Source organism: Dysgonomonas sp. GY617 (assembly GCF_015233815.1).
GTDB lineage: Bacteria > Bacteroidota > Bacteroidia > Bacteroidales > Dysgonomonadaceae > Dysgonomonas_A.
In genome coordinates this window covers 1-56,262 of record NZ_JADCLR010000027.1, presented here as the reverse complement: position 1 = coordinate 56,262, position 56,262 = coordinate 1, and the positions used below count along the sequence as shown (strand labels likewise).

The following is a 56,262-nucleotide window of genomic DNA, read 5'->3' as shown; positions in this document are numbered from 1 at the left end:
ACTACTCTTGTACATGCTTCGGCTTTTGAAGCTAAACTTAGTGTTGTTAACGAACATAAAAAAATAAATACTTTTTTCATAATTTTTTATTTTAATGTAAATTAAAATCCTTTTATTGCTTTAATAGGGTTTACCAAATTGATTATTTTGGCTTATCTATTTATAATATATTCTACAAATTTGTATTCCAAAAGTAGGTAAATTGTGAGTAAAAAGAAGAAGAAAATCAATTAGAAAGTCGTTAGAATTCAAAGGGGAGTTTCTAATATTTTTCTAATAATACTCGGATGGCTATGTTTGACTGATTTTCATACATTTATCTAAGAAGATATTAGATATCCTTTCTCAGTTGATATTTTTACATTCTAGTATTATCTTCTCTTTTTTAGATATAAAAAAATTATATGAGAGACTATGGAATGTGTTCTTCTTTTTATTTAAATATTTATAGTTTGTAGCAGATAAATTTGGAATAATGAATACGCAGCTAAAGAGAATTTATTGAGGAGGTAAATTATAATATGATATTTTTGTTATTTTGTTTGTTGATGAGGTGTGCAGAATATTGCATATCTGTATAAATACTTTTGTATGCATTTTATTTAATAAGGTTTATTCGTTTTCGAGGAGATGAAGATAGAAATAAGCTTTTTAGATTAGAGAATAGCTTGTTGTAGAGAAAGAACAAGAAACATACTTATAGAAGTGGTATATACTACTAATATTATTGCTGCTAATTTGTTAAATGTAAATAATTTGCTATATAAGTATCTTTTTTCTATAAATATTATTACTCACTATTTTATAATGTAGTCAGAATTATTCAGTGAAATAGTAAAAGGACTAAAATAAGTTTTGATCCTTACTTTAGTCCTTTGTTTTTTTAGCTGATTAATATTCTCTATTATAAGTGGAGCTGGAGGGACTCGAACCCTCGTCCAAACAAGGAATTAATTTGCTTTCTACATGCTTATCTTTGCTTAGATTGTCGGGAGTGAGCAAGACCAAAGCCACCAACTCAAACCTTATCTTCTTAATTTCAAACAAGAGCCGAAGATTCCCTTGTCCTATCCCCGATTTACCTACACCACCGTATCGAAATGCTTCGGAGCAACAGCTTCCGGGTGATGTCTTGTCTCAACACATGTGCCGAGATTAAGCTATATCTACTATACTTCGATTAAGCAGCAAGAGCGTAATTATTTTCGCCAGTTAAAATTTTGACGTCTGAGATTATAGTGCTAGCCGACTACGCACTGCATGCTTACAAACCACTTCATCTCGCTGTCAAAACCGGTCAGCCCCAAAATGAATAAGTGTTTATTCTGTGATTTTTATGTCTTTTTTTACTTTATAAATAGCGTATGAATGATAAATATTAAATAAAAAAATGATCTTACAAGAAATCTTCTACAAAGATAGTGATTTTTGTACAGAATACATTCATCTATCTTTTAAATGAGTCTCATTTATTCAAATAATTATTCTATAGAGGTACTCGCTATTTATGAATCTATTCTTAAAATTGTAATAGGTCGTATTTGAAAAGTCAATCTTATTTCAATTTATATAATTTAGTAAGTGTTTTATTATTAATTAAATATTTACTCTGGTCTCTTGTGCTTTTGAGTGTAAATATTAGCAAAAGCTGTTGTTAGCATAACTGTTCTAATTATAAATAGATATTACTTAATAGTATCAGTCATTATATAGTATCGATGGTAATTGTAGATAATGGGAAATTGTCTATGTAGGATTAATGTTTTATATTTGTGTCAAAAATTGTAACCTATTTTCAATGATGGCAGAAAACAATGATTTAGCATTTGATTTTGAGTTTCTTGATAAACTCATTGTTGGTATTGGGGAAGTGTCTCAAATTACAAATATTCCTACTCGACAAATACGGTATTGGGAAGATAAGGGTATCATAAAGAGTCTGACCGAAGAAGAAGGTAAAAACCGAAGATATAATTATGAAAATATCAAACGAATGCTTCTGATTAAAGAACTTTTAGATGAAGGATATACCTTAGATGCTGCTGCAAATAAGATACGAATAAGAATGTCCATGATTGAGGAAACACTCCAAAAATTGAAGGGAAAGAATGATTCGGAATGATTTACCATTAACCTGTTTTAAAGTATAATCACTATAGGTTTATTTGTAAAAGTAAGCCTTTTAGAGTTTTAGTCTCCACTGGTCTTTAATAGTAAATTATTATGGAGGGCCTCTATCCATAAAGCTCTTGGTTCTAAAAATAGCATATACGAGTAGTGCTCAATAGAAAATATATTATAAAGGTGCCTAGATTTTTCTTATGAAACTTAGAATCTTGTTTTCTGTACTGTTTTTCTTTTTGAGTTTAACGATTGGTTTTGCTCAGGGAAATGATACACCTACGAAACAAATAAATCATAATGTTCATTCTTGGATAGGGCTTCTTACTACGCATCGTCTATCGGATAATTGGGGCGTGACTGCCGATTTTATAGTTCGTAGAGATGATTTTCTAAAAGAACCAGGTTTTTATTTTGCCCGTTTAGGAGGTGGCTATTGGTTTAACGAGAATGTTTCTATTTCTGGTGCTTATGGAAATCTGTGGCTATATAGACCTCAGTTGAGAGATAAAAATTTTACACTTGAATATAGATTTGATCAACAATTGGTAGTCAACTCTACTTTGTGGAAGTTTAATGTTAGCCAGCGTTTTAGAGCTGAGTCAAGATGGCGCGAAATTGTAGATGGAGATCAGACTGCGGGCAGAACATTTTCGGAACGTATAAGATATCTCTATACTTTTCGTTTACCTATATCGAGGGATTTGTCTGTACCCCAATTGATGTTTAGTAACGAGATACTACTTCAATTTGGTAAGCAGATCGTAAATAATCCCTTAGATCAGATTCGTTTATTTCTAGGCATTCGCCATTCCTTAGGGAAAGGTATTGCATATGATTTGGGTTACTTTCCTATTTTTCAACAAACGGCTGCCGGAAATGTATATAATCTTAATCATACAGTTCGCCTTTTGTTTTACTTATCTAGTCGAAAATCGAAAACAAATAATCATGTTGTAGAAATGGATGAGCTGGAATAACTAAATTTCTGCTATAAGTTTTACACCTATGTAAATGAGAGCTGGCTATACGTGCACCCTCATTCATTATAAAGCCCAATAAATCATAAAAAAGTAGCTTATCCGTTATTATTTACAGAAAGTATTTATCTTAGCTGTTATTAAGTAAAGAATATTATAGGCATACTCTATATGCTAGAGTTGTAATAAGCTATAAAGAGTATACTTGCTAAAATGTTAAATGAGTCTTAGTATTTGTTTTTAATTCACACTATAACAGAAAATATGTCTTTAATAGAAACGCATTACAAAAATATATTTCAGCTGCTGGAATACGAAGATTACCCTAATCTTCTAAAAAAACTGATTGACTTAACATTGGATACCGAAGAATTGTCTTTTTACAAAAAGACTGTATTTCTACTCGATTGGTTAGAGCATAATCAAACTAATATTGCTGAAATAAGAGAACGCTTTAAAGTCTTACTCGATGATCTTTTTTCGTTTCTGCAAAAGAAAGGGAGTAAGCAAGGAGAGAAGTTGCTTGTTGTTCAAAATCTGATAAAAGCTTATACTCAATCCCATTTTGCTTTAGGACCTATTAGTCTTGATATATCGGAAGGCGAAATTATAGGACTAGTAGGAGAGAATGGAAATGGAAAGACAACGCTACTTCGTTCTTTGTGTGGAGAGTTGGCTCCTACAAATGGAAAGATCAGTTACCTGTTTGATTATAGAGATGAATATGACTTGCGGTCTCAACTCATTTATATACCACAGCGAACCAAAGATTGGCACGGATCTCTATTATCTAATTTACAATTTACGGCAGCCTCGTATGGCATTCTAGGGGAAGTAAATGAACATTTAGTTCAATTAGTTATAGCTAGGATGGGGTTAAGAGGTTATCGTCATTTGAACTGGAAGAGTTTATCTTCGGGTTATAAAATGAGATTCGAATTGGCCCGTATGCTACTTCGCAAGCCGAAGTTATTATTGATAGATGAGCCTCTTGCTAATCTTGATATTTTAGCACAACAAGTAGTGTTGGATGATTTTAGGGATATTGCGAAATCTCCGTTTCGTCCTTTGGGAATAGTCTTAAGTTCTCAGCAATTATATGAAGTAGAGAAAACTTCTGATTGGGTTATCTTTCTTAAAAAAGGACAACCTCAGAATGCAGATATAAAAGAAGGTGCAGCCGAATTTAAAGAGGTTGCTAAATTTATAGTGGAATTTGAAAGTGACTGGCAGCAAGAAGAGTTGAGAAAGGTATTTGCTACTCTTGAATTGGAGACGTTGCAAATTAAAGGGGGTACTTATATTGCAGTCTTTCCCGAAAGTATTTCGCAAGAACGTTTTCTACAAATAGTTGTAGATAATCGTATTCCGTTGAACTATTTCAGGAATATATCTAATTCAACTCGTCGCTTTTTTCTTTCTTAAATAATTTAGAAGCGTCGCTTTTTTATCCATGTTATTTATTTAAATACTTCGACAATGTTAAAGAAAATTCAACAATATTTACTATTAAACCATCCTCTTCTTTGGAATATAAAGATTGTGCCCGCTTTGTTGGGAGCTTTCATAATTAATATTTTCTTTTTTATTGGAGGATACATATTAACTAAGGTAGATTTCTCATATACTTATAGTAATCCTTTTTCAGGTGCAGCGCTAGCATATATGGGAGCTATACTTACATCTATACTGTTATTTATTATCTGGCTTGTGTTCTATTCGAAGAATAATGCTTTTAAATCCTTCTATCCGAGAAGTAGCGGAGGCTTGTATCTCGAATGGGTACTTACTTTTGTTATCATTCTGGGGTTTGTGTCTTTCCCTTTTTCATATCACCAAGGATCAATCTCTAAGGTTAAGTCATATGCCAGTAAATCTGAAATGATTAAAGCTATAGAAACCCTTAATTTGATAAAAATATTGATTCCGACTGATAAAACGAGTTATTATCAGGAATATCCAACCGATTTGCCGTCAAATTCACCGAAGTATGAGTCTAATATGGGTACTAAATATTCAGACTCTATTGAAATGATGACTTATGAAGATCGTATTGAATACTTCGAATCACAAAATATATCTTATGAAGATTATCCGAATTTTGCTCAATTATCTTTATTGAATTATTATACTCTTGACCAATTTTATTTTTCCAGTAAATGTGATTTTACTGTTCGAAATAGCGACACAGTCAAAAAATGGCTTATCGAACAAAACAAAGAGGAGATAAGTAAATTGATGGATGCTTTTATTGCTTTGCAGAATAAGCACAATTTATCAATGAATTTTACAAAAGACGAGTGGATGGAGTTGGTTTATAATCCAGCTAAATATCCTGTCGGCGATTTTAATTTGATAACCCCTTATAATTATAAAGAGGAGGAAGCAAAGTATGAATATAGTTATTATTATGGCTCGAATGAGAAAAGCTCTACCGGATATTATGTGTCTTATAGTGAACTGGAAGGTGCTTATAACAAGATAATGGATGCTTATGTTGATAAAGATGAAGCAATGGCATTATGTATGGTTGCTATTTGTATGGCTTTATCTATTTCTCTGTTTGTCTTCTCCTTCAGAGCAAGTAGTGGCAAGGCGTGGCTTATAGCTGCGATATCTATGGGTTTGATTTTGTTTGTCAATGGGATATTATCTCTGGCTGTTTCATCACCTATGGATTCTGGTGTAGTAGGACCTCTGTTTTATATTTTTGTGATGCTGGTAATTTTCTCAGTTGAAATAGTTTCGGTCATAAGAAAAAATGTAGGTAGAAAAGCGAAAGGAAAATCGGATATATTTATAAATCACCTTATTTGGTTTATACCTGCCGTGCCTGCACTCATTTTCATGGCTATCTATATATTCGGTCACGATCAGTACTCATATACAAGTGTGGCCTATAAAAATAAAGGTCTCTATGAAACATATCAGTTTATGGACGAACACATAATGGAGTTCGTTTGGGGAAATATATGCCTAACATTTGTTTCTGTATGGTTCTTTATCCAGATGATTTTGAGGAAATGGAAAAGTTTGCCGGAACAATAATCGTTGATCATAAAAAAGAGGAATAAAAGAAAGCGAAATTTTATATTATTCTTTCTTTTTGTAAATCAATAATCTTAATTATACTGTATAAGATGTGTTGTCTATTGCAAATAGACAATCTTATGCCTAATTTTGTTGACAAAGTAAAGTATTTATGGAATCGGTAAAAAGTATTTTCAAAATAGGATTTGGTCCATCAAGCAGTCACACCATGGGACCTGGTAATGCAGCTAAGATTTTCAATGAAAGGAATCCCGATGCCCACTCGTTTCAGGTCGAATTATATGGCAGTTTAGCTGCTACGGGTAAAGGTCATATGACAGATGTGGCTATTGAAGCAATGCTTACTCCAAAGAATGTGGAAATTATATGGAAGCCGGAAATAGAATTACCATTTCATCCTAATGGAATGATTTTGCATGCTCTATCAGAGAACAAGGAAACACTCGATAGTTGGATAATATATAGTATAGGAGGTGGAGATTTAGCAGATGAAGATACCAAAATACAAAGGAAACCATTATATACTATGACCACAATGACTCAGGTTCTGAGTTGGTGTCAGAAAACAGGTAAAACTTTCTGGGAATATGTATTGGATGTCGAAGGTCCTGAGATTTTCGATTATATGAGCCATGTTTGGGAGGTAATGAAGGCTGCTGTCATTAAAGGACTGGATGAAGAAGGTGTACTTCCCGGAGGTTTGGGATTGCAGCGAAAAGCGTCGATGTACTATGTGAAATCGAAAGGTTATCAAGGGTCTATGAAAAGTAGAGCTCAGTTATTTGCTTATGCATTGGCTATGTCCGAAACAAATGCATCGGGTGGGGAAGTGGTTACAGCTCCAACCTGTGGATCGTGTGGCGTTTTACCTGCTGTTTTATATCATTTGCATACAAGTCATCACGATTTCAGTGATAAAAAAATTATACGTGCACTAATTACTGCTGGCTTGATAGGAGCAATAGTTAAAAACAATGCATCCGTATCGGGAGCAGAAGTGGGATGTCAAGGAGAGATAGGTGTAGCTTGCGCAATGGCTGCCGCTGCCGGAGCTCAACTTTTCGGAGGATCTACTGCTCAGATCGAATATGCTGCCGAAATGGGGCTTGAGCATCACTTAGGTTTAACTTGTGATCCGATAGGAGGCTTAGTTCAGGTTCCTTGTATAGAGCGTAATGCTTTTGCAGCCGTTAGAGCATTAGATTCGTGTTCTTATGCTATGCTTTCGGATGGAAAACATATGGTTAGCTTTGATAAGGTGGTTCGTACAATGAAAGAGACAGGACACGATTTACCTAGTTTATATAAGGAGACCTCTCATGGAGGATTAGCTAAATATATTGATCATGAGGATTAAACTCTAGATCGTTTTATTGTTTGCTAAGAGATGGTTTAACTGTTAGCTATAATTAGGGCAAGGAATAGTAGAAAATATTTATAAACAAGAAGAGTAGCCAATCTAGTTGCTCTTCTTGTTTAAGTTTAGAGGTTACCTTCAAAATGGCAATCTCTTGTTTTTTATTATATAGAACAAATAAAAGGCTTATTCGTTCTATATAATAACGTTAGTTGCAGTAAATTTTGCTACAATACTATAACTTATACAATTATAGTTTTTAGATGTAACGATTCAATTAATTACAAGATCTGAAAACCCCGTACAATTTACTCTTATGGAAGAGCGTAAATCACATCAATTGCTGCGTAAACGAGGCGAACATAATGCTTCTGTTTCATATTCGGAGCTTCTGTTCGATTTAATTTATGTGTTTGCTGTAACTCAGCTCTCACATTATTTATTGCATCATCTCAACTTTGAGGGAGTTGTCGAAACTACTATTCTCTGGTTCGGAGTCTGGTTGGTTTGGCAGCATACTACATGGGTCACCAATTGGTTTAATCCAGATACACGTCCCATTAGGTTACTGTTGTTTGGGGTTATGCTTGTCAGTTTAATGATGGCTGCTTCATTACCCAAAGCATTTGGAGATAGGGGACTTATTTTTGCTATTTGTTATGCAGCCATTCAGGTTGGGAGGACTTTGGTTATTTTATCTTTACTTGGAAATAGTCATCACCTTACTTCTAATTTTAAAAGAATATTGGGTTGGTCTTGTATATCCGGATTCCTTTGGATTTTAGGTGGATTCAATGAAGGGTATTTCCGTATCTTATTGTGGGCAATGGCAGTACTATCCGATTATCTTTCTCCCATGTTTGGCTTTTACTTGCCTTTTCTCGGGCGTTCCGATTCTGGTAAGGAGTGGACTATAGATGGTCACCATTTAACTGAGCGATGTCAATTATTTGTTATTATCGCTTTTGGTGAAACTATCTTAATGACAGGTGCTTCACTTAGTGAAGTAGAGGTTTGGAGCGTTGAGAGAATTGTAGCTGCTCTTGTCTCTTTTATAGGTAGTTTGGCTATGTGGTGGATATATTTTGATGTCAGTAGCGAAGCTGCGACTCATAAGATACAACACTCTTCCAATCCCGGACTTTTAGCTCTTAAATATCATGCTGTACATGTAATATTAGTAGGTGCTATTATTATTTGTGCGGTGGGCGATGAGTTAGTTGGTAGTGAACCATCTGCAACAGTAACCTATACTTCGTTGTATGTGCTGATTTTTGGTCCTATCCTTTATTTGTTGGCAAATATGGTCTTTAAGTGGATAACGTGTCACTCAATATCCATCTCTCATTCTATTGCTATTTTAGTGTTGCTTCTATTAATTCCTGTAAGCTTTTTTATGAGTATATTGATAATAAATAGTATCGTGGTTGCAGTGTTTATTTGTATTGCTATTTTCGAAGTTGTTGCTCCTAAAGTAAAAAGAGAAGAGTTATTAGAAAAGCTTTAGAAAAGACTTTTTCTTGTGAAATTTTACTCTTTTTGAGTCGGTTTTTCAGAGAATAGATAACATTTATTACTTATAAAATAGTGTGAAAATCTATCTTTAAAAAGTTAATTGAGTAATTTGTAAGGTGGGCTTGACAAAATGATTCTTTTTTGGTTTGTGTGTGTGCCAGTGTGTGTTATATTGATAAAATATATGAGCTAATAGATGACAATTGAAAGGAAAAGGTTTATATTTGTAGGAGAAATGTATCTATCTGTCATTTTCAGATCCTAAAAAACTAATTATGCAATCGAATCTATATGATTTTGTGCCGATCCTGATGCAAGTGGCATTTTCAGTTGTATTTGTGTTCGCAACAATATTTATATCAAACTATCTAGGTCCTAAGCACCGATCGTCTAAAAAGAATCAAAATTTCGAATGTGGAATTGAATCGATAGGCGATGCGCGAACTCCTTTTGCGGTCAAATACTTCTTAGTGGCCATTCTTTTCGTGCTTTTCGATATCGAAATCATTTTTATGTACCCTTGGGCAATTAATTTCAAAACAATAGGTATTAGTGGCTTGTTAAAGATGGGAGGATTTATCTCTCTTCTATTGGTAGGCTATCTTTATATTGTGAAGAGAAAAGCTTTAGAGTGGGAGAAGTAAGATCATAGATCTTTTTACTAATAAGTAACTGAAAGTTTTTCAAAAGTAATAACAATTGCTTGTTATTATACTGAATAAATAATAAATAGGTCTGAGACCTTAAGTATTGTAAACTGAAACTTGTTATAGATTGATAATATAGCAAAATTATTTTTCTGTGCTTAAAACATGAATCATGAGTGAATCAACTAAATTAAATATAGTGCCTGCACCCGAAGGATATACGGGGAATGGTTTCTTCGCTACCAAGTTTGATTATGTAATTGGTTTGGCTAGGGCTAACTCTATGTGGCCTTTGCCTTTTGCTACATCATGCTGTGGTATCGAATTTATGGCAACTATGGCGTCAACCTATGATATGGGACGTTTCGGAGCCGAGCGTAATAGCTTCTCTCCACGTCAAGCCGATATGTTGTTAGTGATGGGAACTATTTCTAAAAAGATGGGTCCCATTTTGCGTAATGTATACGAACAAATGGCAGAGCCTAAGTGGGTTATTGCTGTAGGTGCGTGTGCTTCTTCGGGTGGTATTTTCGATACATATTCAGTGTTGCAGGGAATTGATAAAATTATACCTGTGGATGTTTATGTACCGGGTTGCCCTCCTCGTCCGGAGCAAATTTTGGATGGTTTAATGGAATTGCAAGAAATAGTAAAAAGCGAATCTATACATCGCCGTGGATCGGAAGTATATAAAGAGCTTTTAGAATCATATAAAATAGAATAAGGTCTCTGACCTTTTATAAAATATATAATGTCATTGGAAACTATTGATATTCAAAACAGAATAACCGAAGCGTTTGGAACTGAAGTTTTAAATTTTAGAATGGAACAAGACATTCTGACTTTTGAAGCTACTCCTGCTGTAATCAAGAATGTAATCCGTTTTATGAAAGAAGATAAGGCTTTAAGCTTTAACTTCATGACAGACCTATGTGCTGTACATTATCCGGATAATGACATTGAGGCTCAGTTTGCAGTTGTATATCTATTGCATAATTGGGTTGACAATGTAAGAGTAAGAGTGAAAACTTTCTTGAATGGTAATAAAGTAGAGGTTGATACAATGACCGATATTTTTGCAGCAGCCAATTGGATGGAGAGAGAGACTTACGATTTTTATGGTGTTAAGTTTATCGGACATCCAAACTTGAAGCGAATTTTGAATGATGACGGAATGACATCATTCCCGATGCGTAAAGAATATCCATTAGAAGATTCAGGACGTAGCGATAAAGACGACCGCTTCTTTGGTCGAACAACGAATAACTATCAACCTAAATAAGGTCTCTGACCTTCTCGTTTCTTTGGTTAGTGCCATAGCTAAAGAATGTTATAGTTAAATGATATGGCAGTAGAAATTGTATAAGCTAAAGACAGAAAGACTGAAATGTCAGACCTATTATTACACCCCGAACATCGCTTTGCGAAAATCTTAAGAGATCATACTCCCGAAGATGGTCGTGAGTTGTCGGTTCTAAACTTCGGACCTACGCATCCTTCTACACATGGTGTATTTCAAAATATACTACTTATGGATGGGGAGCGTATTCTGGATGCCGATACTACTGTAGGTTATATACACAGAGCTTTTGAAAAAATAGCGGAAAACAGAGCATTCTATCAGATTACTCCGTTGACCGACCGTATGAACTATTGTTCTGCGCCAATCAACAATATGTGTTGGTGGATGACAGTAGAGAAAGCTTTGGGTGTAGAAGTTCCTAAGCGTGCACAATATATGCGCGTTATTGTCATGGAATTGGCACGTATTACCGACCACCTTATCTGTAATGGTATTTTAGGTGTCGATTTAGGTGCGTATTCTCCTTTCCTTTATGTAATGAAATACCGTGAATTGGTTTACGAAATCTATGAAGAGATTTGTGGAGGTCGTTTAACTACCAACATGGGACGTATTGGAGGTTTCGAAAGAGACTGGAGTGAAGCTGCATGGCGAAAATTAGATGAATTTCTAGAAGGCTTTCCAAAGGCTTGGGACGAACTCGAAAGAGCTTACCTGCGAAACAGAATATTCATGGATCGTACAGTAAATGTGGGATCTATTTCTGCAGAAAAAGCCATGAATTATGGCTTTACAGGTCCAAACTTGAGAGCAACCGGTATAGATTATGATGTACGTGTAGCAAAACCATATAGTTCGTATGAAGATTTCGATTTTATAGTACCGGTTGGTCAATCGGGAGATACTTACGATCGTTTCTGTGTACGTTGTGCAGAAGTAAAAGAAAGCTTGAAGATAATTCGTCAAGCTAAAGATAACCTTCCAGAAGGCGACTATCATGCAGATGTACCCGACTATTATCTTCCTCCTAAGGAAGAAGTATATACAAGTATGGAAGCTTTGATTAATCACTTTAAAATTGTGATGGGCGAAATACCTGTTCCTGTGGCAGAAGTATATCATGCTGTAGAAGGTGCTAATGGCGAACTTGGAATGTATCTGATTACTGATGGATCGCGTACTCCATATCGTTTGCATTTCCGCAGACCATGTTTTATATATTACCAGGCATTTGCAGAGATGATTAAAGGTGGAATGTTTTCGGATGCGGTAGCTACATTGTCAAGTATAAATGTTATTGCCGGAGAATTAGACGCATAATGGAAAAAAGAGAATACAATCAAGAAATAAATATAACGGAAGAACTGATGGCTCGTATTAATGAGTTTATCGGTCATTATCCCGAAGGAAAGAAAAAATCTGCAATGTTGCCAGTGCTTCATGCAGTACAAGATGCTCATGACAATTGGTTGAGTGTTCCTTTAATGAATAAGGTTGCCGAGATACTAGAGGTTCATCCTATTGAGGTGTATGAGGTGGTTACATTTTATACCATGTTCAATCAACACCCTAGAGGTAAATATACATTCGAATTTTGTCGTACATCATGTTGCAGTATTCGCGGTGGTGAAGATATGCTCGATTATGCTTGCAACAAGTTAGGCATAAAAGAGGGTGGAACTACCGAAGATGGAATGTTTAGTGTTGTAGGAACTGAGTGTTTGGGTGCTTGTGGTTACGGTCCTATGCTTCAATTAGGTGATTTTTATCACGAGCATTTAACCGAAGAAAAGTTTGATGCATTAGTTGAAGACTGTAAACAAGGTAAAATAAAACTAGATTGATTTGCGATGGCTAGAAAGATATTATTAGAGAACATAGATATTCCCGGAATAAAGGATTACGAAGTTTATCGCAAAAACGGAGGTTATAGAGCTGTTGAGAAAGCTATTAAAACAATGACTCCTGATGAAATCGTAGAACAAGTAAAAACTTCGGGCATTAGAGGTCGTGGTGGAGCAGGATTCCCTATGGGACTTAAATGGAGCTTTATCGATAAAAAATCGGGTAAGCCCCGTCACTTGGTAGTAAATGCCGATGAGTCTGAGCCTGGAACTTTTAAGGATCGTTTCCTTATGGAACATATTCCTCACTTGTTGATCGAAGGGGCTATTATATCCAGTTTCGCTTTAGAAGCAAACCTGTCTTATATCTACATTCGTGGAGAATATATGTGGGTGTTTAAGATCCTTGAGAAAGCTATAAAAGAAGCCTATGCCAATGGATGGTTGGGTAAAAATATATTGGGTACAGGTTACAATCTCGATTTATATGTACACTGTGGAGCAGGAGCATATATTTGCGGAGAAGAAACTGCACTTATCGAATCATTAGAAGGTAAGAGAGGTAATCCTCGTATCAAGCCTCCATTTCCTGCTGTAAGCGGATTATGGTCTGAGCCAACTGTTGTGAATAACGTAGAGTCGATTTCGGCTGTATCGTGGATTGTAAATAACAGTGGTGAGGAATACGCTAAAATAGGATTAGGTAAATCAACAGGAACTAAATTGATTTCGGCTTCGGGACATATCAAAAATCCGGGAGTGTATGAAATTGAAATGGGTATGACTGTAGATGAATTTATGAACTCCGATCAATACCTTGGTGGTATGATTGATGACCGTCCTTTAAAGGCGTTTATTCCTGGAGGTTCTTCTGTACCAATTCTTCCTGCAAACTATATATTTAAGACTGCGAACGGTGAAGATCGTTTGATGACTTACGAATCTCTGGCCGATGGTGGTTTCACTACCGGATCATCTATGGGATCGGGAGGATTTATCGTATATAACGATTCTGCTTGTGTAGTGCGTAATACTTGGAATTTTTCACGATTCTACCATCACGAAAGTTGTGGACAATGTTCACCATGTCGTGAAGGTACAGGATGGATGGAAAAAATCTTAGAACGTATCGAAAATGGTCATGGACGTCAAGAAGACATTGATCTTTTATGGGATATTCAAAGCAAGATAGAAGGAAATACTATTTGTCCGCTTGGTGATGCTGCTGCATGGCCTGTGGCTGCTGCAATTCGCCATTTCCGTGAAGAATTTGAATATCACGTACGTTTCCCTGAAAGAATTAAAAATAGAAATCACTTTGTAAATGAACCTATGGAAAAGGTTAGACATTTACTCTCATTATAAGTACCTATGAAAGTTACAATAGATGGACATACAATAGAAGTAGAAGCCGGTACTACAGTGTTGGAAGCAGCACGTGCTATTGGCGGACCTAGTGTGCCTCCTACCATGTGTTACTATTCTAAACTGAAAGATTGTGGTGGAAAATGCCGTTGTTGTCTGGTAGAGATAAGTAAGGGTAGCGAAAGAGACCCTCGCCCTATGCCAAAACTTCAACCATCGTGCGTTACAGCAGTTCAAGATGGAATGGAGGTGAAAAGTGCTACATCACCCAAAGCTTTGGATGCCCGTAAGGCTGTTACCGAATTTTTGTTGATCAATCACCCTTTAGATTGCCCTGTGTGTGATCAGGCAGGTGAGTGTGATTTGCAGAATCTGGCTTATGGGAACAAGAACTTTAAGACTCGCTACAAAGAACAAAGAAGAACGTTTGAGCCCGAAGATATTGGTCCATACATTCAACTACATATGAATCGTTGTGTATTGTGTTATCGCTGTGTGAAATTGGCTGATCAACTTACACCCGAACGTGTACATGGTGTTGTTGGACGTGGCGATCATGCTCAGATATCAACTTATATATCTAAGGCTATTGATAATGATTTCTCAGGAAATATGATTGATGTATGTCCTGTTGGAGCATTAACAGATAAAACATTCCGTTTCGAATCTCGTGTATGGTTCAATAAACCTTACAATGCACATCGCGATTGTCCTACATGTTCGGGTAAAGTAACCCTTTGGATGTTTGGAGATAAAGTACAACGTGTAACAGGTCGTAAAGATGTTTATCATGAAGTTGACGAGTTTATCTGTAACGATTGTCGTTTCCATCATAAAAATGCCGAAGATTGGGTAATTGAAGGACCACGTAAATTCGAGAAACCATCTGTCCTTAATATCAATAACTATATTCGTCCTTTGAAAAAAGTACATATAGATGCTGATGAGCTGATTCTTGAAGGAAGAGAGCAGGATGAGAAAAAAATCAGTATGCCTGCAGTTCCTTATGACGAGGTAGAGTTGGAAGCAATAAAAGAAGTAAAAGAAGAATAAAGGTCACCGACCTATTAAATACTTGAAAGTACTTACAAGAATATGGAAATTTCATTTATATTAGAGAAGCTTATTCTTATTATCATAGTCTTTGCCGTAACAATGTTTTTTGCATTGTATTCGACTTTGGCTGAGCGTAAAGTTGCCGGATTTATCCAAGACCGTTACGGACCTAACCGTGCAGGTATATTCGGAATTTTACAACCTTTAGCTGATGGAGCTAAACTTTTCTCGAAAGAGGAGTTTATGCCTAACACTCCCAATAAAATATTATTTACAGTCGGACCAGCAATGGCTATGATTGTTTCTCTTCTGGGGAGTGCAGTTATACCTTGGGCTAATAAGTTTGTAATTGCAGGAGTAGAATATATACCTCAGGTTGCAGATATAAATATAGCTCTACTGTATGTAGTAGCTGTAATGTCTACTGCTATTTATGGAATAGTAATTGGAGCATGGGCTTCTAACAATAAATATTCTTTGATGGGAGGTATTCGTGCAGGTGCTCAAATGGTATCGTACGAAGTTGCTATGGGATTATCGTTGATCGCTCTGGTGATGATGACAGGAACATTTAGTCTGCGTGAAATAACAGAACAACAAGCCGGCTTTGGTTGGAATGCTTTTTATCAACCGCTAACTTTATTTATATTTCTGATCTGTTCATTTGCGGAGTGTAATCGTACACCTTTCGATTTAGCTGAATGTGAGTCGGAATTGGTAAATGGTCACCATACAGAGTTCTCTTCTATGAAGATGGGATTCTATATGTTCTCAGAATATGTAAGTATGTTTTTCTCTTCGGCATTGATTTCGATTCTATTCTTTGGAGGATATAATTATCCGGGTATGGAATGGGTTACTGAGAATTGGGGTGGAAATATTGCAAATACATTAGCAGTCTTTACGCTATTGGGTAAAATATCATTCTTCATATTCTTTTATATGTGGGTACGATGGACTATTCCTCGTTTCAGATATGACCAATTGATGCGTCTGGGATGGAAAATGTTATTCCCTTTGGCATTATTCAATATTTTGTTGAACGGTATTCTAATTCTTATTTTTAAATAAGATCATCGGTCTATCTGTGATAAGTAAACAAAAGTATTTAATGTGATATTAAAAATCATAAGTGCTTATTTTATTATACTTACAAAGTAATAAAAAGCTCTGAGAGCTTACTAAAAACAATTATTTGCTATGGCAATAGAAAATATATCATTATCGGGAAGAAAGACGGCTGTCTCTAATAAAGAGATGACCTTCTGGGAGCGTCTATATTTTATAGCGATAATTAAAGGGATGATGATTACCATAAAGCACTTTTTCTCAAGAAAAGTAACTGTTCAGTATCCCGAACAAAAACGTGAATACAGTCCTGTTTATAGAGGACAACATGTATTGATGAGAGACGAAGAAGGTCGTGAACGTTGTACTGCTTGTGGATTATGCGCTCTTTCGTGTCCTGCAGAAGCTATTACAATGAAAGCTGCCGAACGTACAAAAGATGAAATGCATTTGTATCGCGAAGAAAAATATGCAGCTATATATGAAATCAATATGTTGCGCTGTATTTTCTGCGGATTGTGTGAAGAAGCTTGTCCCAAAGAAGCCATCTATTTGACAAAGTCTCAAAAACACGTAAAACCAGATGTTACAAGACAAAGTTTTATCTACGGAAAGGACAAACTTGTTATTTCTATTGAAGATGCAAAAGCAAGAAAGTTCGACGGATTTAGAATAGACGCTTAATAAAGAAATAAATTAGGTCTGCGACCTTAATATAAATAAAATGATAACGATAATTTTTTATATTCTGGCAACAATTACTCTAGGTACTGGAATTTTGACTGTTTTAGCCAAAAATCCTATACATAGTGCAGTTTATATGGTTGTCTGTTTTTTCTCGATTGCAGGTCATTTTTTGATGCTTAATGCACAATTTTTATCAGTAGTACATATTATAGTATACACAGGTGCTATTATGATATTATTGCTGTTTACATTGATGCTTATGAATTTGAGTGATCAGCACGAACCGAAGAAAAAAGTGGCGAGTCGTATTGCTGCTGCAGTATCGGTATGCTTAACAGCAATTGTTGTGCTAGCAGTATTCCTTAAAGCTAATATTGTAATGGAATCTTATAAGACCGAAAATATAGATTTTCAGTCGGTAGAGGTTATAGGACAAGTATTACTTGACGAATATATGGTACCATTCGAATTTGCTTCCATTTTGCTAATTACTGCAATGATTGGAGCTGTATTGATTTCAAAAAGAGAGAAAAAAGCTTAAGATATGCTGGATATATTAGAACAAGTTGGTATTAACAATTACATCTACCTTTCTACATTATTGTTTTGTGTGGGTGTACTTGGTATTTTGTATCGACGCAGTACAATAGTTATGCTGATGTCGGTTGAATTGATGCTTGCAGCCGCAAATTTGTTGTTAGCCGTATTTTCGGTTTATCATCAAGATGTGAGCGGACAGGTATTTGTCATCTTTGCAATGGCAGTAGCAGCGGCCGAAGTCGCAGTAGGATTGGCTATATTAGTCTCAATCTATAGAAATATCGGTTCAATTGATATCGATAAATTAAAAAACTTGAAAGGGTAATTTTGAATGGAAACAGGGTTAGTATTATTACTTTTGATTTTTCCTCTGGTTGGTTTCTTAATCAATCTGAGTGTAGGTAAAAAGATTGGGCGATCGTTACCCGGAATTATTGCTACAGCAGCAGTAACGGGTAGTTTTATAATCTCACTCTTTTATTTTATACAGATACTTTCGACCGGACAGGCAATCGAAGTTCATCTTTTTGAATGGGTAGCTTTCGGCGAATTTTCGGTGAACCTTGCTTTTGTTCTCGATCAGCTTTCGCTACTATGGTTACTGGTTGTAACAGGTATTGGAGCATTGATACATATCTATTCGATAGGGTACATGCATGATGATGAAAACGTAGATCGTTTTTTCTCATATCTCAATCTGTTTATCTTCTTTATGATTGTGCTTGTAACAGCAAACAATCTATTGGTGATGTTTATCGGATGGGAAGGCGTAGGATTATGTTCATATCTATTGATTGGCTTCTGGTATAAAAATCAACAATTTAATGATGCCGCTAAAAAGGCATTTATAATGAATAGGATTGGGGACTTAGGTTTTTTAACCGGAGTTTTCACTTTAGCATATCTGTTTAAAACAGTCGATTTTGCAACTTTAAAACTAGCACTTTCTACAACTACCACTCCCGAAACTTCGGCATTATTAGGTGTAGCAGCATTTTGCTTGTTTATTGGAGCAATGGGTAAAAGTGCTCAGATACCATTATATACATGGTTGCCCGATGCTATGGCAGGTCCAACACCAGTATCGGCATTGATACACGCTGCAACGATGGTAACAGCGGGTATATTCATGATTACCCGATTGAACTTCTTATTCGATCTTACTCCTGATATTCAATACTTCATAGCGATCATTGGTGCTGTAACTGCATTGTTTGCTGCTTCGATAGGAATTGTTCAGACAGATATTAAGAAAGTACTGGCATACTCTACTGTATCTCAACTCGGACTTATGTTCTTAGCTTTGGGACTTGGAGCTTATCAGATTGCTGTGTTCCACGTAATAACACATGCTTTCTTTAAAGCTTGTTTATTCTTAGGATCGGGTTCGGTTATCCATGCAATGGGTGGCGAGCAGGATATGAGAAAGATGGGTGGCTTGAAAGGTGTAATGTCTATCACTTATATAACATTCCTAGTTTCTACATTATCTATTTCGGGGATTCCTCCATTTGCAGGTTTCTTCTCGAAAGACGAAATAATGTTAGTTGCATTCCAAAATAGCCCTATTCTTTGGGTAGTTGCTATGTTGGCATCTTTACTAACAGCTTTCTATATGTTCAGAGTATTGTATCTTACATTCTTTAAAGAATTCAGAGGTACTGCGGAACAAAAGAAACATTTACATGAATCGCCTTCTTCTATGACTATACCTCTTATCGTATTAGGAGTGTTGGCTACTGTGGGAGGTTTGATTAGCTTACCTTTTGGATATAGTTGGTTGAATAATTATTTATCTCCTATATTCTCGGGTTCGGGTGCTGCCGAAGCACATGGTTTCTCTACAGAACAAATGGTCTTTATGGGAGTTTCAACTCTTATTGCCCTTATTGGTATGAGTTTGGCATATTATAAATATATGACTAAATCGACAGTGCCAGAAGAAGATGAGAAGATCACCGGTTTTGCGAAAGTACTTTACAACAAATATTATATTGATGAGATATATAATGCAATATTCATAAAGCCTATATATGCTATGGCTAATTTCTTTAAGAATGTTGTAGAAAGTATAATAACAGGAGTGGTATTCGGGTTTGCTTTAATTGCTAAAGGATTATCTGCTCCGGCAAAAGCTTTACAAAACGGAAGTGTTGGATTTTATCTTTCATTCTTTGTTGTGGCCTTCTGCTTGTTAATCATCTGTTTATTTCTTGTTTAAAAATTAAAAAAGAGACATGAATATCGCTATTATATTAATCATTTTATTAGTAGGTGCAATTCTTACTTATCTTTCAGGAAATAGATGGGCTCCTAAAGTTGCTATGTTGTTTGCTATTATTACAGCAATCTTTTCAATAGCATTATTATTAGAGTACCACAATACGGGAACTAATTTTAGTGTACAATGGATTAATAGTCCTTCAGTGATGTTTTCGCTCAAGGCAGATGGCTTGTCGCTGATTATGGTATTGTTGACTTCGGTCTTATTACCTATAATATTATTGACAGCTGTATCTCATACTGTTCCGTACGAAAAATTGCTTTATAGTTTAATCCTATTTATGGCATTTGCCATGACTGGGGTATTCTTAAGTAGTGATGCTCTATTGTATTATGTTTTCTGGGAATTATCTCTTATACCTATATACTTCATTGTTGTATTATGGGGGAATGGCTCGATGTCTAAAAGAAGACGATCTGCATTGACATTCTTTATATATACATTTGCCGGTTCGCTATTCATGTTAGGAGCTATTATATACCTGTATACAAAAACAGGAAGTTTCCAATTAGAAGCTTTATATAATGCCAATCTAAGTGATACCGAGCAATTGTGGATTTTCCTAGCATTCTTTTTTGCATACGCTATTAAGATTCCTATTTTTCCTTTTCACACATGGCAAGCAAATGTATATCAAAAGGCTCCTTTAGTGGGTACATTACTTTTGGGTGCATTAATGTCGAAAATGGCTCTATATAGTGCTTTACGTTGGCAGTTACCAATTGCACCTCATGCAGCTCATAGTATGCAAACTGTTGTTTTGACTTTGTCAATAATTGGTGTGATTTATGGTTCTATTGTGGCTTTAAAACAAGATAACCTAAAACGTTTCTTTGCTTATGCTTCTTTGGCTCACGTAGGTTTTATTGCAGCCGGAATATATGCCTTAACTTTAGACGGTCTTCAAGGCGCAGTATTGTTAATGGTTGCACACGGTTTTGGTGTCGTAGGTTTATTCTTCGGTTCGGAAGTTATATATAGAAGATTTAATACTCCTTTGATTAGTCAGATGGGAGGTATTAAAGGACAAGCTCCCAAGTTTACAATAGCTTTCTTTTTAATGATAATGGCTTCGATTGCTATACCATTGTCTTTTAACTTTGTAGGGGAAATGACAATAATGTACGGTCTTTATCAGGTTAGTATATGGTATACAGTTCTTATCGGAACATCTATGTTCTTAGGTGCGTTCTTTATGTTGCACATGTATCAACTTGTAATGTTGGGAGAAGTACGTAAGAAACCATTTGCAGATTTAACGGTAAATGAAGGTCTTGTCTTCATTTTGTTGGCTGCTGTTTTACTGTTTTTCGGTTTGTACTCCAAGCCTATTGTTGATTTGGTATCACCAAGTCTTCAAGAAATTTTAATGTATGTGAATAGATAACTGTTTAGCTAAAATATATAATGAGTACATTGATAGCTGTCTCTGGACTGGGCATTGTTTGTCTTTTATTAGAGATTTTAAATTTAAGAAAAATACTTGTACCTGTAACACTACTGTTGTTGGCTGGTATATTGGGAATGACTATTGCTGAGTTCTATTTAGGAGAGTCTTTCTTCTATCGTGATGACTACAATATGATCGTAAGTACCAGTTATTCGCGAGGTTTTTCTATCCTGTTTATTATCCTTGCAACTTTTGTAATTGCAATGAGTCCCGAATTTTATAAAGACAAAATAGAGAAGATTGCAGATTATGTATCTCTCAAAGTTTTTCTTTTATCTGGAGCTATTGCAATGGTTTCATTTGGTAATCTTTCGATGTTCTTTATCGGAATCGAGGTGTTATCGATAGCTGCTTACGTTTTAGCTGCAAGTAATCCGGGTAGAATAAGTAGTAACGAAGCAGGAATGAAGTATTTCATTATGGGTGCTTTTGCTTCTAGCTTTATATTGTTTGGTATAGCTCTTGTTTATGGAGCAATCGGATCATTCGATATAGCAATCATTACAGAAGTATCTAAGGCTGAAGGAGCCAATCTCCCTATATGGTTTAACATGGGATTTATAATGATTCTCGTTGGGCTATTATTTAAGGCTTCGGTAGTTCCTTTTCACTTTTGGGCTCCCGATGTATACGAAGGTTCTCCAACACTAGTAACAACTCTGATGAGTACCTTAGTAAAGGTTGCAGCAATTGCTACACTTTATAAAGTAGTCGTGATAATGGGTGCAGCAATGACTCCAGCAGTTCAGATATCAATTGTGGTATTCTCTATATTATCTCTTACAGTCGGAAATATTACCGCTCTTAATCAAAAGAGTTTGAAGCGTATGATGGCTTATTCGGGTATTTCTCATGCAGGTTTTATGATGATGGATCTACTTTCTACTAGTAGTGATGCGGCAAATAGCCTTCTATATTATGCTGCAGCTTATTCTTTAGCGGGTATTGCAGGTTTTGCAGTTATAATGGCTGTGAGCGAAGGTAAAGGACATGAGAACGTTGAGAATCTACATGGATTGGCTAAACGTAATCCTCTACTTGCCGGAATATTAACTTGTGCTTTAGTTTCTTTAGGAGGTATTCCTATATTTGCAGGATTTTTTGCTAAACTATTTATGTTTACTCAAATGGTAGATGCAGGCTATCTGATTCTAGTAATATTCGGTATTATCAATTCTATTATAGCAATCTTCTACTACTTTGGAACAGCCAATGTGATGTTTACAAAGGAACCGGCAAGTGAATCTTCACTTAAGGTTCCTGTTAGATATGTTCTAGTAGCTTCTATTGCAATAATCCTTAATATTATATTAGGTATTTATCCATCTTTAATAATGGGATTATCTTTATAATTACAATAGGAAAAGATATAAAAAAGAAGAGTGAATACTAGTTGTATTCACTCTTCTTTTTTATATTGAAGTTCTTCCTTAAGTAAATCTCATAAACAATTACGCTAGATAGGCATAAGCACTTGTAATAAGTCCAACAACACCTATGGTTGCAAGTACTATTCCTAGCACATTATTGAATAACTTAAGTCCTCTAGGATTAAATTTTGACCGAACCTTATCTACTATTGTAGAAATTAAAAGCCACCAAATAACAGTTCCTAATCCAATAGCAAGGATACCTACTATGTTCTTTGATGATTCATTGGGGTCTATGAAGTTAAAGCGTGCAAACATGGCTATAAAGAAAAACAGGATGCCAATATTGGAGAGATTTATGAAAAATGATGAAACAAGATTCTTCCAATAAGGAGATTTCTTTTCATCTTGCCTGAATAGTTTCTTTGCCGGATTGGATTTATAGATATAATAGCCAGCTATAAGAAGAAGAAAACTGCCTGCAATCTGTAAAGGATAATGATTCTGTTCTACAAAATCCATAACGAAACTAATACCTAGTCCAGATATTATGGCATATACTATATCTGACAAGGATGCTCCTAATCCAGATATGAATCCATGCAACCGACCCTCATTCAGGGTTCGCTGTATACACAGGACTCCTATGGGACCCATGGGAGCGGAGACTAATAGTCCTATGAATATTCCTTTAAGTATAGTATCGAGCATCTTAATTAACAGAATAAAGTATTATTCTGTAGAACAAAGATAACATCAAATTTATAGAACCCAAGAAAAATTACACCTCATTATTCTATATTAACAGCGAACGATTTATATCATTTTGTTTATAATATAGCTATTATAAATGAGGTGTAAATTCTTTTGGTTTTAGAAAGAGCTTAATTTCAGACCAATAAAGTATGTTCTTGGTAGTGAAGGGCCATATATATAGTCTGCATCTCTGTTTATTCCTTTGTCAAAATCTTGTTGCATTCTGTTAAAAATATTTTGTACTCCTCCACTTATTTCAGCCTTGTTATATGCATTCAATTTGAAAGAATAGGCAAGTTTAACTGTCATATCAAAGAAGCGTGGAGTTTTCTTTAAAACATCATTTTCTATGTATCCTGCAAGGTGAGGTACATACATTGATCCTGTATATGTTCCCGATACCGAAGCCGTAAAAGGAGATCTAGGTTTAGCTGTTGCCGATATAAAACCATATTGCCGGGGAGACCTTAGCATTTCTTTAGTAGGTTCTACAGTTTCATCATCTGACCATGCTTCGGGTGATTTATACCTACCTCGTTGAATAGTATACCCCCCATCTATTTGTATCCATTCTATGGGTTGTATAGAAGTTTCGAAATTTATACCTGATATGGTTGCTCTATTTGCATTTTCACGTTGTACCATTGTATTACCTGTTTCGTTTTCGCCAATAATTCTATCAATAAACGCATTATCAATACGTGTAAAGAATCCTTCTACTAAGAAGTAAGAGTAGAAGCTCTCATTGTAGAATTTAGTGTCAAATCCTCCCGAAAAGCTGCGTGAACGTTCAGGTTTTATATCTTCGGCAAAAGTAAGTAGCGTTGCTTTTCCTCCTTGTATTGCTATATCTAGATCCGCTCCGGTAATTTCAGGAGCCCGGTATCCTACAGTATATCCTCCACGTAAGTTTACATCACCAAATACTTTATAACGTATATTAGCGCGCGGCATTAGGTTTAAATTGTCTATAAGTGAATGCTTCTCGAGTCTGGCTCCAACAGCTATTGAGAGTTTCTCGTTTTGCCATTCATTCTGAAAATACAAAGTCCCAATGTTTATATTCTGATTTTGTTTGTAATTATATCCTGCAAGCTCATTACGTAGCAGGTCATGGCTTTGAGTATATCCGGTTGTTAACTTGGCAGGCATAAATAGAAGATTATCTATATTCATATCATATTTGGCGTTCCCTATAAAGGTAAATTCTGTTGTCTTACCATATCCGTTAGGTTCTTGCCCTGCTCCGAAATAACTATCCCGATTAGCATCTTGTAGCGCAATGTGTACATTCAGACGATGTTTGTTGTCATAAAAGAACTGGGAGTAATCTACAGAACCCGAATGTATCTTAAAGTCGCTATATTCAGCTATATTGGCTTCGTGAGGAGGCTTGTTGAAACTATCACCACCTCGTCGTTCTTCGGAAGTATAGCGATATTCTACTAAGATCTTACTTTTATTGGTAGGTTTTATAAATGAATTAAATCCTAAAGAGGATGCTCTGTTTTTGCCTATTTCAGAAAAACCGTCATCATTAGCATCCCAAGGATTTCGACTTCTCATATTACCAAATACGCTAATCCCTGATGTCTTATTTTTATCAACAAGTGAGGTGTTGAATAATAACATATTATCAGCAGATTTCCCATCAATCAAAGAGAGGTTATACTTTATCTCATAATAGTTATCTGCCGGTTCCTTAGTTATGATGTCAATAACGCCACCAATAGCATGCGATCCATATAATGCAGAGTTTCCTCCTCGTATGATATTTATTTCGTCTACCATATTAAGAGGGATTTGATCTAATCCGTATGTTTTAGTCAATGCTCCAACAACAGGCTGACTATTTATTAGTATTTCGGAATAATGCCCTTCCAGACCATTGATCCTTACTTCCTGCGATCCGCAATTCTGACAGGTTGTCTCTACACGTACCCCTGGACTGAAATTCAATCCCTGCCCAAGTGTTAGTGATTGAGTTACTTCAAATGTTTTGGGTGTAAGTTGCGAAACTATAATTGGAGAAACATCCCTTTTTAATCTCGAAGCATAACCTGTTACTGCGACTTCTGAAAGTTCGTAGCTTTCGGGATTAAGTTCTATAATTAACTTCTTAGTAGAATAAGGAACGAGATTTATTTCCAGTCTGTCGATACTGTATCCTAATGCCTGTATTTGTAATATGTATTTTCCTGAATGTATATTTTTGATTAAGAAATATCCATTGTCATCAGATAGAGTTTGGGTCTGAGTTCCTTCAATAGATAGGGTTGCATCAGCAATTGGTTCTTTGGTTTCAGCATTAATAACTTGTCCCGAAATATTTACAATATGTTCTGGACCGGCTAGTAAAGGCATTACGCATATAGATATAATTAGTATTGTGAGTATATATTTTAATTTCATAATTATTCTGTTTAAAGAGTACGATGGTAATAACATTACACAATCTTTATATGACCCTGTGTAATGAAGAATGACTTTCAGAATCAGCTAGATGTAATTCTGAAAAAAGATATTTAGAATGTTTTTTTAAGGTGTTATTTTGAATAATAACACAAACGTTTTATAGTCTAAATGAAGTTAGTCTATAAAAAATGAAGTTTAAGATGATGATGTTAAGCTAACGGAGGAGCGCGAAGCCTGTATCTTCGTACGGGGGTAGTTGATGCTGGACTAACTTTATATTCCTTGTAGGATATATCATTAGAGCTTAATATAAGGTCTGTAAAATTAAAAGATTGAGCTTCGCCTGAAGTAATATTAGATACTTGACTAAGGGTGAAGAATGAGGCTGCTGTGTGTTGGTGAGTCTCTAATGGTAATTTATTAGAGTTGTTCGGTATGTCCTGTGATTTACGATATGGATGTGAGTGTACATATATAACCCCTTCATATACGTGCATATGAACAAATAAAGAGACAACAGCAAAGTACCCTAGATATATTAAAAATAATAGGTACGTTGCATGTTTTCTCTTATTTCTTTGTAACAGCATCTGCTAACTTTCGTTATGCTATCTTTTCCAATGGAAAGTAGCTGTTTAGGGAACTATATTTTGATGATTTTAAAACTTACTGTATATAAGCTCTAATCTCATGTTTTTTTCATCATTTCTAATGATGCTGGTTGATGGCTGCAGATAATTGAAGACTCCGGTTAATATCTTAGAATTATTAGCATCCACAGTGTATGCTATCTCCACAGGTATTATTGCGAATGTAGGGTCTTCATCTAAATTCATATCTTTATATGCATTGATAAGACTGGCAATATTAGAGAAATTATAGATATTATTTGTTTTATTTCTCTCTCCAATAATTGTTGTCTTCCCATTATATAATTGTCGCCCACTGAAGAAGACATCTACGGAGTCTTTATTTATCAATAATAGAGTTGTAGGCCTTCCCAATTCGTATTGAGTCGTTGATTCTTTCTCTGTATATCCTTTCATACTAAATAAAGCAGTATTGATAGTTTCAAAATTTCTACTTGCCATATTAGCTCTGATTTGCTTAATAGGGAATACTACTTCAGTATATACACCGGCAGGAGTTTTCATATATGAAGCACCTGTTCCTTCAGTAAATAGTTCTTCAGGATTTTTATTCTTAATACTGTTTAACTGCATTACTTCAGGTGTCACTGTCAACGAAAATCGACTGGTGCGAATAGTATCTTTAGTTTGGTCATGATTTCCAAGTACATCATTATACTTATAGTATATATCAATAGATGTGTACAATACACGGATCAAACTTCCCGAACCAAAGTTGGTGGTTACATACGTACCTTTAAAAAACTTATTGAAAGAGGCATTATCTGTAAATGTTTTATCTTTCCATCCATTATATATTTCTTTTCCAAAAGGAACTCCTAAATCTGCAATAATAGATCTTCCAATTATTGCAGTATTTGCTGAATTGGCAGTTTTTTTCGCACCACTTATACTATAAGCTTCACTGGCTAGAAGTTTTGGTTTATCCCCAATATATTTTGCCGGATTTACATTTGTATAGAAGTTCTGAGGAAGGTCTGTTGCAACCTTGTATACTGATAACCCCATTGGGGCAAGTGTATCTCCACTAAAAGTATTGAAATCAATAACAAATTGTACAGAATCAATTTGAAGTAAATTATCTTGGAATTTCGCTCCGTCGGGAAAGTAATATTGACATAAATAGTCAGACTTAATTGTTCCAAACAAATCGTCTTCATATTTTCCTAATACGCCGTTTATTGTTCGTGCATATACCGAGTCTCTCATAGATACGGTTCTTGCTTTTACCCCTACTGTATCAGTAATAACAGAAATAGTATCTGAGGGTGGCTGTATCGATCCTCCGATCGGGTTTAGATCATCATTACAAGATCCGAGAGCCAATGTTATAAAACAAGAAACTATCGCGAATATGGACTTTACTTTCATTCTGTTTTTAAATTACATTTTTGTTGCCCAAAGATCAGAAAAAATACGTAGTTGCAAAAGCAAATGCTCAATTTTCAATATTTTTATGAATTTGTAAAATTACAAAGTGTCATAAAAATTGTTTATAGCCTCTGCCGATTCTTCTACATTTCCCTGATATGGAAGAAATTTAACTTTATTGTTATTTATATATTCTAATAATGCAGGATTCACTGTTTCTGCTGTTTGAATAACACCGTCAGCATATTTCATCGCGAAATTAGTTAGCTTAACGTAGTTAATTTCTTCGCCTGTAGTTAGGTCTTTGGTATACTTATCTGTAATTCCAGCCAATTTTAATTTAGATCCGAATTTATCAGAAAATGGTTGCTTAAAGTCATCATTGTATAGAGAGTACACAACTTTGGCATCTTTAAAGCAAGGATCGTCTGCAAATGCGGTTTTAATGTATAATGGAGTCAAAGCTGTCATCCATCCGTGACAATGTATCACATCTGGTATCCAGCGGAGTTTTTTTATGGTTTCTAATACACCTCTTACATAGAATATACTACGTTCATCATTATCAAGAAATTCGTTACCATCATCATCCATGATTGTATTCTTTCTGCTGAAAAAATCATCATTGTCGATAAAGTATACCTGCATACGTGCTGCCTGTATAGAAGCCACCTTGATGATAAGTGGGTGATCTGTATCATCAATAATAAGATTCATACCCGATAGACGTATCACTTCATGCAACTGATTGCGACGTTCGTTTATGTTTCCGAATTTAGGCATGAAAGTCCTGATTTCTTTGCCTTTTTCTTGTATTGCTTGAGGTAGATATCTGCCAGTATTTGCTAGTAAAGATTCAGGAAGATAAGGGGTAATTTCTTGTGTAATAAATAAAACTCTTTTTATGCTCATTGTATGCTGTCTTCAATTATATGAAAGTACAAAGATAATAAAAAAAAAATTGGTTTTGAGCAATTTTCTGAGAATGAAAATATACAGTTTTTTAGTTAAACATGATTTTTACTGAAATGAAGTCTTTCTAAAATTTTATTTCTCATAAAAAATTAGTTGCTTTGCACAATCTTTTAAAGGCTAGTTTAGGCAAAGGTTTATGACAACTGTATATACTATCGAAGATCTGCAAAAAGCAGTGTCTATAAGTAAAAACGAAGGGAAAACAATAGGTTTTGTTCCCACAATGGGTGCCCTCCATGAAGGACATATTTCCCTAGTCAAAAAATGCTGTGAGCAGAATGATATCTGTGTAGTTAGCATTTTTGTTAATCCGACTCAGTTCAATAATCAGGCAGATTTAGAGAAATATCCGAGAACAATAGAACAAGATACAAAGATTTTAGAGAAAGCGGGTGCTGCTATCGTTTTTGTACCATCTGTTGAAGAGATCTATCCGGAGCCTGATATGCGTCAGTTCGATTTTGGACAGTTGGATAAGGTGATGGAAGGTAAGTTTCGTCCCGGTCACTTCAATGGTGTAGCTCAGGTTGTAAGCCGTCTGTTTGATATAGTGAAGCCTGATAGAGCATATTTTGGGGAAAAAGATTTTCAACAATTGGCAATTATCAGACAAATGGTGCGCCAATGCAATATTCCTGTCGAGATAGTGCCTATGCCTATAAGGCGAGAAGAAAGTGGTTTGGCTATGAGTAGTCGAAATCAGCGGTTGAATGACGAAGAGAAGAGCGAAGCTGTAAATATTTATAGAGTATTATCAGAGAGTAAGAAGCTCTATAAGTATAAAGCAGTAGAGGAAATAAGAGAGAAGGTTATTGATGATATTAATAAAATAGGTTCTTTGAAAGTAGAATATTTCGAAATAGTAGATGGTAATACTCTGCAACAAATAACCAATTGGAGCGAAACCGATTATGCAGTAGGTTGTATAACCGTGTTTTGTGGCGATGTACGTCTAATTGATAACATTGTATATTGATAACTGTATCTGTATTTATATTTGTAGAAACAATAAAAAGGTCAGGAGCCTTAATTGACAAAAAATGAAAATAGAAGTTTTAAAATCGAAGATTCATAGAGTAACAGTAACCGATGCTAGTTTAAACTATATCGGAAGTATTACTATTGATGAAGATTTAATGGATGCTGCTAATATGATAGCGGGAGAAAAGGTATCTATCGTTAATAATAATAACGGTGAACGTTTCGAAACTTATATCATAAAAGGAGAGCGTGGGACGGGTACAATCTGCTTAAATGGTGCTGCTGCAAGACGTGTGCAACCGGGAGATATTATTATAATCATATCATATGCTAGTATGGACTTTGAAGAAGCAAAGACTTTCAAGCCATGGATTATATTTCCGGATACAAAAACTAATAAATTAATAGATTAAAAAAGTATAGTCAAGAATAAGTATTTATACAACACTTTCAATATGTAATTGTCAGTTGTGGTAATATTTACATAAGAAACAGAATAGGTCTAAGACCTTAATTTATATAAGAATTGGGATGATATACTAATAATCATCCCAATTTTTTAGATTTTAGAATCGAAAATATGACGTATTCATATAAAGATATTTGGAAGGTAAGTCTTCCCATAATGTTAGGTTTGTTGACACAGAATGTCATGCAAATAACCAATACAATCTTTCTGGGTAGAGTAGGAGAGGTTGAATTTGGTGCTGCTGGTCTTGCCGGTATATATTACATCGCATTTTTTATGTTGGGCTTTGGTTTTAGTATTGGAGCTCAGATTATGATAGGACGTCGAAATGGGGAGAAGAATTTTGATCAGATCGGAACTATTGTTCTTCAAGGGATGATGTTTCTCTTGGTTTTTGCTGCTATATTGTATGGGCTTTCGAATGTCTTTTCCAAGACATTACTGCCTACCTTGATTAAGTCGCACCATGTTTATGAGGCAGCGTCTGAGTATTTGCAATGGAGAACATTCGGATTCTTTTTTGCGTCAGTCAATATAATGTTTCGAGCATTTTATGTTGGTATAGCAAGAACTTCCGTGCTTACATTGAATGTTCTTGTGATGACAGTTGTTAATATTATTTTCGACTACCTTCTTATCTTCGGAAATTTCGGGTTTCCTCAATTGGGAATTGCAGGAGCGGGTATGGCATCAGTGCTTGCTGAGATTTCGTCAATTATCTTTTTTGTGGTATATACTCTTAAAACGGTTGATCTTGGAAAGTATGGTTTCCATAAAATGAAGTTTAGATTTGGAGTCATTCGCCGTATTCTCAATATATCGGTATTTACTATGGCTCAATATGCCATCTCTATGTCTACTTGGTTTATTTTCTTTTTAGCTATCGAAAATCATGGAGAGAGGGATTTGGCTATAACTAATATTATAAGGACATTTTATATGATGTATTTCATTCCAATGAACGCCCTCTCAACTACAGCAAATACATTAGTGAGTAATACCATTGGAGCTAAGAAATATGAGGATGTATGGCCGTTGATTAAGCGGATTTGTTTACTAAATTTAGGAATAGTAATACTAATGGGGATATTTACACTCGCAAAAGCCGAATTGTGGATTGGTCTCATAGCCTCTAACAAAGATATGTCTTTGGTTCAGGAAACCGTAATGTCATTAATAGTCTTGGTTTTTGCTTTACCTATAGTAGTTTAGGAACTGTATTATTTAATTCTATATCTGGAACAGGAAATACGCGTTGGGCGTTAATCTTCGAAATGATAACCCTAGTGTTTTATATAGGTGCTATGTATGTAATAGTGATTCACAATAAATCGTCGGTTGCTGTATGCTGGACTGTGGAGTATATATATTGGGGAACGCTTATGGTATTATCTTACATATACCTCACTCGCGGAAAATGGCAAAATAAAAGCATATAAAAATTATATGCTTATTAGAATAGATATGTAGAAAAAGCGTCAGAATTATTAATTTAAATCTGAAGCTTCGTTCTTTTTCTTTAATTGTTTTTTCTTTTTCTTCTTTTTCTCTCCTCCGAAGATTGATTTAATCTTTTTCATAACCATACTCATAATGATAGGTTGCACCATTTCCCAAACAAAGGGAGCTGCACCCATAAACATCTGAGCAGCTAACGAAGGCGAAGCTGTGTCTTCTTCCGAATCGCTATCCGAATCGTTTTTCTTTCCTGATACTAGAGAAAATAGATCACTGATGCCGCTTTTTGCAGATGAAAGTACAGAGCCTAGCGCCAATCGTCCGAAATGACCTTTTGCATAATGCCAGTTGCCTTGTAGCTTTTCTTCATATTCGGCACATTCATTCTTTAGTCGACTTCTTTCTAATCGAAGCTCTTGTAAAGGGGTCAATTTAGTCTTCATCCGATTCTATTTTCTTGATTGTACGTAAAGTTGTATTCAGAAAAAATCTCCGAATTTTTTTAGCGTTAAGTATTAATGCGAATAAGGCAACAAGCGTAATGAGTATAAGAACTCCAAATCCTGCAGCATAATTATTCAATAAATCACCAATAACAAATCCTAATCCAACGAGAACAAGAATAAATAAGATGAGTGCAAAAACACTCATCATCAAGCCATATATAATATAAGACGATGCACTTGATATTTTCTCAAAAGCTTTGAGTTTTGCAAGCGTCAAACGTTTTTCTATATAGCTTGATAAGTCTGCTTTTGACTCATCTATTAGTTCGCTAAAGTTTTGATATTCTTCGTTGTTACTCTTCATCCTCAATAAGCTCTTCCAATTCGTCTTCAACTTTAGAACATGAACCTTTCACATTGTTCTTAACTTTGTCAACCAGTTTGTTGATTTCGTGCATCCATTCTTCTTTTTTGTCAGATGCGGCAACATAACCGGCTGCAGCACCAATAGCAGCACCAATAGCTAAAAACAATAGATTTGAATTTGATTTTCCCATAGTTGTAATATTAATTTATTAGTAACTTTTTTGTTTATCTTATTATATATTTAAACAAGAAATGTCTGTTATTGTTTAGATTGATAATCCTAAAGTAATGTATTTTGGTTGAAGAAAAAATTTTCCTCTGTGTAATTAACTATTGTTAATCACTCAACAACTTCCCCAAAGAGTGTTGCTGATGTATTACCCGTAATCTTTACTTTTACTAGCTGACCAATTCGTAGATCGTTTTTATCGAAAATCACTACTTTGTTTTGTGATGAACGTCCGAATAACTGTTCTTTTGATCTTTTAGAAAAGCCTTCAATCAATACTTCATATGTATTACCAACATCTTTGGTATTGCTTATGCGTGATAGTTCGATTTGTAAATCGATAATTTCCTGCAAGCGTCTCGATTTTACTTCTTCTGGTACATTATCTTCTAGTTTTTTAGCAGCGTATGTACCAGGACGCTCAGAGTATTTGAACATGAAAGCAGAGTCGAAACCTACTTCGCGCATTAAAGATAAAGTTTCTTGGTGATCTTCTTCCGTTTCCGAATGATATCCACACATAATGTCGGTCGAAAGCCCACATCCAGGTATAATTCGTTTAATGGCTGCTATTCTGTCTAAGTACCATTTTCTGTCGTATTTGCGTTTCATTACTCCCAGAATCTTGGTACTTCCCGATTGTACTGGTAGATGGATGAATTTACATAGGTTGTCATGTTTAGCTATAACCTCTAATGTTTCATCCGTCATATCTGTAGGGTAGGAGGTCGTAAAGCGTATTCTCATATTAGGAGCAGCTTCTGCAACTAATTCGAGAAGTGCAGGAAAGTCTACAACGCTTCCGTCTTCTTGTGTAAATCTATATGAATTTACATTCTGACCTAATAGGGTTGCTTCTTTGAAGCCTTTTTCTTTTAAATCCTTCAGTTCGTTTAATATGCTTTGAGGTTCTCTGCTGCGTTCGCGTCCTCTAGTATATGGAACGATACAGTAGGTGCATATTTTATCGCATCCGCGCATGATGGATATAAAACCCGAAAGGTGGTTACCTCCTATTTTTAAAGGTATTACATCTTTATATGTTTCAGTCTTTGATAACTGTACATTGATTGCTTTTTCGCCGCTTTCGGCAGCACCAATCAAATTAGGTAAGTCTAAATAGGCATCTGGACCTACTACTATGTCTGCATGATGATTGTCTAGCAAATCCTCTTTGGCTCTTTCAGCCATGCATCCGAGTACTCCGATAATTAGATTTTTATTCTTTTTGCGTTTTATGGCATTCAGTTGTTCGAGGCGTTGAATGACCTTCTGTTCAGCATTGTCGCGTATAGAGCAAGTATTTACAAATATTGCATCTGCCTCTTCAATTCTTTCAGTCATTTTGTAGCCATCCATTTCCATTACAGATGCTACTACTTCGCTGTCTGCTACGTTCATCTGGCACCCATAGGTCTCGATGAACAATTTTTTGTCAGTCGTGGATTTAAAGTCCAGTCCTAGTTCGTTGTTCATAATGATATAATGTTATAATATAAATATGAAGCAAAAATAGTGCATTTATATGATAATACTAGATAGTGAAGGCAAAAAGTATATTGACCTTTCTGCTGAGTTGATACGAATGGAATAGAGTTTTAATAAAAAATGCGCCCTAAAATAGTTCAGGACGCACTTTGTGAAAAAGCTTATATATTATAGTTTGTAGGTTAATCCCACGGTCAGATATATATTATACATATTAAAATCAATAGCTCTGAAGTTAGATGGGAAGATAGATGTTAACCCCCAATTCATATTGCCATAAATACCAAATCTGTCGTTAACCTTTCTTTCAGCACCCAGTAGTACACCAAAGTCAAAATTTCGAAGCTTATCGTTGAAGTCAAACGAAGCTTCCGTAATATCGACTTTCTCTCCCGTAGGTTCATTTACTCTGATATAGCCATCTGATGCTGTACCATAAAATTTACCGCTAAAGAGATAAGATGCATAACCGCCACCTCTTACTTGCCATTTGGGGTTGATGTTGAAAGTTGCATATAATGGTATAGTAACATAGGCAAGCTTAACCGTTGTTTCATTCTTTCCTACAAAGTATCCTTCCAGCGCGTTATTGCTACCGTCTTCTATTACGATATTTGTATAAATGTATTTTACGCGGGCTCTTGTTCCCATTCCTTTGTAGTCAAGAGTTATGCCACTTCCCAGCCCCCATTTTTGGTTAAGCTTATAAGTAACATTGTAACCCAACTGAGGAGTGAATTGAGGCCACCAAGCATCTATTGAACGTATCTCTTCGGGTATGGAGGTTGGAGCTGTTGCTCCAATATTAAAACCCGCAATTATTTTATGTTCGAAGTGATCTGCTAATGTTTCTTGGCTCGAAAGCATAAGTGTTGAGCAAAAGAATAGCAAAAAGAATATATTGTTTTTTAATGATTTCATGGAGTTGTATGTTTCTTAAATTATTGTTTCGTTTAATTAAGCTCATATTCGCATACAACTTCCACATTGTCTACGGTAAGTTTGCTTCCTACTGCTCCTTCATAAAAATCGCCGTTTTTACTAGAAGCAAATACCACAGCCAATTTATAATCATATAAATCGTAATTCAATTCTTCGGTGTATACGAAAGGCAGGTCGAATTTAGTGTATTTATCTTTTGGAGATCTATCTTCAAGTATTGCTTTTCCTACGAGTTTATCCGAGGTGAGTATGTTTTCTCCATTAAGATACTCATTAAGACCTTCCGAACCTTTGGTTACTTTATATACTACCGCATATATAGAGAATTCGTCTACCTTGTTAGGTACAATGCCATTTCTGTTTATTAAAGTATCCCCGGGTGCATATTTGTAATACCCCGTCATGTGTATAGGTTTTCCGCTTTCTTTGGGATGTATTTGTCCAAAAAGAGCAGATTGAGGAGGGCTTGCCATATTGAGCTTGAAGGCTCCTCTGAATAACGATCCTGAAAATATAGGAACGTATCCTGCTACAAGGAAAGTACCTCCTCTTTGAGTTTCGAGAAGTGCAGCATGTTTTCCGCTGAAAGCATCTTCAGTTGATCTGGTAGGGTATACATCTACTTTACCCAGTTTTGCCATCATTATACCTTGGTTGGCAGAACTCCACATATCATCATCCAGAGCAGGGTATTTCCATAAGCCACCTTCCATAAACCAATCCTCAAAATCGAATTTTAAGCTTATCGAAGAGGTTACACTCACGGTGTATACTTTGCTGTATTTTTTATCTTCTGAAACAACGGTATAAGTTACACCATTTGTAAAATCAAGAGTATCGCCCGAAGCTGGTGTTATAGTAGCACCAGGTGTGACTACGATTTGAGGTGCAAGTTTCTTATAATCGGTTCCTTTTATTACTAGTGTGACTTTATTATCAGAGATAACTGAATTTATCAAGATACTATCGGGTAGAGAAAAGGATTCTATGTCGGCCTCCTTGTTTAGTGGTTCATCTTTTATGCATGAAGAAAAAAGCGATAGCGCTAAGAGAGAAGTAAATAAGATTTTGAATTTCATATTATTTATATTGATAATCATTTTACAATTAGCTAGTATTTGTAATGAACAAATATTAGTCAAAATAGTTGTTCCAGTATCTTATTTTAGAATGTAAGATTGAATAGTAAAGATAGCTATTTATGTGAATATATCTCTTTCCTGATAACTACTTTGTATTTTATATAGGAGTAGAAAGCATTCTCTTACTCTTTAATATAAGGCTATTATGCAGATTGAATTGCTTTTAAAGGTCTCTAGGATATCAATGTTGGAACTATGTTAAATATATTTGTGTGTTCTCTGAAATTACTTGTAAACACAATTTCAGAATAATATTTCTTTGTTGTTTTCTCTATTATTTGATTTCTATTTAACGCTCTCATTTTTTGTAAAGAGTAATGAGTTGTGTAGACAACAAGTAATGAAAATGTTTTTGATAAAAAGTTGTAGATTAAGATACATAATTAGTACCTTTGTGACGTGTAAAATACTCAGCAGAATATAGATTTATTTGTATGGAAAATGTAATCATATATGGAATAGTTGCAGTTATTGTAATTGTAAATATTATACGAACTTATCAGAAAGAAGCTAAAAAAAATAAGGAAAGAGTTTTTACTCAACCAGTGCATCCGACTACCTCTTCGGTGCCTCCTCCTTTCTCTCGAACTCAACGAGTAAACGAAACTTCAAGAAACTCTGAATATATAGAAGTATCTCAAAATGTGCCTTCCATGAAGTCTGGGTATAATTTCTCAGATGAAGGCGTTTCCGCTATTCAAAAACATATTGACAGCCAATCAACGTTTAAAGACGATGAGCATTTTTTGAAAGATGAAGATTCTGTAAGAGAATCTTTCGATTTACAATTGGAGACAACAGAGGATTTTAAAAGAGCTTTTGTTCACACACTAATCTTCGAGAGAAAATTTTAACTACTTGGAATAATAAACTATAATCAATTATATAAAGAAATGGCATTAAAATTTATGAATGCAGATGAGGCTGCACGCCTTATCAAAAACGATTACAATGTAGGTTTTAGTGGTTTTACACACGCTGGATGTCCTAAAATTGTACCTACAGCTTTGGCTAAATTTGCCGAAGAAGAGCACGCAAAAGGAAATCCTTTCAAAATTGGAATGTTCACAGGTGCTTCAACAGGAGATATGCTTGATGGAGCTTTAGCTAGAGCACATGCGATTAAATTCCGTACACCTTATCAAACAAATAAAGATTTAAGAAACGCAATTAATTCGGGCGAAGTTCCTTATTTCGATATGCACCTTTCTTCATTAGCGCAAGAGATCCGTTATGGATTCCTTGGTGGTGTAGATGTTGCAGTTATTGAAGCATGTGATGTAACTGAAGACGGAGAAATTGTGCCAACTTGTGGAGTTGGAATCTCTCCAACAGTAGCAAATCTTGCAAAAATAGTGATTGTTGAATTAAATAGATGGAATCCCAAAGAAATGAGAGGGATGCATGATATTGTAGAATTGCAAGATCCTCCTCACCGTGGCGAAATTCCTATTTACTCAGTACGAGACAGAATTGGTAAAGATCATATAAAAGTAGATCCAAGCAAAATAATCGTAGTAGAATCTAACACTCCTAACGAAGGGGGAGGATTTGCTCCGGTAGATGAAGTTACTACTCAAATTGGTAATAATGTAGCAAATTTCTTTATTAAAGAAATGGCTGAAGGACGTATGCCAAAATCATTCTTACCTATTCAATCAGGTGTGGGTAATATTGCAAATGCAGTATTAGCAGCTATGGGAGAAAGTAAAGAAATTCCAGATTTTGAAGTATACACTGAGGTTATCCAAGATTCGGTAATTGATTTGATGGAAACTGGTCGTATCAAATTTGCAAGTGGATGTTCTTTGACTGTAAGTAACCCTTGCATCGAGAAAATATATAAAAATCTAGACTTCTTTAAGGAAAGAGTAGTTCTTCGTCCTTCTGAGGTTTCAAATAATCAAGAGATTGTTCGTCGTTTAGGTATTATTGCTATAAATACAGCTTTAGAGGCTGATATTTTCGGTAATATCAACTCTACTCATGTTATGGGTACTAAAATGATGAATGGTATTGGTGGATCGGGTGACTTTACAAGAGGAGCTTATGTTTCGGTATTTGTAACGCCTTCTACTGCGAAAGATGGTAAGATTAGCGCTTTTGTTCCTTTAGTGTCTCATGAAGATCATAGCGAGCATTCAGTGAAAATCGTAATTTCGGAATATGGAGTTGCAGACCTTCGTGGTAAATCACCATTGGAGCGTGCTCATGAAATTATCGAGAAATGTGCACATCCTGATTACAGACCTTTATTACGTGAATATATTGCTAACGCGCCACAAGGACAAACTCCGTTTGATATGTATAACTGTTTTGCTTTCCACAAAGCTTTTATGGAAACTGGAGATATGCGTAATGTAAAATGGGAGAAGAAATAATTAAAGTATTGAAATCTCTTTTGTTTTAGAAAAGAGTATACTTTACTTGTAGTATAGCGCCCCGATTCAACTAGTTTGAATCGGGGTGTTTTATTTTATATAATTATGAGAAAAAGAAGGCTATCTTTTTGCTGAGTTCGATATATTTATTATAACTTTACTAGGTCTAATATGAAAAATACTCACACATCCAAATTTATTGTAATTTTATTTTGGAAAATTTTAAAATGATCCATATTTTTCAATTTTCTGATAATCAATCATCTAAAATTTATTTTGGAAAACTTTGAACATTGTTGAAAACATATTGTTTTAAAATTTGTAACATTCGCTATTCCTCGGTAGTTTTGTACTACGAAAAAATAGAACAACATTTCAAATAATAGAATATCCTCAAAATGGAACGCAAAATCTACACTTTTGATGAAGCCTGCGAAGCTGCTCTAGCCTACTTTAAGGGAGATGAGCTAGCAGCTAAGGTTTGGGTCAATAAGTACGCATTGAAAGATGCTGCCGGTAATATCTACGAGCATTCTCCCGAAGACATGCATTGGCGATTAGCTAATGAAATTGCTCGTATCGAGAAAAAGTATGAAAATGGACTTACAAGTCAAGAGCTGTATGACTTGTTCGACCAATTCAAGTACATTATTCCTCAAGGAAGTCCTATGACTGGAATTGGGAACGATTTTCAGATTGCTTCTCTATCCAATTGTTTTGTAATTGGTATAGATGGATCTGCTGACTCGTATGGTGCAATAATGCATATCGATCAGGAGCAGGTGCAATTGATGAAACGTAGAGGTGGAGTAGGGCATGACCTTTCTCACATACGTCCAAAAGGATCTCCTGTTAAGAACTCTGCATTAACTTCTACTGGCTTGGTTCCTTTCATGGAGAGATATTCAAACTCTACACGTGAAGTAGCACAAGACGGTCGTCGTGGAGCATTGATGTTGAGTGTTTCTATTAAGCATCCGGATGCAGAATCTTTTATCGATGCAAAAATGATAGAAGGTAAAGTTACAGGAGCTAATGTTTCCGTTAAAATAGATGACGACTTCATGCAAGCTGTTGTTGACGGAACAACATATACTCAGCAATATCCTGTGATTTCGGATAACCCAACTACTACCAAAGATATTGAAGCTTCAAGACTATGGGAAAAGATCGTTCATAATGCATGGAGATCAGCAGAACCCGGTGTTTTGTTCTGGGATACAATTATCAAAGAATCGGTGCCTGATTGTTATGCTGATTTAGGTTTCCGTACAGTATCTACTAATCCTTGTGGAGAGATACCATTGTGCCCATATGATAGCTGTCGTTTATTGGCAATCAATCTATATTCGTATGTAGTAAATCCTTTTGCGGATAATGCTTATTTCGATTTTGAATTGTTCAAAAAACACGTGGCATTGGCTCAACGTATAATGGATGATATTATTGATCTTGAGACTGAAAAAATCGATAATATCTTATTGAAAATAGACGAAGATCCAGAAGTTGATGAAGTAAAACAAACTGAAAGAAACTTATGGGAAAAGATTCGTAAGAAAACATTGCAAGGACGTAGAACCGGAGTGGGTATTACTGCCGAAGGTGATATGATTGCAGCAATGAATCTTCGTTATGGTACAGAAGATGCTACCGCATTTGCAGAAGAAGTACACCGTACTTTAGCTATTGCAGCTTATCGTTCTTCAGTAGAATTGGCAAGAGAGCGTGGGGCTTTTGAAATTTTTGATATCGAAAGAGAAAAAAATAATCCATTTATTAATAGATTATGTGCAGCCGATCCTGATTTGTACACTGAGATGGAGAAATATGGTCGCCGTAATATTGCTTGTCTTACAGTTGCTCCAACAGGAACAACCAGTTTGATGTCGCAATCGTCATCGGGTATTGAGCCTGTGTTCCTTCCTGTCTACAAACGTCGTCGTAAGGTAAATCCTAATGATGTTCAGGTAAAAGTTGACTTCATCGATGAGAATGGCGATTCGTGGGAAGAGTATATTGTATTCCACCATAAGTTTGTTACTTGGATGGAGACAAAAGGACATTCTGTAACTAAAAAATATAGCTCAGAAGAGTTGGATGAATTAGTAGCACAATCTCCTTATTATAAAGCAACTTCAAATGATGTAGACTGGTTGCAGAAAGTGAAGATGCAGGGACGTATTCAAAAATGGGTTGACCATTCAATTAGCGTTACAATAAACTTGCCTTCAGATGTATCAGAAGACTTGGTAAACAAATTGTATATCGAAGCTTGGAAAAGTGGATGTAAAGGTTGTACTGTTTACAGAGATGGATCGCGTGCAGGTGTGTTACTTTCTGCAGATGATAAAAAAGGAAAAGAAGAGGAATGTTACGAACGTCCTATTTTAGTGACTTCACGTCCTAAAGAATTAGAGGCTGATGTAATCAGATTCCAAAATAATAAAGAAAAGTGGATTGCCTTTATAGGTTTGTTAGATAACCGTCCTTATGAAGTATTTACAGGTCTTAATGATGATGACGAAGGTATTATGTTGCCTAAGCATGTTAATAAGGGTGTAATTATTAAGAGCATAAATGACGAAGGCGAACGCAGCTATGACTTCCAGTTTAAAAACAAAAGAGGTTATAAAACTACAATCGAAGGTCTGAATAGTAAGTTTAATCCAGAGTATTGGAACTATGCTAAACTAATTTCCGGAGTGTTGCGTTATGGTATGCCTATCGATCAGGTAATCAAATTGGTACAGGCTCTAGAATTGGATAGTGAGACTATTAATACTTGGAAGAATGGTGTGGAAAGAGCTTTGAAGAAGTATCTACCCAACGGTTCTGAGTTAAAAGGCCAAAAATGTCCGGTTTGTGAACAAGAAACTCTTGTATATCAAGAAGGTTGCTTGAAATGTAGCAATTGTGGTGCTTCAAAATGTGGGTAATGCTTTAATTACCGATTTAACTTAATACAAAAAAGGTTCTGATTAATTAATCAGAACCTTTTTTGTATTATGAGGTATAACTAGCAGTTATATTAATAACTTCCCTAATCAATAAAAAGATCTGAGACCTTAATAGTCTCCTTCCAACATCGAATCTCTATATCCAAGGAAATATAATATTCCGTCAAGACCTACCGTCGAAAGAGATTGTTGTGCGTTTTCTTTTACTTTAGGCTTAGCGTGGAATGCAATACCAAGTCCCGCAGTAGCCAACATTTGTAAATCGTTAGCTCCATCACCTACAGCTACGGTTTGCTTAAGATCTACTTTCTCGACCTGAGCAATTAGGCGAAGTAATTCGGCTTTACGTTTGCCATCTACAATATCTCCAACGTGTTTACCTGTGAGTTTACCGTCTTCAATTTCTAATTCGTTGGCATATACATAGTCAAACCCGTATTTGTCTTTTAAGTAATTTCCGAAATAGGTGAATCCTCCTGAAAGGATAGCTATTTTGTATCCACTCTTTTTGAGTATGCGAACCAAGCGAGTCATACCTTCTGTAATAGGTAGATTTTCGGCGATTTCTTTCATTACCGATTCATCTAATCCTTTCAGAAGACTAACTCTTCTTTTGAAGCTTTCAGAGAAATCTATTTCACCTCTCATTGCAGCTTCGGTAATAGCTCTCACTTCTTCGCCCACTCCTGCACGATCAGCAAGTTCGTCTATTACTTCTGTTTGAATAAGAGTTGAATCCATATCAAAACAAATAAGGCGACGCATGCGACGATACATACTTTCTTCTTGGAAAGCTATATCAATCTGATATTTAGCTGAAAGGGTAAGGAAAGTCTTTTGAAGTTCTTTAAAGTGTTCGATAGTTCCTCGAACAGACAATTCTATACACGAACGTCCTATTCTATCTGTTTTATTCAGAGGAATACGAGATGTCAGACGAGTAATTTTCTCTATATTAAGCTTATTATCGAGCAATACTTGTGTTACAATAGATATATGGGTTGCATTAAGCTCCCGTCCCAAAATAGTAACCGTATAGCGATTCTTTCCTTGGAGATTTACCCAAGTAGAATAAGCTTCTTTGGAAAGGTGCGAGAATCTAACATTTACGCCTAATTCATCTGCTTTGAATAATAAATCTTTGAGGATATATCCCGACTTTTCGGTCTCAGATTCAAACATGATTGCTAATGATAGCGAATGATGTATGTTTGCTTGTCCTATATCAAGGATTGTAGCCTTATAATGTCCTAATATTGCTGTTAAAGCTGTGGTTACACCGGGACGATCTTGTCCTGATATACGAACTAAAATTATTTCCGTATCCTCCATTCTTAAATCTTAAGAAGTTTCACTATTTAATACTACATTCTATAAAGGTAACTAAATCAGGTTATTACTTTTATCAAAGTAATAAAAGGTATTAAACCTTAGTTTGCCGAATTTAGTAATTTTGATTCAGCAGCTTCTATTGAAGTGAAATCAAACTGATCTACTATCTGTTGTCTTAGTAATTCTATTTGCTCGTTACATAGATTGCCTATACTGCCTTCGTGTGTATGATTCACTTTGCGATTGTGAGCAAATTTACCGTTTTCAATATCCATACCTACTTTCTTGTATGCATCACGAAATGGCATTCCCTCCAATACTAAACGATTTACTTCTTCGACGCTAAATATATATGTGTATTTATCATCATTGATAACTTCGTCGTTTACTTTAATCTCTCCAATCATGCGACCAATCATCGATATGCAATTGTTCAGCTCATCAAAAGAGGGTAAGAATATTTCTTTAATGAGTTGCATATCTCTGAAATAGCCCGATGGCAGGTTATTTGTAATCAAAGTTATCTCAGTAGGCAAGGCTTGTAACTTGTTACATTTTGCTCTGGATAGTTCAAACACATCGGGATTCTTTTTGTGAGGCATAATGCTCGATCCGGTAGTGTATTCATCTGGTAGTTTAATAAAGCCAAAATTTTGGCTATTATACATACATGCATCAAAAGATAACTTGGATAGTGTTGCGGCAATACCTGCAATGGCAAAACCCACAGTGCGTTCCATTTTACCTCTTCCCATTTGAGCATAAACCACATTGTAGTTCATAGAGTCAAAACCTAACAGATCGGTTGTTAGTTGTCTGTTAAGAGGGAATGATGAACCGTATCCGGCAGCAGATCCTAAAGGATTTCTGTTGCATATTTTAAATGCGGCCAATAGTAATTGCAGATCGTCAACTAGACTTTCGGCATAAGCTCCAAACCACAATCCGAATGACGATGGCATAGCTATTTGCAAGTGAGTATAACCGGGTATTAAAACATTCTTATATTTTTCACTTTGTTGTAAAAGTATATCTATAAGCCCTGATACCGATTCTACTACTGTTTTGATTTGCTCTCTGGTGAAAAGCTTAAGATCTACAAGCACCTGATCGTTTCTTGAACGACCGCTGTGTATCTTCTTTCCCACATCACCCAGTTTGCGAGTAAGCATTAATTCTATCTGAGAATGGACGTCTTCAACGTCGTTTTCTATGATAAAATTGCCTTCCTCTATTGTATTGTATATTAATTTGAGTTCTTTAAGAAGAATAGGTAATTCTTCTTTTGCCAGTAGTCCGATAGATTCAAGCATTGTAATATGAGCCATCGACCCTAATACATCATGCTTGGCTAGATATAGATCCATCTCTCTATCGTGACCAACGGTATATTCTTCTATGTCTTTATTAACCAGTGTATTTTTTTGCCAAAGTTTCATTTGTCAACTTTTTCCTTAATGAATAAGTAATCTCAGCTCTTTATTCCTACATTCTATAAACTATAAAAGGGTCTGAACCCTTTTACTTTTCTGCTAAATCACCATAAGGTATGGTTGCCAATGTTTCTGCCATTTTATCCAAGCCATTCTGTAATGGTTTTGATATCATAGGTTTCAAGAATGCATTAATATCGGCTTTAACTGTTAGCTTCATTTTTGTTTCTTCGGCAGTAGACTGTTTCAATTGAATCCAAAGAGTCAGTTTGAAAGGCAGTTGTTCGGCTTCAAATTTAATTGTAGAATTTGGCTCCCGTTCAACGATTACAAACCGTACTTTTCCTATTGGGTCTACTGTTACAGTACAAGAATCCTGATCATATGAAAAATCTTTGATCTTGTCCTGAGGTATTTTATCTTTAATCAAGTCTAGTTTTCTAAGGTCCGATAGAACTGTGAAAATTTCTTGATCTGAATATGGTATTGTTTTTATATCGCTGATATATTCTGCCATTTTTACGATATTGAGTAAATAAAAGTATTAAAAAGGTCTAGAGCCTTATTTCCAGTCAGCTGGAGCTTTTTTCCATTCCTGAAGAGTTTCAAGCTCAGATTCATCAATGTAATCTATTCTCAAAGCCTCGCTAAGTACGGCATCGTAATTAGTAAGAGTTGTAAGTTCTACTCCTGCCTTTTCGAAATTCGAAATAGAGATAGGAAGTCCATAGTTAAATATGGCAATCATTCCGATTACTTCCGAACCATCTCTTTTGATAGCTTCTACCGCTTTAAGGCTACTTCCTCCAGTTGAAATTAGGTCTTCAATAACCAATACTTTACTGTTAGGTCTTAACTCTCCTTCGATAAGATTTTCCAATCCGTGATCTTTTGGAGTTGCACGAACATATACAAAAGGCAAGCCTAATGCATCAGCTACTAGTGCTCCAGGAGTAATCGCTCCGGTTGCTACACCTGCTACGGCATCGGCATCGGGATATTTTTCCATGGCTAAGCGACTCAACTCGATCTTCACGAAATTACGAATTGCAGGATAAGAGAATAGTTTTCTGTTATCGCAATATATAGGAGACTTCCATCCGGATGCCCATGTAAACGGATTTGATGGTTGAAGCTTTATAGCCTTAATTCTCAACAGCTTCTCTGCTGTCATTTTTTCCAAGGTATTCATAGTCTGTGGGATAAAAATATATATAACAAATTGCAGTGCAAATATAGATATAAAGGGAGAAATGAGTTATACGTTTGTGTCTATTTTTTTGATTCTTTATGCATTTATGTGTAATAATAAGAGTTGCCCATATTAATATAGCCTTATTAGTATTAAAATATTTTTATCTTTGTAGATTCTGTGTATTATATTATATTTGACACATTAAGATGAAGATTATTTGTGTAGGGCTTAATTATCAGCAGCATAACCGAGAAATGGGACGGGCAGATTCTGCCTCTTCTGACAATCCGGTTATTTTTATAAAACCCGATTCGGCTTTGTTAAAGGACAATAAACCGTTCTTTATACCTGATTTTTCAGAGGATATTCACTACGAGTTAGAAGTCGTAGTTCGTATAAATAGATTGGGTAAAAATATTGCAGAACGATTTGCCCATCGCTATTATGATGAGTTGACTGTAGGTATTGATTTTACTGCTAGAGATTTACAAAACGAACTTAAGGCTAAAGGGCTTCCGTGGGAATTGTCGAAAGGCTTTGATTATTCGGCAGTAGTTGGAGAGTTTATATCTAAAGAGGACTTATTGAATGATATAGGTAATGTAAGCTTTGAATTACATAAAAATGGGAATCAAGTACAACTTGGTAATACATCAGATATGATTCACTCCATCGATAAAATAATAGACTATGTGAGCCGCTTTTTTACATTGAAAATCGGTGATATTATTTTTACGGGTACTCCGGCAGGCGTTGGGCGTGTTGATATAGAGGATCATTTGGAAGGCTTTCTGGAGAATAAGAAGCTCTTTGATTTTTATGTGCGCTAACAACACATAATTTATATATGTTAAGACTAAAACTATTGCAGAAATATTTATATAAGATTTCAAACCTGTTTATTACTTTGGTGAATACACTACCAAAGACAGATATAATGATTAAATATAACAATATATATTTAAGGTCATTTATATTACTTCTTTTTTGTATTTGTTCTCTCTCTCAACTATCCGCTGTTGAAAATGATGGAAGTAGATATGCTCCAAATTCGGTATTGTCACAAGGTAAATGGTACAAAATAAAAGTGCCTGCTACGGGTGTTTATAAACTGACCTATGAGGAGTTGGCAGATATGGGGTTAACTAATCCTCAGAATGTGAAAATATACGGTTACGGAGGTTGGATTCTTGATGAAAATTTTACCAAACCTTATATAGACGATTTACCTCAGGTATCTATTTGGATGAGTAAAGATCCTGCCAGTTTTGGAAAAGGCGATTATGTTCTGTTTTATGCTCGTGCTGATATCAAATGGACTTATGACGAAGTGTTGAAAGAGTTTGTTCATGAGCAAAATCCATATTCATCAGATAATTACTACTTCGTAACAGAGAATACTGAGCAACCGAAGTTGATAAGTACAAAACCTTCAATATCTGGTGCTACTACTGTTGTAACGACTTTCGATGATTATTTTCTACATGAAAAAGAAGAGGTTAATTTAGCAGAAACAGGTCGTGAATTTTTCGGAGAAAGCTTTAAGACTAAAACATCTCAGGATTTTTTATTACCACTCGAAGGGGTAACAACTAATCCTATGGTAATCCGATATAATTTTATATCAAAGGCATTGCTTACGGCCGGACAATTGAGTGTCTCTCTTAATGGAGGAAAGGCTAAAATTCGCTATACGGATGTGAATAATGAATATTATACACATGCTACCACTATAAATGATACTATAGTAAGACGTAGTAATTTGCTAGGGAAAGATACTCTTAACTTGACTTATACCAAAGGGATGAGTACCGATAAGAATATTCACCTTAACTATATAAGAGTTAATTATAAACGTTACCTGAAACCTTACGGAGCAGTAACCCTCTTTAGAGATAAAACGAATAGAGAAGATATTACTTTTAGTATTTCAGAAGCAAATAGCTCTATTTTGGTTTGGGACGTTACTGGAAATTTTACTGTAAGTAAAGTCGATGCTGCTTTATCAGGGAGTACTTTAACTTTCGGTGCATCTAATTCCACAATACGTGAGTATGCGTTGATTGATCTTACTAAATCAATTCCATCGCCTGTTATTATAAAAGGAGCAATAAAAAATCAGAATTTACATGCTAGTGCGAATCCTGATATGATAATTATAGTACAACCTAGTTTGCAGTCGTATGCAGAGAAAGTTGCTGAATTACATAAAAAGGAAGGTTTAGTATCATTAATAGCCAATCCCGATGATATTTACAATGAGTTTTCGTCAGGAAAGCCGGATGCGACAGCTTACCGTCGATTTGTAAAGATGTTTTATGATAGAAGTACATCAGATGAAGATAAACCTCAGTATCTATTTTTGTTTGGTGGAGGCACTTATGATAATCGTTTTATTCAGCTTAAAGAGAATAAAGAATCGATGCTTTTAACTTTTCAGACAAGAGAATCTTTAAAAGAAACAGAGTCTTATGTTACAGATGATTACTTCGGGTTTCTGGGTGATAATGAAGGAGTTAAGCTAGAAGCTGATAAATTAGATATTTCAATCGGAAGATTACCTGCCAGAACAAAGGAAGAGGCAGAGAGTGCTGTTCAGAAGATTACAAGCTATATTCAAAATCAGAATATGGGAATATGGGAAAACCATATTACATTCATTGCTGATGATGCAATTTCCCCCAATTATACTTTGGAGGCAGAGCGTCGGCATATGCTTGATGCCGAAAGATTTGCGACTTATACGAATGTGAATCACCCTGATTTTATTGTGAATCGTATTTATCAGGATTCTTACGAAAGAGTAATAGAAGCAAATGGAGCGCGTTATCCAGATGCTACAAAGGCACTACTTGATAGAATAAATAGTGGTACACTTGCCCTTAATTTTATAGGACATGGCTCTACTACTTCGTGGACACATGAATATCTGCTTAGGCTTGCTGAGATTGAAGCCATGGATAATAGCAAATTACCCTTGTGGATCACTGCAACCTGCGATTTTAGCCGTTTTGATGCTACTGATATGTCGGGTGGTGAGATTGCATTACTTAATCCGAAGGGAGGGGCTATTGCCCTTTTCTCTACAGTAAGAGTTGTGTTTCAGATTGATAATACAAGAATAAATAATAATATAACAAAGCACCTTTTGGTTGCCAAAGAGGGTAAAGCGGCTCGATTGGGAGATATAATACGTAATGCAAAATTAGAATCTGATATTGCTACTGATGAGAATAAACTTAAATTTCTATTGGTAGGAGATCCGGCTTTACGCCTAAATTATCCGGATAAAACATATCGTGTAGAAGTCTCAGAAATGAATGGCTTAGATGCTAATGAGCCTGATATTAATATCCAAGCTTTAGATAATACAATTATAAAAGGACATATCGTTGATGAGAGTGGAAATATTGCTACTGATTTTAACGGAACACTCGAAACCGTAATATTTGATGCTGAGCAGACTTTAAAGACTCGTGGAAATACGCCTAAGGGAACCAGTGATGAAGTTGCAATGAGTTATAAAGATTTTACAAATATATTATTTTTCGGAAAAATAGAAATTAAAGATGGGGAGTTTGAGATAAACTTTATAGCACCCAAAGATATATTATATACCGGAGGAAAAGGTAAAATGAGCTTCTATGCTTATAATGTAGAAAAAGACAAAAAAGCTCAAGGCTCTTTCTTAAATTACACTGTAGGAGGAACAAATACAAATCTGCCCGAAGAAACTAATCCTCCTGTAATTTCAAATATGTTTCTTAATTCGCCCTCTTTTAAATCGGGTGATTACGTAAATCCTACTCCTATTTTCTTTGCAGATGTATCTGATGATACGGGCATAAATGTATCCAGCGGAATAGGGCATAATATGATTCTTACTCTGAATGGAAACAGAGAAATTGATATGACTCCTTATTTCGAAAATGAAGATAATTCTTCAAAGAAAGGACATATACGTTATCAATTCTCAGAGTTGGAAGAAGGTAATTATACTTTAGAATTTAGAGTTTGGGATGTTTGGAATAATTCGGCAACCCAATCATTAAACTTTATAATAAGTAACGATTTTCGTCCTGCCGTATATGATTTCCAGATATGGGGAAATCCGGCTAGAGATTATACACGCTTTGTTTTTAATACAAATACTCCAGGGTCTAATATTGATGTGAAGATATCTGTATATTCTTTGACCGGAGTTTTGGCTTGGGTACACGAGTCGAGTGGCGATGCTTTGAATCAATATGTTTATGAGTGGAATTTAACAGGCTCTAATGGAGGGCGTTTGCATCCGGGTGTTTATATTTGTACAGTACAAATAAGTATAGACGGAAAATTGTCATCAATAAAGAATCAGAAATTGATTATCTCAAACTAAAGATGCAGAATCACTGCTATTTTAGTTAAGGATATATTATATAAATAATCAGAACACAATTAATAAAACCAACGATAAAGCTTAAAATCGATGATGAAATTTAATAAGAAATATCTATTTACGGTGCTGTCTCTTTTTGTAGCAGTACTTGGATATGCACAAGAAATAGCTAATCCTCCGGTAACGGCAGTGCCTTCTTTAGCCATTGCACCCGATGCTCGTGCGGGAGGTATGGGAGATGTTGGTGCAGCTACCTTACCCGACCTTTATTCTCAACACTGGAATCCAGCTAAATATGCTTTTTTACAAACAAAGGCTGGAATCTCTATGTCATATACTCCTTGGTTGAGAAAAATTGTACAAGATATAGCAATGGTGTATGCTTCGGGTTTCTATAAATTTGGAAACGAAGATAATCAGGCAATAAGTGCTTCTATTCGGTATTTCTCTATAGGAGATATACCAACAGCCGATTTGAACGGTATGTTTGGAGCAAGTGTGTCTCCTTACGAAATGGCTTTTGATGTAGCCTATTCTCGTAAACTTACAGAGACATTCTCGGGAAGTGTTGGTTTGAGGTATATTCGTACCGATTATACCACATTTGAGGATGATGGTACTACTCCGGGTAATGCATATGCTGCTGATATTTCCGGATATAATGAATCGTATATTATGATTGGTTCAGCAGAAAGCTTATTAGGATTAGGTTTCAATATTTCAAACATTGGTAGTAAAATATCAATGGATGGTGGTGCAAACGAATATTTTATACCAACCAATATGCGTTTAGGTGCTTCTTTGACTTATCCATTGGATGAATATAATACTTTGGCTTTTAGCATGGATTTAAATAAACTCTTGGTTCCATCGCGTCCGGTTAGAGGCGATGAAGAGAGTATCGAAGATTTTTTGGAACGACAAAGGGCTGTGAATGCAACTTCGCCAATTAGTGGTATCTTTAAATCTTTTACCGATTCGCCATATGGACTTAGAGGTGAGCTGGAAGAAATAGCTTGGTCAGCCGGTGTAGAATATGCATACAATAATCAGTTTATGGTTAGAAGTGGGTATTTTCATGAAAGCGAAAGACAAGGTAATAGAAAGTATTTCACATTTGGAGCAGGATTCAAAATGAGTGCATTCCAACTAGATGCTGCTTATCTGATTTCGTCAGCAGAATCTAACCCTTTAGATCAAACGATCCGTTTTTCTCTTGGGTTTGATATGGATGGGTTAAGAGGCTTATTTAAATAGGCACAAAACAAATATTAGATTTATAATCTGATTGAATTGAATATTCATAATACTTATTGAAGAAATAAAATGAAAATACGTGTAGGGTTTGGATATGATGTCCATCGTTTGACAGAAGGTCGCGATTTATGGTTAGGTGGTATAAAGATTGAATATTCGAAAGGCTTAATCGGTCATTCGGATGCAGATGTACTTATTCATGCTATTTGCGATGCTTTACTTGGAGCAGCTAATCTAAGAGACATCGGGTTTCATTTTCCAGATACAGCAAAAGAATATAAAGATGTAGATAGTAAATTATTACTTAAAAAGACTTTGGAAGTACTTACTGAAAAAGGTTATCGAATAGGTAATATTGATGCTACAATATGTGCAGAACAGCCAAAGATCAATCCGCATATACCTCAAATGCAAAAAGTAATGGCAGAGATATTGAATATTGACACTGATGATATTTCAATAAAGGCTACAACTTCTGAGAAAATGGGGTTTGTAGGTCGCGAAGAAGGTTTTTCGTCTTATGCTGTTGCACTGATTGAGAAGATATAATAACTGAGACTTTAAATAATTAAAATATAATGGAACAAAAGGTGCAAATAGAATCTACAGCAGATGGCTCTCATACACTTTTTGTTCCTTCTCTTAACGAGCACTACCATTCGGTTAATGGTGCAAAGCAAGAATCTGAGCATATTTATATTAATACAGGGCTATTGCACTCAACCAAAGAAAAACTGAATCTTCTAGAGATTGGCTTTGGTACAGGTTTAAATGCCTACTTAACTTTACTTATAACTGAACAGACTACAAAGGATATTAATTACATAAGTTTAGAGTTATATCCATTATCCATAGATATAGTTAAAGGATTAAACTATGTAGAGAATAGTGATTCTAAATGTAAGAGTCTGTATTTGAAACTGCACGAAAGTGAGTGGAATTGTAAAAATGAGATAACACCATCTTTTTATCTAACAAAGATTCAAACAGATTTTAGTCAGCTAGACTCACCTATAAACTCCGATGTTCTATTTGATGTAATCTATTTTGACGCATTTGCTCCAGAGAAACAATCTGAAATGTGGTCTCAAGAAATATTCAACTATTTATATAGTAAAACAAATAAAGGGGGAATTCTTACTACATATTGTGCTAAAGGTGTCGTGAGACGTATGCTTCAACAAGCAGGATATTGTGTTGAACGTTTAGCAGGACCTCCAGGAAAACGTGAAATATTAAGAGCTGTGAGATTTTAGAGCTCCAATCTTATTGAATCCTATTATCTATTGATTTAATAATAGAGTCTAATTTATGCCCAACAATACCTGCTCCTTTTCCACTTAAATGATCTGCATCATAAAATAAGTCAATGTTATTATTTTCTTTAGTGTTACTAAAATCACAAAGTAAATTATAATAAAATACATTCTTATTATCTTCCAGATCCTTTGCTGTCGCATATAGCATATTCAATTGTTCTTCATCAAGAAGTTCAATAAAAGAAGGATGAGCAGGAAGTGTTACAAAAACAATTTTAGCATTTTTTCTCTTACCTATTTCAATAATCTTTTTTAAGCATTCTATATTCTCATTGTATAATGTATTGAGGTCTGCAGCTTTGTGAGAATCTGCTATTTCTTTTGAATTTTTCGTCAGGGCATCTAAACTCTCAGTAGGAGTTAGATAATTTAAACCAAGTAGTGTAAGATCTGATATTGGATTCTTTTGTTTATAGTAATAGTCCCATAGTATTTCAATATCATTTTGCATAGTATGGTCAAGAAACAATAACCTTTTTAAAGGGTTTTTTTCTGTACTTATCTTGTAGTATATATCATAATATTTAAGCCTCCATGTTTGAGGATGATATTTAAGTTTACTCCATAACGAGTGGTATGATAAGGGAACTATTACATACTCTAAAGTTCCTAACTCATCTTGGTATTTGTTGAGGATCTCATAATCGAGATCTAATGTTTGTGCGTAGTTTGCAATATTAAAGGTATTCTTTGAAAAGGAATTAGGATCAATGCCTGTGACCCCATGAGAACTACCCAATACTAAAACTTGGACATTCTCAGAGTTATTTTCCAGGTAATTAGCCTTAGACATATATGCATTAGGCAATTGGCATAGGAGGAACTCAATACCATATAGTGCTATTATAAAAGGAGCTACAAAAAGAAAAGTATATATAATATATCGTTTCATAGTTTAATTTTCTATTGCTTGCTGAGTGGCTATACTCTGATTCTCTATATCTTTTATGATAGAGTCTAGTTTCATTGTAAATTTCTCTGCACCTATATGACTAAGGTGGTCACCATTGGCAAAATCTTGTAAAGAAAGTTTTCGTCCGTCTTCTAGGAGATCAAGATAAAAAACATCCTTGCCATTTTCTAGATTATCCATCGTTTGATGCATGAGGCTTAATTGTTGCTTTTTTAAGTTATCAATATAAGTAGGATAACAAGGGATAGTGATAAAAAGAACTTTAGCTCCTTTATCATTCGCTATATCTATAATTCCTTTCAAATACTTCAAGTTTTCAGAATAGAGAGCATCTAGATCATTTACCGAAAAGTCTTTGGCTTTGGATTCTCCACTTTCCGATAGTGCTGATATATCTGTGGCTGGTGGAGCCGAGAAAAAACCCTCTTTAAAGTCTGGTAACAAAAGATCATTTTCCCAATAATATTGTTTTAAATTTTTCAATTTAACTTTTATCACATTATCAAAGAGTAAGAATTTTTTCAAGGGATTGTGTTCTATATCTATATCGAAATAGATATTGTTATATTTAGCCATCCATCTATAATATTTTAGTTCAGAAAGTTTAAACCAGAGAGAATGGTACGAGATAGGTACAATTACATATTCTAAGGCACTCAAGTCATCCTTATACTTATTCAGTAAAGAATAGTCTATATCGAGAGTTTGAGCACCTTGAGCTAGATTATAAGCTTTCTTAGAAAGATATTTAGGATCTATACCGTTAGCTGCATGCGAATTTCCTAAAATGAGAATTTTAATTTGAGGTAATTCACCTGTTATTGCTTTGGCTTTTGCCATATGAGTGTTAGGTATTCCTCTGAGAAAATGTTCCATGAGAACAATAGTTATGACAAAGGGTGCGAGGAATAATATTGTATATATAATAAATCTTCTCATTAAGTTAGAATTGGAAATAAATAAATGCTTCTTCGTGTCCAAAGTGAAGAAATATTAGAATTGCTATAACATAATAAAATCCCCAACGTAGATATTTATTTTTAAGACTACCCACTTTTTCAATAGCATAATTACCTTCTCTTCCAAGCCACTCAATCGCAAAGAATAAAATAATAAGTAATAACGTTTGTCTTGAATACATTGTAGGAAGGCTGAATAGTTCAACCGAAAAAACACCTTTTATATATGCAAATGCGTGATGAATATTTTCTGCGCGAAAAAAAATCCAAGCAAAACAGGATAATAAAAAGGTTAAAACGATTTGAGAAAGTTCTTTTATCGAAGGAAGTATTTTCCCTTGGGCTACAACGTCTAAATGTTTTCTATTCGATTTAAATATAATAGAAGGCAAAATAAACAAAGCATTAAGACCACCCCAAGCAAGGAAAGTCCAGTTGGCTCCATGCCAAAAACCACTAACTAAAAATATAATAAATGTATTGCGAATAGTTTTAGCCATACCACCTCGGCTACCACCTAGCGGTACGTACAGATAATCTTTAAACCATGATGAGAGTGAAATATGCCATCTTCTCCAAAATTCAGCAATATTTCTAGAGAAATAAGGGAAATTGAAATTCTTCAATAATTCAAAACCAAGTAAACGTGCTGATCCTAGAGCAATATCAGAGTATCCGGAAAAATCTCCATATATTTGAATTGCAAAAAATATAGCACCAAGAACAAGAGTGCTACCATGATATTGATCCGAATTGTTAAATATATTATTAGCTAATGCAGCACAACTATCAGCAATTACCACTTTCTTGAATAACCCCCAGAGTATTTGTCGCAAACCATCAATTGCTTTGCTATAATTAAACGACCGAGGTTTCTCCACTTGGGGTAATAGGTGAGTAGCCCTTTCAATAGGTCCTGCAACAAGCAAAGGGAAGAAGCTTACAAATAAGCTATAATTAATCCAGTTATGACAAGGTTTTATTTTATCATTATATATATCGAATACATATGAAAGTCCATGAAATGTATAAAATGATATACCAACAGGCAGAATTATATTCAAAGTTGAAAAATGAGGAGTTAAACCAATAGTCGCAAGTAATTCGGCAAAAGACTCTACAAAAAAATTGTAATACTTAAAGACGCCTAGAAAACCTAAATTTATACCTACACTTGAAATTAACCAGATCTTTTTGTGAAGTTGAGATTTTACTTTTGCGATTTGTAGTCCCGATACAAAATCTAAAATAGTGGAGAAGGCAAGAAGAAATACAAATCGCCAATCCCAGCAAGCATAGAAAAAATAACTGGAAGCAACCAGCATTATATTTTGTATTTTAAATGATTTGTGGAAAACAAACCAGTATAATATAAATACTATAGGTAAAAAGATCGCGTATTCAATCGAATTGAAAAACATATGATAAAATATAATGTTAGTTTAGTGAGCTATTTCGGCTGCAAAGATATTACAAATAATTGGAAGAATAATGTATCTAAGCCTGCTCCTATTAAGAATACAACAAATCTTTGCTTTTTAATGAAATTATTTAACAGAATTATCCACTTGATAATAAGGCCATTGAAAAAAAGATTCGATTATTTTCAAAAATAGTATATAAATTATTTGGAGTGTATTATAAAAGGGACTACTTTTGCACTCGCTTTACAACCGAGAGATGGTTGTTACCAGAAGCAAAAAGAAGCGATCATTGACAAGGTTATACATAAAAACAAAAACATAGCATTAGACGGGTAGAGACTAATTAATATTAGAATCTAACTTTATTTTCGTCAAGAACCTAGAG

49 protein-coding genes and 1 other RNA gene are annotated in these 56,262 nt (G+C 35.1%); 31 read left to right on the top strand and 19 right to left on the bottom strand.

The genetic code is table 11. The features are described from left to right. Positions 1 to 908 precede the first annotated feature (908 nt). Positions 909 to 1,305, bottom strand: a transfer-messenger RNA (tmRNA) gene (gene ssrA, locus IR022_RS15520). A 493-nt stretch (positions 1,306 to 1,798) separates the two neighbouring features. On the opposite strand from ssrA, the gene IR022_RS15515 reads away from it, so the two are divergent. The 20 genes from IR022_RS15515 (at position 1,799) to IR022_RS15420 (ending at position 22,620) form a co-directional block, all read left to right on the top strand. Then, complete coding sequence (locus IR022_RS15515) at positions 1,799 to 2,122, top strand: MerR family transcriptional regulator (RefSeq protein ID WP_199330321.1); 324 nt, start codon at positions 1,799 to 1,801, stop codon at positions 2,120 to 2,122. A gap of 199 nt (positions 2,123 to 2,321) precedes the next feature. Continuing rightward, positions 2,322 to 3,101 carry a DUF2490 domain-containing protein gene (locus IR022_RS15510; RefSeq protein ID WP_050711296.1) on the top strand — a complete coding sequence of 260 codons (780 nt, stop codon included), beginning with the start codon at positions 2,322 to 2,324 and terminating at the stop codon, positions 3,099 to 3,101. A 264-nt stretch (positions 3,102 to 3,365) separates the two neighbouring features. Further along, positions 3,366 to 4,526, top strand: coding sequence for an ATP-binding cassette domain-containing protein (locus tag IR022_RS15505; protein ID WP_194204405.1), 1,161 nt, complete (start codon positions 3,366 to 3,368; stop codon positions 4,524 to 4,526). A 54-nt stretch (positions 4,527 to 4,580) separates the two neighbouring features. Then, the gene (locus IR022_RS15500; RefSeq protein WP_194204404.1) at positions 4,581 to 6,149 is read left to right on the top strand and encodes a hypothetical protein; all 1,569 of its coding nucleotides are present in this window, start codon (positions 4,581 to 4,583) and stop codon (positions 6,147 to 6,149) included. Positions 6,150 to 6,303: 154 nt separating this feature from the next. After that, positions 6,304 to 7,509, top strand: coding sequence for an L-serine ammonia-lyase (locus IR022_RS15495; protein ID WP_194204403.1), 1,206 nt, complete (start codon positions 6,304 to 6,306; stop codon positions 7,507 to 7,509). Positions 7,510 to 7,825: 316 nt separating this feature from the next. Further along, positions 7,826 to 9,016: a low temperature requirement protein A gene (locus IR022_RS15490; protein ID WP_194204402.1), complete on the top strand. Its 1,191-nt coding sequence runs from the start codon at positions 7,826 to 7,828 to the stop codon at positions 9,014 to 9,016. A gap of 283 nt (positions 9,017 to 9,299) precedes the next feature. Beyond that, complete coding sequence (locus IR022_RS15485) at positions 9,300 to 9,668, top strand: NADH-quinone oxidoreductase subunit A (RefSeq protein ID WP_050709568.1); 369 nt, start codon at positions 9,300 to 9,302, stop codon at positions 9,666 to 9,668. Between the two features lie 175 nt (positions 9,669 to 9,843). Next, on the top strand, positions 9,844 to 10,395 hold the full coding sequence (locus tag IR022_RS15480; RefSeq protein WP_050709569.1) for an NADH-quinone oxidoreductase subunit B: 552 nt from the start codon (positions 9,844 to 9,846) through the stop codon (positions 10,393 to 10,395). Between the two features lie 27 nt (positions 10,396 to 10,422). Further along, positions 10,423 to 10,953 (top strand): NADH-quinone oxidoreductase subunit C, encoded by a 531-nt coding sequence (locus IR022_RS15475; RefSeq protein WP_194204401.1) that lies wholly within the window; start codon positions 10,423 to 10,425, stop codon positions 10,951 to 10,953. A gap of 105 nt (positions 10,954 to 11,058) precedes the next feature. Continuing rightward, positions 11,059 to 12,294 carry an NADH dehydrogenase (quinone) subunit D gene (gene nuoD / locus IR022_RS15470; protein WP_050709571.1) on the top strand — a complete coding sequence of 412 codons (1,236 nt, stop codon included), beginning with the start codon at positions 11,059 to 11,061 and terminating at the stop codon, positions 12,292 to 12,294. Further along, a complete protein-coding gene (gene nuoE, locus IR022_RS15465) occupies positions 12,294 to 12,818 on the top strand; it encodes a complex I 24 kDa subunit family protein (RefSeq protein WP_194204400.1) in 525 nt (174 codons plus the stop codon). Before nuoD ends, nuoE begins: the two co-directional genes overlap by 1 nt. Before the next feature lie 6 nt (positions 12,819 to 12,824). Beyond that, positions 12,825 to 14,183, top strand: a complete 1,359-nt coding sequence (gene nuoF / locus IR022_RS15460) for an NADH-quinone oxidoreductase subunit NuoF (protein ID WP_050709573.1) — start codon at positions 12,825 to 12,827, stop codon at positions 14,181 to 14,183. 6 nt (positions 14,184 to 14,189) lie between these two features. Beyond that, complete coding sequence (locus IR022_RS15455; RefSeq protein WP_050709574.1) at positions 14,190 to 15,236, top strand: 2Fe-2S iron-sulfur cluster-binding protein; 1,047 nt, start codon at positions 14,190 to 14,192, stop codon at positions 15,234 to 15,236. Positions 15,237 to 15,278: 42 nt separating this feature from the next. Continuing rightward, positions 15,279 to 16,310 (top strand): NADH-quinone oxidoreductase subunit NuoH, encoded by a 1,032-nt coding sequence (gene nuoH / locus IR022_RS15450; protein WP_194204399.1) that lies wholly within the window; start codon positions 15,279 to 15,281, stop codon positions 16,308 to 16,310. A gap of 129 nt (positions 16,311 to 16,439) precedes the next feature. Further along, positions 16,440 to 16,991 carry a NuoI/complex I 23 kDa subunit family protein gene (locus IR022_RS15445; RefSeq protein ID WP_050708625.1) on the top strand — a complete coding sequence of 184 codons (552 nt, stop codon included), beginning with the start codon at positions 16,440 to 16,442 and terminating at the stop codon, positions 16,989 to 16,991. Positions 16,992 to 17,031: 40 nt separating this feature from the next. Beyond that, complete coding sequence (locus IR022_RS15440) at positions 17,032 to 17,535, top strand: NADH-quinone oxidoreductase subunit J (RefSeq protein ID WP_050708624.1); 504 nt, start codon at positions 17,032 to 17,034, stop codon at positions 17,533 to 17,535. A gap of 3 nt (positions 17,536 to 17,538) precedes the next feature. Further along, positions 17,539 to 17,859: an NADH-quinone oxidoreductase subunit NuoK gene (nuoK, locus tag IR022_RS15435; RefSeq protein WP_050708623.1), complete on the top strand. Its 321-nt coding sequence runs from the start codon at positions 17,539 to 17,541 to the stop codon at positions 17,857 to 17,859. 6 nt (positions 17,860 to 17,865) lie between these two features. After that, entirely contained in the window at positions 17,866 to 19,755 is a 1,890-nt protein-coding gene (nuoL, locus tag IR022_RS15430) for an NADH-quinone oxidoreductase subunit L (protein ID WP_194204398.1), read from the top strand. 16 nt (positions 19,756 to 19,771) lie between these two features. Further along, positions 19,772 to 21,205 carry a NuoM family protein gene (locus tag IR022_RS15425; RefSeq protein WP_194204397.1) on the top strand — a complete coding sequence of 478 codons (1,434 nt, stop codon included), beginning with the start codon at positions 19,772 to 19,774 and terminating at the stop codon, positions 21,203 to 21,205. Positions 21,206 to 21,225: 20 nt separating this feature from the next. Then, positions 21,226 to 22,620 (top strand): NADH-quinone oxidoreductase subunit N, encoded by a 1,395-nt coding sequence (locus IR022_RS15420; RefSeq protein ID WP_194204396.1) that lies wholly within the window; start codon positions 21,226 to 21,228, stop codon positions 22,618 to 22,620. A 99-nt stretch (positions 22,621 to 22,719) separates the two neighbouring features. Here the strand turns inward: IR022_RS15420 and IR022_RS15415 are convergent, their stop codons facing one another. The 5 genes from IR022_RS15415 to IR022_RS15395 form a co-directional block, all read right to left on the bottom strand. Continuing rightward, positions 22,720 to 23,349: a LysE family translocator gene (locus IR022_RS15415; protein WP_050709242.1), complete on the bottom strand. Its 630-nt coding sequence runs from the start codon at positions 23,347 to 23,349 to the stop codon at positions 22,720 to 22,722. Between the two features lie 162 nt (positions 23,350 to 23,511). Beyond that, positions 23,512 to 25,806: a TonB-dependent receptor gene (locus tag IR022_RS15410; RefSeq protein WP_194204395.1), complete on the bottom strand. Its 2,295-nt coding sequence runs from the start codon at positions 25,804 to 25,806 to the stop codon at positions 23,512 to 23,514. 212 nt (positions 25,807 to 26,018) lie between these two features. Next, positions 26,019 to 26,306, bottom strand: coding sequence for a hypothetical protein (locus IR022_RS15405; RefSeq protein ID WP_157258154.1), 288 nt, complete (start codon positions 26,304 to 26,306; stop codon positions 26,019 to 26,021). A 162-nt stretch (positions 26,307 to 26,468) separates the two neighbouring features. After that, positions 26,469 to 27,830 (bottom strand): DUF4270 domain-containing protein, encoded by a 1,362-nt coding sequence (locus IR022_RS15400; protein ID WP_194204394.1) that lies wholly within the window; start codon positions 27,828 to 27,830, stop codon positions 26,469 to 26,471. 99 nt (positions 27,831 to 27,929) lie between these two features. After that, positions 27,930 to 28,742 (bottom strand): glycogen/starch synthase, encoded by an 813-nt coding sequence (locus tag IR022_RS15395; protein WP_050709245.1) that lies wholly within the window; start codon positions 28,740 to 28,742, stop codon positions 27,930 to 27,932. 199 nt (positions 28,743 to 28,941) lie between these two features. Between IR022_RS15395 and panC the strand changes: the two genes are divergently transcribed. From panC to IR022_RS15380, 3 genes are all read left to right on the top strand, one after another. Beyond that, positions 28,942 to 29,781 carry a pantoate--beta-alanine ligase gene (panC, locus tag IR022_RS15390; RefSeq protein ID WP_194204393.1) on the top strand — a complete coding sequence of 280 codons (840 nt, stop codon included), beginning with the start codon at positions 28,942 to 28,944 and terminating at the stop codon, positions 29,779 to 29,781. Positions 29,782 to 29,845: 64 nt separating this feature from the next. Then, positions 29,846 to 30,199 (top strand): aspartate 1-decarboxylase, encoded by a 354-nt coding sequence (gene panD, locus IR022_RS15385; RefSeq protein ID WP_050709247.1) that lies wholly within the window; start codon positions 29,846 to 29,848, stop codon positions 30,197 to 30,199. A 167-nt stretch (positions 30,200 to 30,366) separates the two neighbouring features. Next, positions 30,367 to 31,467 carry an MATE family efflux transporter gene (locus tag IR022_RS15380; protein WP_242053283.1) on the top strand — a complete coding sequence of 367 codons (1,101 nt, stop codon included), beginning with the start codon at positions 30,367 to 30,369 and terminating at the stop codon, positions 31,465 to 31,467. Positions 31,468 to 31,742: 275 nt separating this feature from the next. Here the strand turns inward: IR022_RS15380 and IR022_RS15375 are convergent, their stop codons facing one another. The 6 genes from IR022_RS15375 to IR022_RS15350 all read right to left on the bottom strand — a co-directional run bounded on the left by IR022_RS15375 (position 31,743) and on the right by IR022_RS15350 (position 36,263). Then, entirely contained in the window at positions 31,743 to 32,156 is a 414-nt protein-coding gene (locus tag IR022_RS15375; protein ID WP_194204392.1) for a hypothetical protein, read from the bottom strand. Continuing rightward, entirely contained in the window at positions 32,146 to 32,523 is a 378-nt protein-coding gene (locus IR022_RS15370; RefSeq protein WP_050709250.1) for a phage holin family protein, read from the bottom strand. The genes IR022_RS15375 and IR022_RS15370 overlap by 11 nt, the downstream gene beginning before the upstream one ends. Beyond that, the gene (locus IR022_RS15365) at positions 32,513 to 32,716 is read right to left on the bottom strand and encodes a YtxH domain-containing protein (RefSeq protein WP_050709251.1); all 204 of its coding nucleotides are present in this window, start codon (positions 32,714 to 32,716) and stop codon (positions 32,513 to 32,515) included. Before IR022_RS15365 ends, IR022_RS15370 begins: the two co-directional genes overlap by 11 nt. A 149-nt stretch (positions 32,717 to 32,865) precedes the next feature. After that, positions 32,866 to 34,230 (bottom strand): tRNA (N6-isopentenyl adenosine(37)-C2)-methylthiotransferase MiaB, encoded by a 1,365-nt coding sequence (gene miaB, locus IR022_RS15360; protein WP_194204391.1) that lies wholly within the window; start codon positions 34,228 to 34,230, stop codon positions 32,866 to 32,868. Between the two features lie 180 nt (positions 34,231 to 34,410). Further along, positions 34,411 to 35,163, bottom strand: coding sequence for a porin family protein (locus tag IR022_RS15355; protein ID WP_242053282.1), 753 nt, complete (start codon positions 35,161 to 35,163; stop codon positions 34,411 to 34,413). Positions 35,164 to 35,195: 32 nt separating this feature from the next. Further along, a complete protein-coding gene (locus tag IR022_RS15350) occupies positions 35,196 to 36,263 on the bottom strand; it encodes a PCMD domain-containing protein (RefSeq protein ID WP_194204390.1) in 1,068 nt (355 codons plus the stop codon). A gap of 497 nt (positions 36,264 to 36,760) precedes the next feature. Between IR022_RS15350 and IR022_RS15345 the strand changes: the two genes are divergently transcribed. The 3 genes from IR022_RS15345 (at position 36,761) to IR022_RS15335 (ending at position 41,643) form a co-directional block, all read left to right on the top strand. Next, positions 36,761 to 37,180, top strand: coding sequence for a hypothetical protein (locus IR022_RS15345; protein WP_050709255.1), 420 nt, complete (start codon positions 36,761 to 36,763; stop codon positions 37,178 to 37,180). Positions 37,181 to 37,219: 39 nt separating this feature from the next. Next, positions 37,220 to 38,707 (top strand): acetyl-CoA hydrolase/transferase family protein, encoded by a 1,488-nt coding sequence (locus IR022_RS15340; RefSeq protein ID WP_050709256.1) that lies wholly within the window; start codon positions 37,220 to 37,222, stop codon positions 38,705 to 38,707. A 398-nt stretch (positions 38,708 to 39,105) separates the two neighbouring features. Then, positions 39,106 to 41,643, top strand: a complete 2,538-nt coding sequence (locus IR022_RS15335; protein ID WP_194204389.1) for an adenosylcobalamin-dependent ribonucleoside-diphosphate reductase — start codon at positions 39,106 to 39,108, stop codon at positions 41,641 to 41,643. Positions 41,644 to 41,772: 129 nt separating this feature from the next. On the opposite strand, the gene serB is transcribed toward IR022_RS15335, so the two are convergent. The 4 genes from serB to pyrE form a co-directional block, all read right to left on the bottom strand. After that, positions 41,773 to 42,996 carry a phosphoserine phosphatase SerB gene (serB, locus tag IR022_RS15330; protein ID WP_050711223.1) on the bottom strand — a complete coding sequence of 408 codons (1,224 nt, stop codon included), beginning with the start codon at positions 42,994 to 42,996 and terminating at the stop codon, positions 41,773 to 41,775. Positions 42,997 to 43,094: 98 nt separating this feature from the next. After that, positions 43,095 to 44,435, bottom strand: a complete 1,341-nt coding sequence (gene argH / locus IR022_RS15325) for an argininosuccinate lyase (protein WP_194204388.1) — start codon at positions 44,433 to 44,435, stop codon at positions 43,095 to 43,097. Between the two features lie 82 nt (positions 44,436 to 44,517). Further along, the gene (locus IR022_RS15320; RefSeq protein ID WP_050711221.1) at positions 44,518 to 44,946 is read right to left on the bottom strand and encodes a polyketide cyclase; all 429 of its coding nucleotides are present in this window, start codon (positions 44,944 to 44,946) and stop codon (positions 44,518 to 44,520) included. A gap of 45 nt (positions 44,947 to 44,991) precedes the next feature. Next, positions 44,992 to 45,621, bottom strand: coding sequence for an orotate phosphoribosyltransferase (gene pyrE / locus IR022_RS15315; protein WP_050711220.1), 630 nt, complete (start codon positions 45,619 to 45,621; stop codon positions 44,992 to 44,994). Between the two features lie 209 nt (positions 45,622 to 45,830). On the opposite strand from pyrE, the gene IR022_RS15310 reads away from it, so the two are divergent. From IR022_RS15310 to mnmD, 5 genes are all read left to right on the top strand, one after another. Further along, a complete protein-coding gene (locus IR022_RS15310) occupies positions 45,831 to 46,454 on the top strand; it encodes a fumarylacetoacetate hydrolase family protein (RefSeq protein WP_194204387.1) in 624 nt (207 codons plus the stop codon). 107 nt (positions 46,455 to 46,561) lie between these two features. After that, positions 46,562 to 50,005 (top strand): type IX secretion system sortase PorU, encoded by a 3,444-nt coding sequence (gene porU, locus IR022_RS15305; RefSeq protein WP_194204386.1) that lies wholly within the window; start codon positions 46,562 to 46,564, stop codon positions 50,003 to 50,005. A 90-nt stretch (positions 50,006 to 50,095) separates the two neighbouring features. Continuing rightward, positions 50,096 to 51,262 (top strand): type IX secretion system outer membrane channel protein PorV, encoded by a 1,167-nt coding sequence (gene porV, locus IR022_RS15300; protein WP_242053281.1) that lies wholly within the window; start codon positions 50,096 to 50,098, stop codon positions 51,260 to 51,262. A gap of 69 nt (positions 51,263 to 51,331) precedes the next feature. Continuing rightward, positions 51,332 to 51,811 (top strand): 2-C-methyl-D-erythritol 2,4-cyclodiphosphate synthase, encoded by a 480-nt coding sequence (ispF, locus tag IR022_RS15295; RefSeq protein ID WP_110312085.1) that lies wholly within the window; start codon positions 51,332 to 51,334, stop codon positions 51,809 to 51,811. A 29-nt stretch (positions 51,812 to 51,840) separates the two neighbouring features. Beyond that, positions 51,841 to 52,518, top strand: a complete 678-nt coding sequence (gene mnmD / locus IR022_RS15290) for a tRNA (5-methylaminomethyl-2-thiouridine)(34)-methyltransferase MnmD (RefSeq protein WP_194204385.1) — start codon at positions 51,841 to 51,843, stop codon at positions 52,516 to 52,518. Between the two features lie 10 nt (positions 52,519 to 52,528). Here the strand turns inward: mnmD and IR022_RS15285 are convergent, their stop codons facing one another. From IR022_RS15285 to IR022_RS15275, 3 genes are all read right to left on the bottom strand, one after another. Then, positions 52,529 to 53,473 carry a hypothetical protein gene (locus IR022_RS15285; RefSeq protein WP_050711214.1) on the bottom strand — a complete coding sequence of 315 codons (945 nt, stop codon included), beginning with the start codon at positions 53,471 to 53,473 and terminating at the stop codon, positions 52,529 to 52,531. A 3-nt stretch (positions 53,474 to 53,476) separates the two neighbouring features. Continuing rightward, the gene (locus IR022_RS15280; RefSeq protein WP_194204384.1) at positions 53,477 to 54,370 is read right to left on the bottom strand and encodes a hypothetical protein; all 894 of its coding nucleotides are present in this window, start codon (positions 54,368 to 54,370) and stop codon (positions 53,477 to 53,479) included. Between the two features lie 67 nt (positions 54,371 to 54,437). Beyond that, positions 54,438 to 55,874, bottom strand: a complete 1,437-nt coding sequence (locus IR022_RS15275) for an MBOAT family O-acyltransferase (RefSeq protein WP_194204383.1) — start codon at positions 55,872 to 55,874, stop codon at positions 54,438 to 54,440. Positions 55,875 to 56,262 lie beyond the last annotated feature (388 nt).

Coding starts and splice junctions, on each gene's coding strand:
- IR022_RS15335 (WP_194204389.1), top strand. CDS start 39,106: ATGGAACGCAAAATCTACACTTTTGATGAAGCCTGCGAAGCTGCTCTA.
- IR022_RS15455 (WP_050709574.1), top strand. CDS start 14,190: ATGAAAGTTACAATAGATGGACATACAATAGAAGTAGAAGCCGGTACT.
- IR022_RS15405 (WP_157258154.1), bottom strand. CDS start 26,306: ATGCACGTATATGAAGGGGTTATATATGTACACTCACATCCATATCGT.
- IR022_RS15310 (WP_194204387.1), top strand. CDS start 45,831: ATGAAGATTATTTGTGTAGGGCTTAATTATCAGCAGCATAACCGAGAA.
- IR022_RS15510 (WP_050711296.1), top strand. CDS start 2,322: ATGAAACTTAGAATCTTGTTTTCTGTACTGTTTTTCTTTTTGAGTTTA.
- IR022_RS15395 (WP_050709245.1), bottom strand. CDS start 28,742: ATGAGCATAAAAAGAGTTTTATTTATTACACAAGAAATTACCCCTTAT.
- IR022_RS15370 (WP_050709250.1), bottom strand. CDS start 32,523: ATGAAGAGTAACAACGAAGAATATCAAAACTTTAGCGAACTAATAGAT.
- IR022_RS15400 (WP_194204394.1), bottom strand. CDS start 27,830: ATGAAAGTAAAGTCCATATTCGCGATAGTTTCTTGTTTTATAACATTG.
- argH (WP_194204388.1), bottom strand. CDS start 44,435: ATGAAACTTTGGCAAAAAAATACACTGGTTAATAAAGACATAGAAGAA.
- IR022_RS15280 (WP_194204384.1), bottom strand. CDS start 54,370: ATGGAACATTTTCTCAGAGGAATACCTAACACTCATATGGCAAAAGCC.
- nuoF (WP_050709573.1), top strand. CDS start 12,825: ATGGCTAGAAAGATATTATTAGAGAACATAGATATTCCCGGAATAAAG.
- IR022_RS15320 (WP_050711221.1), bottom strand. CDS start 44,946: ATGGCAGAATATATCAGCGATATAAAAACAATACCATATTCAGATCAA.
- miaB (WP_194204391.1), bottom strand. CDS start 34,230: ATGAACAACGAACTAGGACTGGACTTTAAATCCACGACTGACAAAAAA.
- porU (WP_194204386.1), top strand. CDS start 46,562: ATGATTAAATATAACAATATATATTTAAGGTCATTTATATTACTTCTT.
- IR022_RS15505 (WP_194204405.1), top strand. CDS start 3,366: ATGTCTTTAATAGAAACGCATTACAAAAATATATTTCAGCTGCTGGAA.
- IR022_RS15495 (WP_194204403.1), top strand. CDS start 6,304: ATGGAATCGGTAAAAAGTATTTTCAAAATAGGATTTGGTCCATCAAGC.
- IR022_RS15440 (WP_050708624.1), top strand. CDS start 17,032: ATGATAACGATAATTTTTTATATTCTGGCAACAATTACTCTAGGTACT.
- IR022_RS15480 (WP_050709569.1), top strand. CDS start 9,844: ATGAGTGAATCAACTAAATTAAATATAGTGCCTGCACCCGAAGGATAT.
- IR022_RS15350 (WP_194204390.1), bottom strand. CDS start 36,263: ATGAAATTCAAAATCTTATTTACTTCTCTCTTAGCGCTATCGCTTTTT.
- serB (WP_050711223.1), bottom strand. CDS start 42,996: ATGGAGGATACGGAAATAATTTTAGTTCGTATATCAGGACAAGATCGT.
- IR022_RS15380 (WP_242053283.1), top strand. CDS start 30,367: ATGACGTATTCATATAAAGATATTTGGAAGGTAAGTCTTCCCATAATG.
- IR022_RS15410 (WP_194204395.1), bottom strand. CDS start 25,806: ATGAAATTAAAATATATACTCACAATACTAATTATATCTATATGCGTA.
- IR022_RS15490 (WP_194204402.1), top strand. CDS start 7,826: ATGGAAGAGCGTAAATCACATCAATTGCTGCGTAAACGAGGCGAACAT.
- IR022_RS15415 (WP_050709242.1), bottom strand. CDS start 23,349: ATGCTCGATACTATACTTAAAGGAATATTCATAGGACTATTAGTCTCC.
- IR022_RS15365 (WP_050709251.1), bottom strand. CDS start 32,716: ATGGGAAAATCAAATTCAAATCTATTGTTTTTAGCTATTGGTGCTGCT.
- IR022_RS15345 (WP_050709255.1), top strand. CDS start 36,761: ATGGAAAATGTAATCATATATGGAATAGTTGCAGTTATTGTAATTGTA.
- mnmD (WP_194204385.1), top strand. CDS start 51,841: ATGGAACAAAAGGTGCAAATAGAATCTACAGCAGATGGCTCTCATACA.
- nuoK (WP_050708623.1), top strand. CDS start 17,539: ATGCTGGATATATTAGAACAAGTTGGTATTAACAATTACATCTACCTT.
- panC (WP_194204393.1), top strand. CDS start 28,942: ATGACAACTGTATATACTATCGAAGATCTGCAAAAAGCAGTGTCTATA.
- IR022_RS15355 (WP_242053282.1), bottom strand. CDS start 35,163: ATGAAATCATTAAAAAACAATATATTCTTTTTGCTATTCTTTTGCTCA.
- porV (WP_242053281.1), top strand. CDS start 50,096: ATGATGAAATTTAATAAGAAATATCTATTTACGGTGCTGTCTCTTTTT.
- IR022_RS15375 (WP_194204392.1), bottom strand. CDS start 32,156: ATGAAGACTAAATTGACCCCTTTACAAGAGCTTCGATTAGAAAGAAGT.
- IR022_RS15475 (WP_194204401.1), top strand. CDS start 10,423: ATGTCATTGGAAACTATTGATATTCAAAACAGAATAACCGAAGCGTTT.
- pyrE (WP_050711220.1), bottom strand. CDS start 45,621: ATGAATACCTTGGAAAAAATGACAGCAGAGAAGCTGTTGAGAATTAAG.
- panD (WP_050709247.1), top strand. CDS start 29,846: ATGAAAATAGAAGTTTTAAAATCGAAGATTCATAGAGTAACAGTAACC.
- nuoE (WP_194204400.1), top strand. CDS start 12,294: ATGGAAAAAAGAGAATACAATCAAGAAATAAATATAACGGAAGAACTG.
- IR022_RS15515 (WP_199330321.1), top strand. CDS start 1,799: ATGATGGCAGAAAACAATGATTTAGCATTTGATTTTGAGTTTCTTGAT.
- nuoD (WP_050709571.1), top strand. CDS start 11,059: ATGTCAGACCTATTATTACACCCCGAACATCGCTTTGCGAAAATCTTA.
- nuoL (WP_194204398.1), top strand. CDS start 17,866: ATGGAAACAGGGTTAGTATTATTACTTTTGATTTTTCCTCTGGTTGGT.
- IR022_RS15485 (WP_050709568.1), top strand. CDS start 9,300: ATGCAATCGAATCTATATGATTTTGTGCCGATCCTGATGCAAGTGGCA.
- IR022_RS15275 (WP_194204383.1), bottom strand. CDS start 55,874: ATGTTTTTCAATTCGATTGAATACGCGATCTTTTTACCTATAGTATTT.
- IR022_RS15500 (WP_194204404.1), top strand. CDS start 4,581: ATGTTAAAGAAAATTCAACAATATTTACTATTAAACCATCCTCTTCTT.
- IR022_RS15425 (WP_194204397.1), top strand. CDS start 19,772: ATGAATATCGCTATTATATTAATCATTTTATTAGTAGGTGCAATTCTT.
- IR022_RS15445 (WP_050708625.1), top strand. CDS start 16,440: ATGGCAATAGAAAATATATCATTATCGGGAAGAAAGACGGCTGTCTCT.
- IR022_RS15420 (WP_194204396.1), top strand. CDS start 21,226: ATGAGTACATTGATAGCTGTCTCTGGACTGGGCATTGTTTGTCTTTTA.
- nuoH (WP_194204399.1), top strand. CDS start 15,279: ATGGAAATTTCATTTATATTAGAGAAGCTTATTCTTATTATCATAGTC.
- IR022_RS15340 (WP_050709256.1), top strand. CDS start 37,220: ATGGCATTAAAATTTATGAATGCAGATGAGGCTGCACGCCTTATCAAA.
- ispF (WP_110312085.1), top strand. CDS start 51,332: ATGAAAATACGTGTAGGGTTTGGATATGATGTCCATCGTTTGACAGAA.
- IR022_RS15285 (WP_050711214.1), bottom strand. CDS start 53,473: ATGAAACGATATATTATATATACTTTTCTTTTTGTAGCTCCTTTTATA.